Genomic DNA, 57671 nt, shown 5'->3' with positions numbered 1-57671 from the left:
GATTCCGGGCCCGTAGTGGTCGGCCGCCAGGGCGTACCAGGCGAATCCGGCGGCATTGAAGAGCGCGCCCGCCATCAGCACCTTGCGGCCGAACCGCGGGGTGAGGACCTCCACCGACAGGCCCGAGCCGGCGCCCGCGCCGACCGCGAAGATCGCGGCGGTCAGCCCGGCGTGCAGCGGGCTCCAGCCGAGGCCCATCTGGAGGTAGAGCGTCCAGACGAGGAAGAAGCCGCCGAGCGAGATCCAGAAGATCAGGTATCCCACCATGCCCGTGGTGAACGCCCGGGCACGGAACAGGCCGAGCACCACGAGTGGTGAGCCGACCGTCCTTGTACGCCGGTGCTCGTAGGCGACGAACAGAGCGAGGACCACCGCGGACGCCGCCATCATCGCGAAGATCCAGGCCGGCCAGCCGTGATCGCGGCCCTTGATCAGCGGGTAGATCAGCAGCAGGATGCCGCTCACGGCGAGGACCATGCCGAGGAGGTCCAGTTTGGGCGCCGTCGGCGAGTGCGACTCCCCGACGACGAACCACCCGGCGATCAGGGCGATCAGTCCGACCGGCAGGTTGATCAGGAAGATCGATCGCCATTCCAGCCCGAACACGTCCCCCTCGACGAGCAGGCCGCCGACGATCACACCGGCCACGGACGCGAAGCCCAGGACCGAACCCCAGATGCCCAGGACCTTGCCGCGTTCGTCGGCCGGGAAGGTGACATGGACGATCGCGAGCACCTGCGGGACCATCAGGCCGGCCATGGCGCCCTGGGCGAGCCGCGCCCCGATGAGCATGTTCGGATTGACGGCGATGCCGCAGAACAGGGACGCGAGGGTGAAGCCGGCGACCCCGATCAGGAAGAGCTTCTTGCGCCCGTAGATGTCGCCGAGCCGGCCGCCGGTGACGAGCAGTGCCGCGAACCCGATCACGTAGCCCGCCACGACCCATTCGATCTGCGAGTACTCGGCCTTCAGGTCGCGCAGCATGCTCGGGACCGCCACGTTGACGATCGTCACGTCGAGCATGTCCATGAAACCCGCGCCCAGAAGGATGACGAGAACGATCCATCTGCGCGGATCCAGTTCCTGCGTGTTCGCGTCGTCCGTACCCACCGGGTCCCGGCCGGCCGGGTCCGGACGACTGCGCTCATCATTCGACATGACGTGTCTACCTCCATTCGACCTTGAGAGGCGGACGCGTCTGCCCCTCATAGCCATGACGAACCGGCGCGGCAGAACCTGACCGCGGATCTCTCGGCTTCCGGGACGGGTGTGGGGCCGATCCGCGGCCACCACACCGCCTGCGGGCGACATCGTCAGATCATCTAGACTACGGAGCCGTGTATCCCACGCCCGCCGCACAGGCCCACTCGGTGTTCGAGCGGCGGCAGGATCGTGTGCCATCCGCATCCTCTACTGACGGGTCGACGGCGCGTGGACGCCTCCGGGGCGTTGCGGGCCCGCAGTGCACGGGCAGGGCGAACCCGTCCTGACTCCGCGCCAAGACGTCCGAATCGATGATGGAGCGTGACCTGATGGACAGTCAGGCGGAACTGGCCCAGCAGTTCACCCAGGCGCGCGACCACCTCCGGGCGGTGGCCTTCCGGATGCTCGGCTCGGCGCACGAAGCGGACGACGCGGTACAGGAGGTCTGGCTGCGGGCCAGTCGCGCCTACGCGGGCGATGTCATCAGCATCTCAGGCTGGCTGACCACGATCGCCGGTCGCGTCTGCCTCGACATGCTGCGCTCACGGCGGCGCCGGGGCGAGGAGTTCACGGACATGGGCACCCTGGCCGAACTCGGTCCGGAGGCCCGCTCCCAGGACGCGGCCAATCCCGAGGACGAGGCGATGCTGATCGAGTCCGTCGGGCTCGCCATGCTGGTGGTCCTCGACGAACTCGGTCCCGCCGAGCGTGTCGCCTTCGTGCTCCATGACCTGTTCGGCGTCCCGTACTCCGAGATCGGGGAGATCGTCGAACGGTCGCCGGCCACCGCGATGAAGCTGGCCAGCCGTGCCCGGCACCGGGTGCGGGGCACGGCCAGAGTACCCGCGGCCGACCTGGCCAGGCAGCGGAAGGTGGTGGCGGCCTTCCTGGCCGCGTCGCGAGCCGGTGACCTGCACGCCCTCCTGACGATCCTGGCCCCGGACGTCATCCGCCGCGCGGACGACACCGTACTGCGAGCGGGCACGGAGGCCGTGCTCCACGGCGCCCGCCGCGTCGCCGAGGACGCGGTCTTCTACTCGGCCCTCGCGCAATCCGCCCACCCCGGGTTGGTGAACGGCACCGCGGGGGTCCTCATCGCGCCTCGCGGGCGCCTCTTCGCGGTCATCGAACTCACCATCGAGGACGACCTCATCGCGGCGATCGACATCATCGGCGACCCGGCCAGGCTCAGCGAGGTCCGAGTGGACTGCCTTCCGCTCTCGTAGAGGACTCTCCGGTGCGGCCGCCCGCTGCTGAGGCCGCGTCCCTCGCGAACTGGGTCCTCGCCGATCACACTGGGGCCATGGAATACGTCGGCCGGGTGCCCGCGCCGCCGCTCGACGGCTTCATCGACGACATCTACTGCCTGAGCGGGGTTCCTCGGCACCGCCGGATGAACGTGCCGCCGATGCCGTCGGCGCACCTGTTCCTCAACCTGGGCGAACCCGCCCGCCTGTGGGACTCCGACCCCTCGGTGCCGTCGGCGCTTTTAGCCGACGGGTGGTTCATGGGCGTGTGGACCCGGCGCTTCGTCGTCGAGTACCCCGCGTGGGTCCGGCTGGTCGGGGTGCACTTCAAGCCCTGGGGGCTTTCCCCGTTCGTCGGCATGCCGGTGAGCGAGCTGCGGAACCGATGGGTGCCGGTCGACGACGTCTGGCGGCGGTCCCTGGACCGGATCCGCAACCAGCTCGGGGACGTCGCGTCCGCCGTCGAGGCCATGCGCCTGGTGGAGGCGGAGCTGCGTTCGCGACTCGCCGAAGCGCGCGGTCTCGGCCTGGTCCACCACGTCGGGCGGCGCCTGGAGGTCTCCCACGGCGCCGTCCCGATCGGTGCGCTGGCCGATGCCGCGGGGGTGAGCGGCAACCACCTGGCGGCGCAGTTCAAGTCCCATGTCGGGGTCACCCCGAAGCGGGTGGCGCGGATCTACCGCTTCGCGCGGCTGATCCTGTCCGTGGACGCCCTGCGCCCGGTCGACTGGTCGGATCTCGCCCACGCGGCGGGCTACTTCGACCGGGCCCACTTCAGCAGGGAGTTCAAGGACTTCACCGGCCACACCCCGACCGAGTACCTGGCCCTGCGGCGCCGGTTCCCCGCCGACCCGGGGTTCCCGCCGGACAGCGGTCCGATGCCCGCCGAGTGATTTCTTACAAGCCCCGCCGCACCCGGAGACGACAAGATCGGAGAGGAGCAGGCGAGGGACCGAGGAGGACCCGTGGGCACAGTGATCATGCACAGCGCGGCGTCGGTGGACGGCTTCATCGCCGACGAGAAGGACGACGTCGGGCCGCTCCATGACTGGTACTTCAACGGCGACACCCCGATCACCGGAGACGTCGGCGAGCAGTACGACCATTCCGGCGCCGGAAGCCGCTTCAGGGTCTCGAAGGCGTCGGCGGGGTACGTCCGCTCGATGTGGGAGTCGATCGGCGCGATCATCATGGGCCGCGCCCTGTTCGACCTGGTGAACGGCTGGGAGGGCCGGCCGCCCGCGGGTGACCACGTAGTCGTGGTCTCCCACCGGCCCAAGCCCGAGGGCTGGCACCCGGAGGCGTCCTGCCACTTCGTCGGCGACGTCGCGGCCGCGGTCGCCAAGGCCCAGGCGCTCGCCGGGGAGCGGACCGTCGCGGTGAACGCCGGCAACGTGGGCGGCCAGATCCTCGCGGCCGGTCTCGTGGACGAGGTGGCGATGGACGTGGTGCCGGTGGTCTTCGGATCGGGCAAGCGCTTCTTCGGCGGCATCGACCGCCGGCACCTGCTGGAGGACCCCCACGTGGTCATCCAGGGCGACCGGGTACTGCACCTGAAGTACAAGGTCCGCCGCTAGCGGCCCTGGCCCGCCCCGGAGCTGTGCTTACTGTGGGAAGGAGCAGGACAACGGTTCTGGGGGTATTCGGGGGCGCTTGTGAGCGGGGCCGAGATCGATTACGGGGCGGTGTTCAGGGCGCTGCCGAGTGCGGTGGCTCTTCTCCGCCCGGACCTGGTGTACGCCGACGTCAACGAGGCGTACCTGCAGGTGGCGGGCCGCACCCGCGAGCAGTTGGTGGGCCGGTACCTGTTCGACGTCTTCCCCGACAACCCCAACGACCCCAACGCCACCGGGATGCGCAATCTGGAGGCGTCGCTGCGGCGGGTGGCGGCCACCGGGGAACGCGACGCCATGGCGCTGCAGCGCTACGACGTGGAGGATTCCGAGCGTCCCGGGGTGTGGCAGGAGCGGTACTGGAGTCCGGTCAACACGCCCGTCCCAGGCCCTGACGGGGAGGTCGCGCTGCTGCTGCACCGGGTGGAGGAGGTCACCGAACTCATCCGCGCCCGCGGCGCCCGCCGCGGCGAGGACCGGGAGGAGGTGCTGGAGGCCGACCTGTACACCCGGGCCCGGGAACTGCAGGCGGTCAACGAGCGGCTGCGGCGGGCGCATGCCCGCGAGCGCGAGGTCGCCCTGGCTCTGCAGGAGGCGATGCTCCCCGCCGCCCCGGTGATGGGCCATCGCCGCGCCGCCGTGCGCTACTCGCCCGCGATCGGCTCGCTGAACGTGTGCGGCGACTGGTACGACCTGGTCGAACTGGACGGCGACCGGATCACGGTCGCCGTCGGGGATGTCGTCGGCCACGGCCTGACCGCGGCCAAGGTGATGGGCCAGCTGCGCGCGGCGCTGAGCTCCGCCGCCCGCGTCGCCGACGGCCCGGCCCATGCCCTGGAGGCCCTCGGCCTGTACGCCCGCTCCGTGGACGGCGCCGAGGCCGCCACCGCGGTCAGCGTCTTCATCGACTGGACGACCCGCACCCTCACCTACAGCTGCGCGGGGCACCTTCCGCCCGCCCTGCTGCACAGCGACGGCACCGTCTCGTTCCTCGACCAGGCCACCGACCCCCCGCTGGCGGCCAGCTTCGAGCATGCCGTCCGCCGGCAGACCGACTGCGCCTTCACCGACGGATCGGTCCTGGTCCTTTACACGGACGGGCTCATCGAGCGTCGCCGGGAGGACATCGACGCCAGCCTGTCGCGGCTGGCCGGCTCCCTCGTCCGGCACCGGCACGCCGAACCCGAGGTCCTCGCCGACGCCCTGCTGGCGGACCTCCTGCCGTCCGGGGGCATCACCGACGACACCGCCCTGGTCATCCTGCGCCTGTGACCACCCGACCGGCCGGACAGCCCGGTCAGCCGATCGGCGAGAGACAGAGGTTCTTCGCCAGGCCCCGCGGGTCCACGCCGAGGAAGGTCTTGACCATCGAGCTGTCATTCCAGCCCTGGTAGTACTTGCAGCCGTGGGTCGGATCCTGGGAATCGGGGTCGTCCGGGTCATCCGCGGTCTGGCCGACGATCTCGTAGGCCGTGCCATTGGCCAGCCTCAGGTGACACGGCGTCCGGTACCAGTCCCCCTGCTTCGTGCCGAACCCGAAGTCGGAGTCGCCGGCGTGGTACACGCAGTCCCCGATTCCGGCTTCGGCGGCCGGCTGCCCGTAGACCTGGCGGCCGAGGAACATGGCCAGGCCGAGCAGGGCCGCGGCCACCACGGCCGCCGCGACCGTCCGCTGGACGATCGATGCCCGGCTCCACCAGGACGCCCCGTCGACGATCCGCGTGCGGCCGTCATTCGACTCCGCGGGCGGTCTGGAGATCTCGGTGACCGTCGCACGCCCGGTCAGGTCCGCGTCCCGCGGGCGCCGGTCCTCCGGTTCGGAGGCCCGGGCGAGCAGGACGCGCGCCTCGGAGATCGTCGGACGCTCGGCCGGGTCCTTGGCCAGGAGGCGGGTGATGAGCTCGGTGAGCCCTCCCGCGCGCCTCGGTGGGGCCGGAGGGTCGGTGATGACGGCCTTGAGCGTGGCGGAGGTGGTGTCGCGGCGGAACGGGGAGACGCCCTCCACCGCTTGGTAGAGCGTCGCTCCGAGGGAGAACAGGTCGGAGGCGGGCTCGTCGTTCCCGTCGATGCGTTCCGGGGCCATGTACTCCAACGACCCGATGAACGCGCCGGTCGCGGTGAGCGTCGTGTCGGCGTGGTGCACCGCGATGCCGAAGTCGGTGAGGACGGCGTCGCCGGCGCCGGTGAGCAGCACGTTGGCCGGTTTCACGTCCCGATGGACGATCCCGGCTCCATGTGCCGTCTCCAGCGCGTTCAGCAGGCCGGCGGCGACGCGTGCGGCGCCGCTCGCAGGCAGGGGGCCGGATCGCGCGATCCGGTCGTGCAGCGAGTGCCCGTCGACGAGTTGCATGACGATCCAGGGGAGGCCGTCCTCAACGACGACGTCGTGCACGCTGACGATGTTCGGATGCTCGCGCAGCCGCGCGGCGTTGTGCGCCTCGCGGGTGGCGCGCGCGACCCGTTCGGCCAGCTCGGCGGCGGGCGGCCGCATCTCCTTGACCGCCACGTCGAGCCCGAGGGCGGTGTCGTGGGCCTTCCAGACCAGGCCGAACCCGCCTCGCCCCAGCGTCTCGACCAGCCGGTACCGCCCGCCGACCAGCCGCCCGGGGGCCGCCTCCGGTGCAGTCGTCACACGCCGAACCTACCGACGCCCCGAACACCCACACAAGAATGTTCTTTTGCCATGGCGACAACGACCCCAGCGGTCGCTGCGAGTCCTCGCCCGGCGCAGAGGGGCTCCTGATGCGGGCGGAAAGCGGGCGCACATGCGAGAAGCCGCCGACCAGAACTCGTCTGGTCGGCGGCTTCTCGTGTCGTGGAGGTGGCGGGAATCGAACCCGCGTCCTTCGGTGATGAGTCAGGGCTTCTCCGGGTGCAGCCTGCTTGACGCTTTCTCAGCCCCGGCGCTCACGCAGGCGTGTCGCCGACGGGCTCAGTCGCTGTTCGCTGTCCCTACCGGTCCCGCGACCGAATCGGCAGGTGGAGTCTCCTTACGATGCCAGACCCCGGTTCGGAGACGCTACCGGGCTGACAGAGTTCGCTCCTCGCTCAGGCGGCGAGGGCGAACTCGGACTGCTTCTTGTTGGCAGTTATTGGTTTGCTGTCACAGGATTTACGAGGTCACGACAGCAACCCTCGACCCGCTTCCCCTGGCTCGAACGACCGAAGTCGAAGCCGGTCACCCCCATGTTGAGTTGTCAAAGCGTCCGTCCCGCCGACTGGCGGCGGAGCTTCCGCACGATGACGCTACAAGGATAACGCGTGCCGGGGCAAAGTGATTCCCTCCGGGCACACGTGAACCCCGGTGGACGCGAGCGGTGTCGCGTCCACCGGGGTCGACCGGCAGGGTCGGGCCGGTCCGGACGGCAGAGCCTCCCCCGAGACGAGGCTCTGGTCTCATCACGGCGACTGAGTCCCGCAACCCCCCAAGCGGTGGCTCAGTCACCCGTAAAGACGCACCCGGGGGCCGGGTTGGTTGCGCGCCGCCGGTAAAGAGCTGACAAAGTGCCTGACCGCGCCTAACCGCCCAGGAACTTCGCGACGAGCTTCGGGGTGTTGACGGCGCCCTCGACGGCGATGGCGAAGGCGCGGTCCCCGCTGGAGCCGATGAACCAGGAGACGGTCTTGGGCCGACCACCCTCGTTGTAGGTGGCGAGGGCGGCGACGCCGACGACGTCGCCGGAGACGCGGGCGCCGCGGGCGTTGCCCCGGGACGCGGTGCGGTTCAGGACCCTCTTGAGGTTCGAGATGGATTCGGACGGCGGGCTCTGGGCCTGCGGTGCCTGGGCCGTCGTGGACGGGTCCTTGAAGACGTAGGGCGGCTTCCAGGTGCCGGTGTAGGCGGCGGCGGCCACCAGGGCCATCGCCAAGGGGCTGACCTGGACGGCGCCTTCGCCGACCATGGTCGCGGCCTTTTCGCCGTCGTTCGCAGGTGCCGGGACGGAGCCGGTGAAGGCGGGGACGCCGAGGCCCCAGTTCTTGCCGATTCCGAGCTGGGACGCCTCGCGGAGGAGGGTCTGGGCGTCCACCTTGCTGCTGAGCTGCGCGAGGGTCGTCTTGCAGGACGCGGCGAAGTGGTTGGCGAAGGTGCTGTCGGGGCGGGCCCTGTTGGTGAACGTCTTGCCGCCGACGGTGACGGTGCCGGGGCAGGTGGTCTCAGTGGACTGCTTCATGCCGGCCTGGGAGAACAGCGCCAGCGCGGACACGATCCCGAACGTCAGGCCGGGCGGGTACTGGCCCTCGAACGCCAAGTTCTTGCCGCCCGTCCCGTGGTTGGCCACGGCGAGCACCTCGCCGGTGCTCGGCCGCACGACCGTCATGGAGGCCGGGTACGGCAGGCCGGCCAGCGCGTCGTCGGCGTGCTTCTGGTAACCGGGGTCGAGGGTCGTCTGGACCTCCTGCGGCTCCAGGCCGGGCCAGGAGCGCAGCCGCTCGGTGGTCTTGCCGGTCTCGTCCTGCGCGACGACGCTGACGGTCGGCGTCCCGGCGAGGCGGCGCTGCTGGAGCAACTGGATGCCGCTGACGCCGATCGTGTCGCCCGGCTGGTAGGGGGCGCCGACCTGCTGGAGCCGGTCGGCGGTGGCCGGGCCGAGGTTGCCGATCAGCTCGGGCGCGTACGCGGGCGCGATCGGCGCGCGGACGCCCTGGAACCGCAGCCCCGGAATCTGGGCGAGCCGCTGGCTCACCGCGTTGTGGTCGGGGGCCTGCAAGGTCAGCAGCGGCAGGAACGTCTGCGGCGGCGCGGACCGGACACGGCCGAGGAGGCGCTCGCCGTCCAGCCGCCGGCCGCCGTCGATCTTGGTCTCCTTGACGAGCTGGTCGATGGTCTTCCGCGGGTCGGCGAGCTGCCCCGGGAACACCCCGAACTGGTAGGCGCCGATCTCGCGCAGCGCGGTGCGGCCCGCGGTGTCGGTGATCGGGGCGCGCTTCGGCACCTCCGTCACCACGGCGAGGCGCTGCCCCTGCTTCAGCTTGGTGTTGATGATGGACGGGTCCCAGACGACCTTCCACTTGCCGCCGACGCGGCGCAGGTGCATGAGGCCGGGGTACTGCCAGGGCTGCCCGTTCTCACCCAGGTCGATCTTCACGGTGAAGCGGGCGTCGGCCTCGTCGCCCTTCTTGACGATCTGGTCGACGTCGGAGCCCTCCACCTCGGTGCCGAGGGACAGCCGCAGGGACGCGGCGTCGAGCTGCTGCCGGACGCGGCCGAGGGCGTCCTCGACCTGTTTGCGGTCGGCGCCGACCGTCCGCCCGGCCGCGGCCTCGTAGTTGCCGACCTGCCAGGCGATGAGGAAGTCGCGGACGGCGGGCATCGCGGAGGGCTCGGCCCAGCATCCGGTCGTCATCGTCCCGACCAGGGCGCCGCAGGCCGCCAGCGCGACCGAACGGCGCCGCAGCGGCGAAAGGAGCGGCGTCCGGGCCCCGGCCCGCCTCCGGCCTCGGTTCGTCATCGACACCCTTCACCGTCTCCTGAACCGGGCCGCCGCCGCCTTCTGCATCTCCCGCTCGGCTTCCCGCTTGGCGATGGCCTGGCGCTTGTCGTAGGTCTTCTTACCACGGGCCAGGCCGATCTCGACCTTGGCCTTCCCGTCCTTGAAGTACAGCGAGAGCGGGATCAGCGTCCAGCCCGGCTCCTCCGACCTCGCGATGATCTTCTGGATCTCGCGGCGGTGCAGCAGCAGCTTGCGGCGCCGGCGCGGGGCATGGTTGGTCCAGGTCCCCTGGGTGTACTCGGGGATGTGGACGTTCTCCAGCCACACCTCGCCGTCCCGCACGTGCGCGAAGCCGTCGGCGAGGGAGGCGCGGCCGGCGCGCAGGGCCTTCACCTCGGTGCCCATGAGCACCATGCCCGCTTCCCACGTGTCGTCGATGTGGTAGTCGTAGCGGGCCCGCTTGTTCTGGGCGATGAGCTTGTGCCCGGTGTCCTTCTTGCGCCCGGTGTCCCGTGCCACGTCCTCAGTCCTTGTCCGGCGTTCGTCGTCTCAGTCCGGCATCGTCGTCTTGTCAGGCATCGTCGTCTTGTCAGTTTGTGGCCTCTACCCGGGCATCGCCGCGTCGAGGCCGCGCAGCACCGTCCGGGCGCGCCGCTCGGCCGCCTTCGCGGGGCGGTCGGCGGAGACCTCCACGTCGGGTTCGATGCCGACCCCGTCGAGGTTACGGCCGCTCGGCGTGCGGTAGCGACCGACGGTCAGCTCGATGACCGACCCGTCGGCGAGCCGGAGGGGTTCCTGCACCGAGCCCTTCCCGTACGTACGCGATCCTACGATCACCGCGCGGTCGCGGTCGCGCAGGGAGCCCGCGACGATCTCCGCGGCGCTGGCGGTGCCCGCGTCGACGAGCACCACGAGCGGGGTCCGCGCGTCGCCCGGGGTCGTGACGGTGCGCCGCTGGACGGGCCTGCCGCGCGGCTCATAGGTCACGACCGGGCCGCCGGGCAGGAAGGCCGACGCCGTCTCGACCGCCTCGTCCACCAGCCCGCCGGGGTTGCCGCGCAGGTCGAGCAGGACGCCGCCGCCCGGCCGGCCCGCCGGTGACCGCCCGGTCACGGCCGCCCGGACCTGCCCGCCCGTGCCGCGGGTGAAGGCGCCGACGCGGATCATCCGCGCGTGCTCGGGGAGTTCGGTCACGGTGACGTCCCCTCCGGAGACCTTCGTGCGGGCGAGGTGGAACCTCCTGGTTCGACGCTCGCGCTCCACGGTGAGTTCGACCGTCTCGTCCGGACGTCCGCGCAGCGCCTCGGCCACGCGCGAGATGTCCCAGCCCGTCACGGAGGCCTGCCCGACGCGGGTGACGACGTCGCCGGCCCGGACGCCGGCGCGGGCGGCGGGGGTGCCGGGCTGGACGCTCGCCACCAGCACGCGGTCGTCGCCGTCCTCGCTGCCGAGCCACAGCCCGACGCCGCTGTAGCGGCCGGTGAGGCGCCCTTCGACGTCGTCGTACTCGCGGGCCGAGTAGTAGTGCGCCCACTTGTCGCCGAGCCCGCGCAGCATGCCCTCGATGGCGGCGCGGTCGAGTTCGCCGCGGTCGACGGGCCGCGCGGCCCGGCCGCCGATCTTCGCCGCCGCGTCGTCCAGGACGGAGCCGCCCCCGGCGACGGCCGCGTGCCGCTCGGAGCCCGAGCCGCTCACGACCCCGGCGCCGTAGGCGCAGACGAGCGCCGCCGCCATCGCGGCGCCGCGCAGCACGCCGCCCGGCCGCCTGTTCAGCGGGGACACGGGCTCGACGGGGGCGCGGAGGGGGTCATGCGGCCAAGTGTAGGGCGGCGCCGCGGCCCGGATCCGGCGGTTGCGCCGGATCCGGTCGCGGCGTCAGATCTTCAGGTATCTGCGCAGGGTCAGGAACGAGGAGACGGCGCACAGCAGGACGCCGAAGCAGATCGACACGATGATGACGAGGATCACCACGCTCCAGCCGAGCTGGCTGACGAGCTGGACGTCCCCCGCGAGTCTGTCGACCAGGAGTTTCTTACTGAAGATCAGCAGTACGGAGGCGAACAACCCGCCGATCAGCCCGGCTATCGCGCCCTCCAGGATGAAGGGCATCTGGATATAGGTGTTCGACGCGCCGACCAGCCGCATGATGCCGGTCTCCCGGCGCCGGTTGAACGCCGACAGCCGGACGGTGTTGCCGACCAGCATCACCGCGGCGATCACCTGGATCAGCGCGATCGTCAGCGCCGCGACCTGCAGGCCGTTCAGGATGCGGAAGAACCGTTTCAGGATCTCCTGCTCGTTGATCACCGAGTCGACGCCGGGCTGGTTGAGCATCGCCTGCGCGACCGCCTTGTACTCCTCCGGGTTCTTCAGCTTCACCCGGAACGAGTCGGGGATGTCGCCCTCGCGGGTGCTCTCCACGAAGCCGGGCGATCCCGCGAAGCGGTCCTTGAAGCGGGCGTAGGCCTGCTGCTTGTTCTCGTACTGGACCTGCGAGACCTGCGGCATCTTCTCCAGCTGCGCCTTGAGCGTCTGCCGCTGCTGGTCGGTGACGTCCTGCTTCTGGCAGACCGGGTTCGAGCTCGTCTTCGCGCACAGGAAGATCGACACCTCGATCTTGTCGTACCAGTAGCTCTTGGACGCGGAGACCTGCTGCCGCAGGAGCAGCCCGGTGCCGAAGAGCGCCATGGCGATGGCGACGGTGATGACGAGGGAGATCGTCATCGTCATGTTCCTGCGGAGACCGATCCAGATCTCCTGGAGAACGAACTGTACGCGCATGCCTCGCTGTCCTTGATCGCCGTTGCCGGGCCGGGAGCCGGGGCGGCCGCGGGACGCGGCGCCGGCGGCCGCCTCTCGGGCACCCTCAGGGTGTCCTACGACCCGGCGGGAATCGATGGTTCAGATTTCGCTGCGCCCGTTCCGGCGCGCATGTGTCAGTACGCCTGCCCGTACACGCCGCGCGACTGGTCGCGGACGACGCGGCCGTCCTCCAGCTCGACGACGCGCTTGCGGAACGCGTCGACGATGGCGGCGTCGTGGGTGGCCATGACGACGGTGGTGCCGGTCCGGTTGATGCGGTCCAGCACCTTCATGATGCCGATCGAGGTGGCGGGGTCGATGTTCCCGGTCGGCTCGTCGGCCAGCAGGATCATCGGGCGGTTGACGAACGCGCGCGCGATGGCGACGCGCTGCTGCTCGCCGCCGGACAGCTCGTCCGGCATCCGGTGGGCCTTGCCCTCCAGGCCGACCAGGTCGATGACCTCGGGGACGACCTTGCCGATGAACCGCCGCGGCTTGCCGATCACCTCGAGGGCGAACGCGACGTTCTCGAAGACGTTCTTGTTGGGCAGGAGGCGGAAGTCCTGGAAGACGCAGCCGATCCTGCGGCGCAGGTGCGGCACCTTCCAGTTGCTCAGCCTGCTCAGGTCCTTGCCCGCCACGTGCACGTGACCCTGGGAAGGACGCTCCTCCTTCAGGATGAGGCGCAGGAAGGTCGACTTCCCGGAGCCGGACGGACCCACCAGGAACAGGAACTCGCCCTTCTCGATGGCGACGTTCACATGCTGGAGGGCGGGCCGGTTCTGGCTCGGGTAGACCTTGGTGACGTTGTCGAAGTGGATCACGGCTGCATCACGGCGGTTCGCTGTAGGGGTTGGGGAGCGGGCCGGCCCGCGGCCACGGAAGAGTCCGTGGCCCCTTGCCTGCGCCGCCCGGCTTCACGGCCAGGTGGGACGCGGAGCCTTCGAGCAGTGTAGAGGGGAGAGGCGACCGCCTCGTCCCACTCGGAGCGGTACGGGCGCCCAGGGCCGGCACCGCGTCCGATCTGTGCGTGACGTCCGATCAGTGCCATGTGAACGGTCTCCCGACGTCCGGTCGTTTCATACCGGCTTTGCCCCCGGACTTGCCGGAACGACCATACAGTCCGGCTACGCTGGATGATGGCGAAAGATACCTAATAGATGGACGAACGACCAGACAGGCCGACGCTTCCCGCACGGACCGCGTGCCGTTGTCGGAGATTGGGGCCCACGACATGAGCTGCGAACATCTCATCTGTGCTCGGTGCTCGAACCCGGTGGTGGAGGGCCGCTGCCCCACCTGCCGGGAGGCCCGCTCGGAGCTTCACGACCACGGCCCGTCCGTGCCGCCCGCCGTGGTCCTGGCGATCCTCGTCGCGCTGCTGTTCGCGGCGCTCGTCCTCCAGCGCGTCTACGGCTGACGCGGTGCCCCAGGGCTTCTTGATCGGCCCTAGGGCTTCTTGATCGGCGGTGTGGCCGCCTTGGTCACGGCGCCGTCGTCGGCGAGCATGTGCGCCTTCGCCTGGGCGGCGCGCTTCTTGGCCTTCGGCGGGTCGAACGCGGCGAAGTGCAGCGTCGCCGTGGTGTCGACCTCGTTGCCCTCGACGGCCCCGTCGAGGAGGTGCTCGGCCTCCTGCGGGATCTCCGGCTTCGGGGTGCGCGGGTCCTTGGCGACCAGCGAGGTGTTGCGGAACAGCGAGTAGATGACCAGCCCGCCGCCGTGCTCGGTCCGCAGCCCGAAGTAGGGGAACGGCGTCGCCGTGTAGACGACCGTGTAGGTGATGTCGTCCTTCTTGGCCTTCTTCCTGGCGCGCTTGGCGTCCTGGTAGAAGCCGGTGGTGACGGGGTTGGACTTCATCACCTTCGCGGCGACGCTGCGCGGCCCCTCGGCGGCGATCGTCGCCTGGATCCCGCCGACGTCGCGGGGGCGGATCAGCAGGGACGCGTCGCCCGCGCTGAGGGCCGTCGCGTAGCCGGCGGCGTCGATCGCCACCTTCGGCTCCTTGGCCTTCTCCTGCAGGACGGTCGCGACCGTGAGCTTCCAGTGGTCGGACGGCCCGCGCAGGATGAAGCCCATCAGCACCCTGCGCTTGCTCTTGGGCCGGCCCATGACGGAGCGGTCGACCGACACCACGAACCACTGCGGGTAGGCGGCGTCCTTCAGCTTCGGCACGTACAGCCTGGGCTTGCCGTAGCCGAAGCGCGGCACCGGGTCGCCGTCGTAGGCGGCCTTGCGGAACTCGGCCGCGGTGAGCTGGGACTGTCCGTCGGACGTCCACGTCAGCGCGAGGCGCTCGTCGCCGGCGGCCCTGGCCACGTCCTCGTCGGTGACGTAGGAGCGGAACGCCTGCTCCGCGACCTGCGGGGTCAGCGCCACCGGCGCGGGCGGGGACGTCTTCGGCATGGTGACGGTGGGCCGCGCCTCCGTCTTGCCCTCGGCGCAGCCCGCGGCGGTGAGCAGGGCGAGCAGCACCCCGGCCGCGACCACCCGCAGGAAGCTGTGCAAAGACCCGTCCCCCGGACCGAGATTCCAGGGCCGACCGCCCTCGGCCGACCTCCTCGGCCCGTGATTCTGCCACCCGCATGATATTGGAGGGACGTCCGGTCGTCCGCCATGGGGCGATAAGCATGCCGGGACGGCGATAAGCTCGGACCGTGGCAGGCATCGAACCCGAAGAGCAGCTCAAGGAGCTCGGCTCGACCCTGTCCAGCATCGAGCAGGTGCTGGACCTCGACGGCATGCGCCGCGACATCGCGGAGCTGCGCGAGCAGTCGGCCGACCCCGACCTGTGGAGCGACCAGGAGCGCGCCCAGTCGGTGACGCGCCGCCTGTCGTACCTGGAGAGCGAGCTGAACCGCGTCGAGGGCCTGCGGCAGCGGCTCGACGACACCGCCACGCTGTACGAGATGGCCCGGGAGATGGACGACGCCGACACGCGCACGGAGGCCGACGAGGAGCTGGCCGCCCTGAACAAGGCCGTCCAGCAGCTCGAAGTGCGCACCCTCATGTCGGGCGAGTACGACGCCCGCGAGGCGCTGGTCACCATCAACGCGCAGGCCGGCGGGGTGGACGCGGCCGACTGGGCCGAGCAGCTCCAGCGGATGTACCTGCGCTGGGCCGAGCGGCACGGCTACCCGACGGAGGTCTACGAGACGTCCTACGCCGAAGAGGCCGGGATCAAGTCGACCACGTTCACCGTGAAGGCCCCCTACGCCTACGGGACGCTGCGCGGCGAGCACGGCACCCACCGGCTCGTCCGGATCTCCCCCTTCGACAACCAGGGCCGGCGGCAGACGTCGTTCGCGGGCCTGGACGTCGTCCCCGTGGTGGAGCAGAGCGACCACGTCGACATCGACGAGACCGAGCTGCGGATCGACGTGTACCGGTCGTCGGGGCCCGGCGGCCAGGGCGTCAACACCACCGACTCGGCCGTGCGGATCACCCACATCCCCACCGGCATCGTCGTCTCCTGCCAGAACGAGCGAAGCCAGCTGCAGAACAAGGCCACGGCCATGAACGTCCTGCAGGCCAAGCTGCTGGAGCGCAAGCGCCACGAGGAGGCGGAGAAGCTCTCCGAGCTGCGCGGCGAGGGCACCACGAGCTGGGGCACGCAGATCCGCAACTACGTCCTGCACCCGTACCAGATCGTGAAGGACCTGCGCACCGGCGTCGAGGTCGGCAACCCCACCGCGGTCCTGGACGGCGACATCGACGAGTTCATCGAGGCCGAGATCCGCTGGCTGCGCCAGCAGGAGATCGCCTGACCCCAGGCCCGCCCCGCGAGCGGCGGCACCTTTTTCGGCCGACTTTCGTGTTCATAGAGTGACTGTGCGGTCACTCTGCGAGGATGCCGGGTGGTTCGATCAATGTCGCCATTCGGGGGGGCCTCATGGCCGCACGCACTTTCGTCTCCATGCTCATACCCGGCCTGCTGGCCGCCGCCGTGAGCACCGGCTGCTCCGGCAGCACCTCCTCCTCCGCGGCCCCGGGGAAGCCGCAGGGGGCGCCCGCGCTCACCAAGGAGCAGGCGCAGCAGGTCCTCGCGTCCTTCACCGCCGGGATGAACAGGGCGGGGCACAGGTTCAGCGGCCGGACGCTGCGCACGGTCGAGGCCGACCCGCAGCTCTCCATGGACGTCGCCGCGCTCAAGCTCCGGCGCGCCGTCCGGCAGCGTCCGCCGAAGGTGGCCTTCACCCGCCCGACGTTCTACATCCCGCGGCTGACCGGCTACCCGCACTGGTTCGCGGCCGACGCCGTCACCGGGCAGGGCAAGCGGGCGCTGCGCCACGCGCTGCTGTTCACCCAGGCCGGGCAGGGCGCGCCGTGGCTGCTGACCGCCGACCCCTACCCGTCCGAACTCGCCCTCGGCCGCGTCGCGCTCGACCCCCAGGGGTACGCCACCCCGGTGGCCCCTGACGTCAAGGACCTCGCCGTCCAGCCCGCGAAGCTCGCCCAGGCGCACGCCGCGCTCCTCACGGACGGGCCCGGCGCCCCCGGAGCGGCCCTCCTCGCGGAAGGGGCCAGGACCACCGAGACCTACAAGGCGCTCAAGGAGGGCGAGAAGAGCCTCGCCGCACGCGGGGTCACGCTCTCGTCCCGCTTCTCCCCCTCGCAGTACAAAGTCTACGGGCTGCGCACCAAGGACCGCGGAGCCGTCGTCTGGTACGTCCTGAAGCAGAACGAGGCGTACTCGGCGGCCCGGCGGGGCCGCATGACCGTCAGCGGAGACCTCGTCGGCCTCGCCCCGCCCGCCAGCGCCCGGACGCGCCTGGACACGATCGTCCTCGTGCAGTACCTGGCCAGCGTTCCGCCCAAGGGCCGCGCCACGATCAGCGGCATGCACCGCAAGGCCGTCACCGCCCAGGGCTCCTGAACTCCGTCGGGTGCCGGCCGGTCCCGCCCCTCCTGACCGCTGCGGCGGAACCGGTCCGGCATCCGACGGTACTTATTGCTTTTTTCTCCTCCTTCGGGCCTTGGCGGCCCTCCATCGTCGATAAAAGCGGGCGATCGCTGGCATCGCTTCGTCTCGCCTTGCGGCTCGCTGCGCGATCAGGTTCTCGCAGGCTCGAACCTGCCTTCGGACGCGATCGCGGCCCTTGAGGTCGCCGGGTGGTTGCGGCGGGGGCTGGGGTCAGCGCGTCCGGGTGGTCTTCTCAGGCGAGCCGGTTGCGGTGGCTTGGTCTGCTGGGCTCGCCGCCGCGTGGTCCGGGTGGCCGGGCCACGCGGCGGTTCGCCCCTAGGTCACTCCGAGGGGAGAGAACTGGAGGTGACGAGGGTGCGGATGGCGCCTAGGGCCACTGAGAGGGTCGCGAGGTCGAAGCTGTCGCTCTCCCAGATCTCGCTGAGGGTCTGCTGGGCGCGCTGGACGGCGGGCCTGTTCTTCTCCGCCCAGTGGATCATCCGCTCCTCGGGGTTGCCGCCCGGCTTGCTGGTGATGAGGACGTCCCGGGTGAGGGCGGAGTGCGCGGCGTACAGGTCGTCGCGGAGGGCGGAGCGGGCCATCGAGCGCCACTTGTCGTCGCGCGGCAGGGCGATGATGCGCTCGCGCAGGCGGGACAACTGGAGCCGGTCCGCGAGGTCGAAGTAGATCTCGGCGACCTCCTCCACCGGACGTCCCGTGTCGTGCGCGATGCCGACCACGTCGAAGGTGGAGTAGGCGGGGACGAACGTGGCGCACTGCTCGGCCAGCTCGTCCGGGACGCCCAGCTCGGCGAAGCCGTCGCGGCGCTGCTCGAACGCGGCGAGGTCGAGCCCGACCAGGAGCTTCGACAGGTGCGCGCTCAGGGTGGCCGCGCCGCCGGTGAAGAAGTCGATCGTCTCCTGGATGTCGAACGGGGGCCGCCGGTTGTGCAGCAGCCAGCGGGCGCCACGCTCGGTCAGCTTGCGCGCCTCCAGCAGCATCGCGATCTGCGTCGACTCCTCGACCTGGTGCGACAGGTTCTCGACCGACTTCCAGAAGCGCGGCATCTGGAACACGTCGCGGGCGACGAGGTAGGCGCGGGCGATGTCGGAGGAGGACGCGCCCGTCTCCTCGTTCATCCGGAACACGAACGTGGAGCCGCTCGCGTTGACCACGTCGTTCACCACGGCGGTGGTGATGATCTCGCGGCGCAGCGGGTGCCGGTCCATGAAGGGCCGGAACCGCTCGCGCAGCGGCGTCGGGAAGTAGTCGACCAGCCACGACTCCAGGTAGGGGTCGTCGGCGAGGTCGGAGGCGACGAGGTCGGCGTCCAGCGCGAGCTTGGCGTAGGCGACCAGCACCGAGAACTCGGGGCTGGTCAGGCCGTGCCCGGAGTGGCGCCGCTCGGCGAGGGCCTTGTCGTCGGGCAGGGCCTCCAGGCGCCGTTTGAGGCGGCCGTCGCGCTCCAGCTTGCGCATGTACCGGGCGTGGACGTGCAGCATCGCGGACGCCTGCGCGCGGGACGCGGCGAGCACCACGTTCTGCGCGTAGTTGTCGCGCAGGACGAGCCGCCCCACCTCGTCGGTCATCTCGTACAGCAGGCCGTCGCGCTGCTTGCCCTCCAACTCCCCGTCCCGCACCGCCTGGTCGAGCAGGATCTTGATGTTGACCTCGTGGTCGGAGGTGTCGACGCCCGCGGAGTTGTCGATGAAGTCGGTGTTGATCAGGCCGCCGCCGCGGGCGAACTCGATCCGGCCGAGCTGCGTGACGCCGAGGTTGCCTCCCTCGCCGACGACCTTGCAGTGCAGTTCGGCGCCGTCCACGCGGACGGGGTCGTTGGCCTTGTCGCCGACATCGGCGTTGCTCTCCAGCGACGACTTGACGTAGGTGCCGATCCCGCCGTTCCACAGCAGGTCGACCGGCGCCCGCAGGATGGCCCGGATCAGCTCGAAGGGCGGCAGGGTCTTCACCCCGTCGCCGAGCCCGAGCGCCGCCCGCACCTGCGGGGTGATCTGGATCGACTTCACGCTGCGGGGGTACACGCCGCCGCCCTTGGAGATCAGCGAGGTGTCGTAGTCGCCCCAGCTGCTGCGCGGCAGCTCGAACAGCCGGCGCCGCTCGGCGAACGAGGCGGCGGCGTCCGGGTCGGGGTCGAGGAAGATGTGCCGGTGGTCGAACGCGGCGACGAGCCGGATGTGCTCCGAAAGCAGCATCCCGTTCCCGAACACGTCCCCGGACATGTCGCCGATGCCGACGACGGTGAAGTCCTCGTTCTGGATGTCCTTGCCGAGGGCCCGGAAGTGGTACTTCACCGACTCCCAGGCGCCGCGGGCGGTGATGCCCATGCCCTTGTGGTCGTAGCCGACCGAGCCGCCGGAGGCGAACGCGTCGCCGAGCCAGTAGCCGTACTCGGCGGCGACGCCGTTGGCGATGTCGGAGAACGTCGCGGTGCCCTTGTCGGCGGCGACGACCATGTAGGTGTCGTCGCCGTCGTGGCGGACCACGTTCGGCGGCGGCACGACCTTGCCGTCGACGAGGTTGTCGGTCAGGTCGAGCAGGCCGGAGATGAAGTCCTTGTAGCAGGCGATGCCGGCCTTCTGCCACGCCTCCCGGTCGACGGACGGGTCGGGCAGCTGCTTGCCGACGAAGCCGCCCTTCGCGCCCGCCGGGACGATGACGGTGTTCTTCACCGCCTGCGCCTTGGCCAGGCCGAGGATCTCGGTGCGGAAGTCCTCGCGCCGGTCCGACCAGCGCAGCCCGCCGCGGGCGACCGACCCGAACCGCAGGTGCACGCCCTCGACCTTCGGCGAGTACACGAAGATCTCGTACATGGGGCGGGGCTGCGGCAGGTCCGGGATGCCCTCCGGGTCGAACTTCATCGCCAGGTACGGCTTGTTCTGGTAGTGGTTCGTGCGCAGGGTCGCCTGGACGAGCGCCAGGTAGGCGCGCAGGATGCGGTCCTCGTCGAGGCTCGCGACGTCGTCCAGCTTGCCGCGGACCTCCTCGGTGATGCCGGCGCTGCGCTCCTCCTCGCCGCCCCGCAGCGAGGGGTCGAGCCGGCTCTCCCACAGCCGGATGATCAGCCGGGTGATCGAGGCGTTGCGCAGCAGCACCTGCTCGATGTAGCGCTTGGAGAACGTGGTGCCCGCCTGCCGCAGGTACAGGGCGTAGGCGCGCAGGATCATCGCCTGCCACCAGGTCAGCCCGACGTGCAGGACGAGCGCGTTGAAGCCGTCGTTCTCGATGCCGCCGCGCCACAGCATCGTGAAGGCGTCCTGGAACAGGTCCTTGACGGCCTCCGCCGGGACGTCCGCGGGCGGCACGTACCGCAGCCCGAGGTCGTAGATCCAGAACCGGCGGCCGTCGGAGGGGTTGATCTCGTACGGCCGCTCGTCGATCACCTCGACGCCCATGTTCTGCAGCAGCGGCAGCACCCGCGACAGCGAGATCGGCTCGCCCAGCCGGTAGATCTTCAGCCGCCGCTCGCCGGGCCCGGCGCCGTCCGGCGCGTACAGGTCGATCGAGGTGTCGGTGCTCTCGTCGAGCGCGGCGAGGCGGCGCAGGTCGGCGACGGCGGTACGGGCCGGGAAGTCGGCCTTGTAGCCCTCGGGGAACGCCTCCCCGAAGGTGCGGCCGAGCGTTCCGGAACGTTCCTCCCCGGACTGCTCGGCGATCGCGTCGGCGAGGTCGTCCTCCCACGAGCGGGTGGCCTGGGCGAGCCGCTCCTCCAGCTCCGCGACGTCGACGTCCGGCAGCGGGCGGCCGCGCTCGCCGCGGACCACGACGTGCAGCCGGGCCAGGATCGACTCGGTGACGTTCGCGCTGTAGTCGACGCTGACGCCGTCGAACGCCTCCCTGAGCAGGTCCTGGATGCGCAGCCGGACCTTGGTGGTGTAGCGGTCGCGCGGCAGGTAGACCATGCAGGACATGAAGCGGCCGTACAGGTCCTTGCGCAGGAACAGCTTCAGCTGGCGGCGCTCGCGCAGCCGCAGCACGCCGAGGGAGATCTTCAGCAGGTCGTCGACCGAGATCTGGAAGAGCTCGTCGCGCGGGTAGCTCTCCAGTATCTCGATGAGGTCCTGGCCGTCGTAGCTGTCGGGGGCGAACCCGGCGCGCTCCAGCACCTCGTCGAGCTTGGGCCGCAGCACGGGGACGTGCGCGATCGACTCGCTGTAGGCGACGTGGCTGAACAGCCCGAGGAACCGGCGCTCCCCGATCACCTCGCCGGACTCGTCGAACTTCTTCACCCCGATGTAGTCCAGGTACAGGGGGCGGTGGACGGTGGAGCGGGAGTTCGCCTTGGTGAGGACGAGCAGGCGCTTCTCCGTCGCCTTCTCGCGGACCTCCGGCGGCAGCGCGGCGAAGCTGTCGGACTCGCGCTTGTCGTTGCGCAGGATCCCGAGGCCGGTGCCCGGCTCGGGGCGCAGCGCCGTCCCGTCGCCGGTGAGCGTGTAGTCGCGGTACCCGAGGAACGTGAAGTGGCCGTCGGCCAGCCAGTCGAGCAGCTCGACGCCTTCGGCGAGCTCCTTGGCCGGCAGCGGCGGCGGCACCTCCTGGACCGCGGTCGCGACCTCGTGGGCGCGGGCGCGCATCTTGGGCTCGTCCTCGACGGCGACCCGGACGTCCTGCAGGACGCGGATCAGGTCCTTCTCCAGCGTGTCCAGGACGACCTGGTCGGTGGTGCGGTCGACCTCGATGTGCATCCACGACTCGTCGACGTCGGCGTCGCTGTCGTGGTTGCCGCGGAAGGCCCTGAGGTGGCCCGCGACGTCGCGGTCCACGCCCAGCAGCGGGTGGACGATCATGTAGGTCGCCAGGTGGTGGCGGGTCAGCTCCATCGTGACCGAGTCGACGAGGAACGGCATGTCGTCGGTGACAACCTGGACGACGGTGCGGCCCGGGTCCCAGCCGTCCTCCTGGAGCGTCGGCGTGAAGACGCGCACCTTCGCGCGCCCCTGCGGCCGCTCCTCGCCGAGCGCGCGGTGCGCCATCGCGGGCCCGCAGATGTCGGCCGGATCCCGCTCCAGCAGGTCCTCGCGGGCGACCTGGCGGTAGTAGAGGCGGAGGAAGGCGAAGGCCTCCTCCACGTCCCCGCGCGCCTCCGGACGCCTCGCGCACGTCTCGGCGGCCCGCCGGAGCAGGTCGTCCTTCGCTTGATCGAGCATGCCGCTCATCGACAATCTCCCCTTGAGACCCATCGCCACCTCGTTGTGGCGCCGCTCACTGCACGAGCGTAGCCAGGAATCGCCGCAAAGCCGACCTGGTCCCGTGCATGGCCGACGTGGCCTATCCCACCCTGTCAGGGTGCCCGAAGCGACTCGGGCCGATCATGTGATTCGGTGCCGGAGGGAGCGTCAGCCCGCGGCCTGGCCGGTGGTGCCCGCGCCGCTGCCGGTACCGGTGCCGCCGCCCCCGGGGTCGGTGCCGCCGCCTCCGGGGTCGGTGGGAGTGTCGGTCGGCGTCTCGGTGGGGCCGGTGGACGGGTCGGTCGGGTCGGTGGGCGTGTCGGTCGGCGGCGTCGTGGTCGGCGAGTCGGACGGGGTCGGGGTGCCGCTCCGGGTCGGGCTGCCGGTGGGGGTGGGGTCGCCGGTGGGCGTCGGGTCGTAGGACGTCGGCGGCCCCTCCTGTACGGGCTGCCGGCTGGTGGGCGCCTCCGTGGTCGGCACGACGTCGCTCGACGTGGGCGGCCCGCTCGGGTCGCTGACCTTGCGGCCCGCCTTGCCGCCGCCGTCGGAGCCGAGCAGCAGGACGGAGGAGACGACGATGACCGCGACGAGCAGCGCGGCGGCCCCGGCGAGCGCCGCGGAGCGCCCCGAACCGGTGAGCGAGCGCCGCAGCCCGCCGCCCTTCCCGCCGGCGGCGTCGCCGGGCAGGGTCTCGTCGGCGGCCCACGCGGCGGGGGCGAGCAGCGGCTCGGCCTCCCGCGCCGCGTCTCCGCCGGCGCCCGGCGCCCCGAACGCGGCGTCGTCGAAGGAGTCGTCGAAGTCCGGGGTCCGGTCGAACACCGGGTCGTCGTCGAACACCGGGGTGTCGGCGAACACGGGGTCGGGCTCGAACACCTCGTCCTCGTCGCCGCCCTCCGCCGCCAGGACGGACCCGGCGGCCAGCATCGCGGTCTCGTCGGTGTCGCCGGAGGGGCGGGCGGCGGGACGCGCCGCCTCCTCGTGCCCGAGCAGCCGCATCAGCACCTGCCGGGCGCCCGGACGCCGGGACGGGTCCTTCTCCAGGCAGTCGAGCACCAGGTCGCGCAGCGGCCCGTCCAGGCCGCCGAGCTCGGGCTCCTCGTGCAGGATCCGGTTGATCACGGCGGGGATGGTGTCCTGCCCGAACGGCGGCGCCCCGGTGGCGGCGAAGGCCAGCGTGGCCGCCCAGCAGAACACGTCCGCGGGCGTCCCGACCTCGTCGCCGCTGATCTGCTCGGGCGCCATGTAGGACGGGGTGCCGATGACCCGGCTGGTGAGGGTGGTGCCGCCGCTGAGCGCGCGGGCGACGCCGAAGTCGATGACGCGCGGGCCGTCCGGGCCGATCAGCACGTTGTGCGGCTTGAAGTCGCGGTGGACGATGTTCGCCTGGTGGATCGCGGCGAGGGCGGTCGCGGTGCCGACGGCGAGCCGGTCGAGCCCGGCGCCGTGGAGCGGACCGTCGGCCAGGACCTGCTGGTTCAGCGACGGGCCCGGCACGTACTCGCTGACGATGTAGGGGCGGTCACCGGTCGCGTCGGCGTCGATCACCTGCGCCGTGCAGAACGGCGCCACCTGCTTGGCGACCTCCAGCTCGCGCAGGAACCGGGCGAGCGCCTTGTCGTCGGACGTCAGTTCGGCGTGCAGCAGCTTGATCGCGACCTGCCGGCCGTCCTCGGCCACGCCGAGGAACACCGTGCCCTGGCCGCCCTCGCCCACTCGGCCGATCAGGGCGTACGTCCCCAGCCGGTCCGGGTCTCCGGACCGCAGCGCCCCAACCTCCATGCGTGGAACCGTCCCTCTCCTTGATCGACAGATCGAGCGAGCCCCGACCCGGATCACCCCTCCGACTGTGTGACGCGCGAGACACGAGGCAAGTTCACCCGATCCCGCGACCATTCGGAGCGAACTGGTCCATCGCCCCCGGTGGCCAGCTTTGGGTCGGCTACCACCCTAATGGCGTCACATCCACCTGTGCCCAGGACGCGCCAGATGTCACTCCGGAAGCCCGACTCACCATGGGTAGCCGGGGGACTACAGCCGTCGTGTCACTGCGGAAGCTCGTGCCACTACAGAAAGCAGCGTCACTATCGATAGCAGCGTCTCTCCGGAAGGAAGTGTCACTCCGGAGCGGTGTCGTTACAGAGCAGTGTCGTCGTTGCAGAGCAGTGTCGCACCGGCGGCGGAGGCGCACAGCGGAAACGGCGCCACGCGCGGGACACTGGGCACATGGCGACACTCGACGGCCGCCGCGTCCGCACGCGCGCCGAACTCATGGACGAGCACGGGCTCGGCCGCAGCACCCTGGAGAAGTGGTACCGCGAGCGCGCCGCCAACGGCCATCCCGAGGCGGTGGGGACGGTCGGTTCCCAGCTCGCGTGGGACGCCGACGAGTGGGACCGCTGGTACGAGGCGCACCGCTCCCGGGACGTCCCGGCCGGCCTCGCCACCCGCGACGAGCTGGCGGCGCGCCACGGCCTCAGCCGCCACCGCCTCAAGCAGCTCTGGGCGGACCGCGCGTCCAACGGCCACCCCGAACCGGCGCACCGCGCCGGCAAGGCCCTGTACTGGGACGAGGCCGCCTGGACCGCCTGGTACCGCGCCCTCGTCGAGCGCCCGGCCGAGGAGGGGCCCGACGACCTCGTCACCCTGGCGGAGGCCGCCCGCATCCTCGGCCTGGCGCAGACGAGCGTCACCGTCTACGCCAGGCGCCCGCCCGCCGGCTGGCCGGAGCCCGCCAGGGTGGAGCCGCTGGGAGGAGGCCGCGTCCGCCGGCTCTACCGGCGGCGCGACGTCCTCGCCTACGCCGCGGCCAAGGGGTGAAGCCGGGCTACGGGGTGAAGTGGGTCAGGACCTCGGGGTTCGCCATGGAGTCGCGGTTGGCGGCCTTGTCGACCGGGGTCCCCTGGAGGATCTTGCGGACGGGGACCTCCAGCTTCTTGCCGGACAGCGTGCGCGGGATGCCGGGCACGGCGGTGATCTCGTCCGGGACGTGCCGGGGCGACAGCGCGGACCGGATCCGCCTGCGCAGCTCCGCCACCAGCTCGTCGGTGAGCGAGGCGCCCTCCGCGAGCTGGACGTACAGCAGCAGCCGGCCCTCCTGGCCGAGGCGCCCGGTGTCGATGACGAGGCTGTCGGTGATCTCGTCGAACGCCTCGACGACGCGGTAGAAGTCGGACGTGCCCATGCGGACGCCGCCGCGGTTGAGCGTGGAGTCGGACCGCCCGTAGATCACGCAGCCGCCGTCCGGCAGGACCTTGATCCAGTCGCCGTGCCGCCACACGCCCGGGAACATGTCGAAGTAGGAGCCGCGGTAGCGCTCGCCGTCCTCGTCGTTCCAGAAGAAGACGGGCATGGACGGCATGGGCTCGGTGATGACCAGCTCGCCCACCTCGTCGACCACCGGCTTGCCGTCCTCGGTGTAGGCCTCCACCTTGGCGCCGAGGCCGCGGCACTGGATGACGCCGGCGCGCAGCGGCAGGAGCGGCGACGGGCCGACGAAGCCGGTGCACAGGTCGGTTCCGCCGGAGAAGGAGCCGAGCAGCAGGTCGCTGCCGACCGCCTCGTACACCCAGGCGAAGCCCTCGGGCGGGAGCGGCGACCCGGTGGAGCCGATGCCGCGCAGCCGGGACAGGTCGAGCTCCTCGCCGGGGCGGCGGCCCTCCTTCGCCGACGCCGTGATGTAGGGCGCGCCGACCCCCATGTAGGTGACGCCGGTGTCCGCGGCGAGCGTCCAGAGGTCGAGGGGGGCGCCGTCGTACATGACGATGGTGGACCCCACCAGCAGGCCGCCGATGAGGTAGTTCCACATCATCCAGCCGGTGGTGGTGTACCAGAAGAACACGTCCTCGGGGCCGAGGTCCTGGTGGAAGGACAGCGCCTTGAGGTGCTCCAGGACGACGCCGCCGTGGCCGTGGACGATCGGCTTCGGCAGCCCGGTCGTCCCGGAGGAGTAGACGACCCACAGCGGATGGTCGAACGGGACGTCCTCGAACTCCAGGGTGTCGTGGCCCGCCCGGGGCAGGTCGCCGTAGTGCATGCCGACGCGCAGGCCCTCGGGGGTGGCGGCCGGGTCCAGGTACGGGACGAGGACGGTGGCGGCCAGGCTCGGCAGCGCGGCCTCGATCTCGCCGACGACCTCCCGCCGGTCGAACCGCTTGCCGTTGTAGGCGTAGCCGTCCACGGCGATCAGGACCTTGGGCTCGATCTGCGCGAACCGGTCGATCACCGAGGAGGACCCGAAGTCGGGCGAGCACGACGACCACACCGCCCCGAGCGACGCCGTGGCCAGGAAGCAGATCAGCGCCTCGGGGATGTTCGGGATGTAGGCGGCGACCCGGTCGCCCTTGCCCACGCCCAGCCCGGCCAGGCCCGCGCGCACCTCCGCGACGTGCAGTGCCAGCTCGCGGTACGACAGCACCCGGTGCCCGCCCGCCTCCGAGCGGAAGACGACCGCCGTCTCGTCGGGCGACCCCTCGGCCCGGCGCAGGGCGTTCGCCGCGTAGTTGAGGGTCGCGCCGGGAAACCACTTCAGCCCGTCGACCGGCATGGGGCCGCCCGTCCGGACCGGGCCGTCGCCGCGCTCGCCCACGACCTGGAAGTACGACCAGATCGCGTCCCAGAACGCGTCGACCTCCGTGACCGACCAGCGCCAGAGCTCGTCGTAGGACTCCGCGAGGACGCCCCGGTCCCCCAGCCAGTGGGCGAACCGCGTCACCCGCGCGTTCGCGACCACCTCCTCCGACGGCTCCCACAGCGCCGAACCCTCGGATACCTCCCGGGCCATACCTCTCCCTCCCCGCCGCGCCACGCTGCGCGACCGTCCCAATATCGGCCCCGCCCGGCACACCGTGCAACTTGCCCGCCGTGCCCGCCGTCAAGCCCGGCAACCCCTCCTATCGCAGGTCAAAACGCATCTTCGGGCAACCCCGCGCTCCCACACAGACAACGCCCCGCACATCCTCTTCTCCCACACACCCTGGAGAACGGGCAGGTCGAACGGGGCACACCGCCATGCGCGGCGATATGTAGGTCCGCGGGGTGGACGCGCCCTCGCAGCGCCGTTTCACAGGGAGGGGATCAGCCCCTCAGGAAGCGGCAGTTCTCACCGCTGACCCACAGGGACCCCTCGGCCGCGCCGGTCGGGCAGCGGTAGGTGTCGTTGTTGCGGCGGTCGACGATGGTGACGTCCAAGACCGGACCCCACTGGCCGGGGTTGCAGTTCCGTCCCTGGACCTGGGGGATCCGCGGCTCCACCTGCTCGCACACGGAGATCTCTCCGGCGCGTTCGGCGCCGGCCTGGACGGGGTCGGCCGGGGGCGTGGTCAGGATGAGCGCGGAGGCGCCGAGGACCGCGGCGAGGACGGTGGACACGGCGAGCGCACGGCATGTCACGATAATCACTCCTCGTTGTCAAGTGATTACCCGAAGTTATCGACGGCGTGCCCGTCGTGCTGCCCTCCCGAGGTGACATCTTCGTCCCGTCCGGGGGTCTTCTCGCGGCGCCTCACATCCGGGTCAGCTCGGCGACCGCGCTCACCACCGCGTTCGTGTCGGCGAGCGTCGCCAGGACCCGGTCCGCGCCGGCGGAGCGCAGCTCGGCCTCGGTGGCGCTGCCGGTGGCGACGGCGATGACCGGCGAGCGGGCGATGTGCGCGGCCTGGACGTCGCGGGGCGAGTCGGCGATGTAGACGGTCGCGGACTCGGGGTAGCGGGCGCCGTGCCGCTCCCCGGCGCGGGTGCGGGCGAGCTCCAGGAGGGCGGCCTTGCTGTAGACGCCGTTCTCGTAGCCGCCGGCTTCGAGGTCGAGGCGGCCGGCGAGGCCCAGCTCGGTCACCTTGAGCACGGCGTTCGGCTGGAGCGATCCGGTCAGCACCGACTGGACGACGCCGGGCACGTGCGCGAGCGCCTCGACGGCCTCGCGGGCGCCGGCGAGGACGCGGCCGTGCGCGCGCAGGTCGGCGCGGCGGCTCGCGAACGCCTCGGCCAGCGCGTCGAAGAAGGCGGGGAGGTGGTCGTCGGTGGTGACGACGTCGTTGAACGCGAGGGTCTCGAAGATGATCTCGGATTCGGTGCGGCCGGGCGTGGGCGCAAGGCGCAGCAGCGGCCGCCCGATGATCCGTTGGAACGCCTCGGCATAGGCGTCCCGGGTGATCCGTCCGACGTCGACCAGGGTGTGGTCGATGTTCCACAGCACGAGACGGTTCAGCGTCGACATCCCGTTCCCATGACGGCTCCAGGGGGTGTGCACAGACGCCGCCCCTCGGACGGCGAGGCGAGCCTATCGTCAAGCCTCTCACCGCTTCGACCGGTCGTGAAGGGGCGGGGAGCTCAGCCCATATGGGGGTAGCGGTGGTCGGTGGGCGGGACGAAGGTCTCCTTGATGGAGCGGACGCTCGTCCAGCGGGTGAGGTTGAAGATCGAGCCGGCCTTGTCGTTGGTGCCGGACGCGCGGGCGCCGCCGAACGGCTGCTGCCCGACGATCGAGCCGGTCGGCTTGTCGTTGATGTAGAAGTTCCCGGCGGCGAAGCGGAGGCGCTCGGTGGCCTCGGCGACGGCGGCGCGGTCGTCGGCGACGACGGCGCCGGTCAGGCCGTAGTCCGAGACGCCCTCCATCTGGGTGAGGACGCTGTCGTAGTCGACGTCGTCGTAGACGTGGACGCCGAGGATCGGACCGAAGTACTCGGTGGTGAAGATCTCGTCGGTGGGGTCGGACGACTCCAGGACGGTGGGGCGCACGAAGTAGCCGCGCGAGTCGTCCGTCTGGCCGCCGGCGAGTATCCGCATGGTGTCGATCCCGCGGGCGCGCTCGATGGCGCGGCGGTGCTTGGCGAAGGCGCGGTCGTCGATGACGGCGCCCATGAAGTTGGACAGGTCGGCGACGTCGCCCATGGTGAGGGCGTCGACCTCGGCGCAGAAGTCGTCGCGCATGCCGTCCCAGATGGAGCGCGGGATGTAGGCGCGGGACGCGGCGGAGCACTTCTGGCCCTGGTACTCGAAGGCGCCGCGGACGAGCGCCGTCTTCAGCACGGCGGGGTCGGCGGACGGGTGCGCGACGACGAAGTCCTTGCCGCCGGTCTCGCCGACGATCCGGGGGTAGCCGCGGTAGCCGGCGATGTTCTCGCCGACCGTCCGCCACAGCTGCTGAAAGGTGGCGACCGAGCCGGTGAAGTGCAGGCCGGCGAGCTCGGGGTGGCGCAGCGCCACCGCGGAGACGGCGCGGCCGTTCCCGGTGACCATGTTGATCACGCCGGGCGGGAGGCCGGCGGCCTCCAGCAGGCGCATCGTGTGGTGGGCGGCGAGCTGCTGCGTCGGGGACGGCTTCCACACCACGACGTTGCCCATGATGGCGGGCGCGGTCGGGAGGTTTCCGGCGATCGCCGTGAAGTTGAACGGGGTGATCGCGAGGACGAAGCCCTCCAGCGGCCGGTACTCCAGCCTGTTCCACACCCCCGGCGACGACAGCGGCTGCTGCTCGTGGACCTGCTGGGCGTACCGGACGTTGAACCGCCAGAAGTCGATCAGCTCGCAGGCGGCGTCGATCTCGGCCTGCTGCACCGACTTGGACTGGCCGAGGATCGTCGCGGCGTTCAGCGTGGCCCGCCACGGCCCGGCGAGCAGCTCGGCGGCGCGCAGGAAGATCGCGGCGCGGTCGTCGAAGGACATGGCCCGCCAGGCGGGCGCCGCCTCCCGCGCGGCGGCGATGGCCTCGGTGACGTCCGCCTCGGTGGCCTCGCCCATCCGGCCGAGGACGTGCCCGTGGTCGTGCGGCTCCACGACGTCGACGGGGGTGCCCGCCCCCATCCGCCGCTCGTCCCCGATCGCCATGGTCAGCTCGGTCTGCGCGCCGCCCAGCTCCTTGATCCTGGCTTCCAGCGCGGCCCGCTCGGGGCTTCCCGGCGCGTACGTCCTGACCGGTTCGTTCATCGGAACCGGCACGGTGGTGACGGCGGCCATCTGACGTCTCCCTGCGATCCGACGGCATAGTCCGACGTGCCGAGGGACCTACCCCGCGCCGGGGCCGCTAGTCGAGCAGGTGGGCGAGTTCCTGGGTGGCGTACCAGAGGAGCTCGTGGCCCTCGGCGCCGTCCACGGTGAAGCGGGCGTCGTCGTCGCCGGCGTCGGCGGCCGCGAGGGCCTGCACGGCGGCGGCGATGTCGGGGACGGCGTCCGGGTCGTCCACATGGCCGGAGGCGATCCGCTTCCACGGGACGGGGGCGGCGAGCTCGACGAGGGCCCGCTCCCCGTTGCCGAGGGCCGCGTCGCCGCGCGCCCAGGCGACCTGGTCGTCGGGGACCTCGGCGGCGAGCACGACGCGGCGGCGCGGGGCGGACGGGTCGGCGGCGAGCAGGCGCAGCGAGGCGCGGGCGGCGGCGGACATCGCCGCGTACTCCAGCTCCTCCAGGTCGCCGCCCGCGTACCACTCGCGCAGCGCGGGCGTGACCGCGTGGGCGGCGAGCGGCGCGGGGCCGATCTCCCGGGCGGTGTGGACGCCGGCGAGCAGCGTGAGCGTGGACGGCAGGTAGACGCGCATGACGGTCAGCAAGTCTGCCAGACGGTCAGGGCAGCAGGTCCATTCCGCGCAGTTCGGCGATCGTGGTGTCGGGGGCGGTGTGCAGGATGCCGCGGATGCCGAGCGACTCGGCGGCGCGGACGTTGTGCTCGATGTCGTCGATGAAGACGCACTCGGCGGCGGCCAGGCCGAGCAGGTCCAGGGCGTGCCGGAAGATCCGCTCGTCGGGCTTGCGCATCCCGACCTCGCAGGAGATGACGACCGCGTCGAAGAGCTCGGCGAACAGGTCGCGGGGGTACTCGTTGCCCCAGGAGTTCGACAGCAGGGCGGTGCGGGCGCCGGTGGAGCGGACCGCGCGCAGCGCGTCGTACATGGGCTCGACCGGGGCGAACGCGCCGAACATGCGGGTGATGAGCCCGGCGGCCTCCACCGGGTCGCCGTCGACGGTGAGCAGCTCGGCCGCGAGGAGCCGCTCAAACTCGGCGGTGGGCAGGGAGCCGTCCTCCAGGCCGTGGATGGGGTTCGTCCCGGCACCGTCGTAGGCCTGCTTCACCCAGGCGCGCATGACGGTCTTGTAGCGCTCGACGTCGATGCGGTCTGCGGCGAGCCAGACCTGGATTGCGTCGGCCAAGGGGGAGGTGAGGACGCCGCCCCAGTCGATGATCACAGCTTTGACGCTCACGCGCCGATGGTAGGCGATCCCCGGCGAATCGACCGAATCCCGTTCTGTCAGAATGCCGCCCATGGACTTCGAACTCAGCCCGAAGGCACGCGACTACCGGGACCGCCTCCAGGAGTTCATGGACGCGCACGTGTACCCGGCCGAGCCCGTCTACGCCGCCTGGCGGGCGGAGAACGACCCGCACGCGCTGCCGCCGGTCGTCGAGGAGCTGAAGGCCGAGGCGCGCCGGCGCGGCCTGTGGAACCTGTTCCTGCCGGACGTGTCCGGGCTGTCGAACCTGGAGTACGCGACGCTCGCCGAGCTGACCGGGCGCTCGCCGGACCTCGCCCCGGAGGCGGTCAACTGCGCGGCGCCCGACACGGGGAACATGGAAGTCCTGCACATGTTCGGGACGGACGAGCAGAAGGAGCGCTGGCTCAGGCCGCTGCTGGACGGGGAGATCCGCAGCGCGTTCGCGATGACCGAGCCCGAGGTCGCCTCCTCCGACGCCACCAACATCACCACCTCGATCGTCCGGGACGGCGACGAGTACGTGGTCAACGGCCGCAAGTGGTTCATCACCGGCGCCGCCGACGAGCGCTGCAAGATCTTCATCGTGATGGGCAAGACCGACCCGGAGGGGCCGGCGCACCGGCGGCAGTCGCAGGTGCTCGTGCCGCGCGACACCCCGGGCGTGACGGTCGTCCGGCACCTGCCCGTGTTCGGCTACCAGGACCAGCACGGCCACTCGGAGATCCTCTTCGAGGACGTCCGGGTGCCCGCGTCCAACCTCCTCGCGGCCGAGGGCGACGGGTTCATGATCGCGCAGGCCCGGCTCGGGCCCGGCCGCATCCACCACTGCATGCGGGCGCTCGGCATGGCGGAGCGGGCGCTGGAGCTCATGTGCCGCCGCGCCCTCTCCCGCGAGGCGTTCGGCGGGCCGCTGGCCAGGCAGGGCGTCGTCCGGGAGCAGATCGCCGAGTCGCGGATGGCGATCGAGCAGGCCCGGCTGCTGACCCTCAAGACCGCCTGGCTGATCGACCGGCACGGCGCCAAGGGCGCACGGACGGAGATCGCCGCGATCAAGGTGGTCGTGCCCCGCATCACGCACGAGGTGCTCGACCGGGCGATCCAGGTGCACGGCGCCGCCGGCGTCTCCGACGACACCCCGCTGGCCGCGATGTACTCCTGGGTCCGCGCCATGCGCATCTTCGACGGCCCCGACGAGGTCCACGTCCGCACCGTCGCCCGCCAGGAACTACGCCGCCACGAAACCTGACCCGACCGCCGCAGTGCCCGCCGCCGGCGGGCACTGCGCACAACCCCGGCAGCCCACCTCCTTCACCGACTCGTGTCCCGACCACATCAGCCATCCGCCGCAACCCCGCGACGACCCCAACGGTTGCGATCGCGTCCGAAGGCAGGTTCGAGCGGAGCGAGAACCTGATCGCGCAGCGAGCCGCCAAGGCGAGACGGAGCGATGCAGCGATCGCCCCGCGTTTCCCGACGATGGAGGGCCGCCAGGCCCGAAGGAGGAGGGGGATGCAGTAGGCACTGCTACGCCGATCTAAGCCTCTGCAGGGCTTCGCGGACGCCGCCGTCGGTTTCCTCCAGGACCATCGTGGCGCGGGACGCGGGGACCTCGCCTAGCAGGGAGACCAGCGCGACGCGGGTGTTGCCGCCCGCTTCGGACAGCGCGTTCTCGCAGGTGCGGGCGTCCATCCCGGTCGCCTCGGTGAGGATGCGCACCAGCCGGGCCCGCAGCTTGGCGTTCAGCGCGTTCACGCTGACCATCAGGTTGGAGTAGGTGCGCCCCATCCTGATCATCAGGGTGGTGGAGAAGGAGTTGAGCACCAGCTTGGTCGCGGTGCCCGCCTTCATCCGGGTGGACCCGCTGATCACCTCGGGTCCGGTGGCGAGCCCGATGTGCACCTCCACCTCGGCCCCGTACGGCGTGTGCGGGTTGCAGCTGATCAGCGCGGTGCGCGCCCCGACCGCGGCGGCGGCGCGCAGCGCCCCCACCACGTACGGGGTGCGGCCGCTCGCCGCGATGCCGATCGCGACGTCGCCCGGCGCGACGTCGCGGGCGTCCCGGCGGCCGAGCTCGACGTCGTCCTCCACGTCGGAGACGGCCTGCGACAGCGCGCCGGGGCCGCCGGCGTGGTGCGCCACGACCCGGCCCCAGATGCCGAACGTCGGGGGGAGTTCGGCGGCGTCGAGCACCGCGAGCCGGCCGGAGGTCCCGGCGCCGAAGTAGTGCACGCGGCCGCCCGCGCGCAGCGACTCCACGGCGAGGTCGACCAGCCGGGCGACCTCGGGCAGGACGGAGGCGACGACCCTCGGCACGGTCGCGTCCTCAGAGTTGATCAGGCGTAGCACCTCCATGGTCGGCAGCGTGTCGACGTCGAGGGTCCGGGGGTTCCGTCCCTCCGTGGGGAGCTCGCAATCGATCACCGACGCCTCCGGTCGGGTCGCACGGTCCGTCCGCGGACCGCCTCGTACGTGGCTTCGAGGGCCTTGCGGGTAGACCCGTAGGTGCGCTGCGCAACTCCGACGAAGAGACAGTCCACCACCGTGAGCTGCGCCAGCCGGCTGGCGGTGGCGCCCGAGCGGAACGTCGTCTCCCGCGCGGCGGTCGTCAGGATCAGGTCCGCGACCTCCGCGATGGGGGATTTCGGGAAGTTGGTGAGCGCGACGGTCTTGGCGCCCCTGGTCTTGGCGACCTCCAGCGCGTCGATGGTCTCCACGGTGGCGCCGGTGTGCGAGATGCCGATCGCCACGTCGCCGGCGTTCAGCACGGCGGCGCTGGTCAGCATGATGTGGGCGTCCGCCCAGGCGGAGCAGACCCGGCCGATGCGGTGCAGTTTCTGCTGGAAGTCGGCCGCGACGAACGCGCTCGCGCCGACGCCGTAGACGTCGACCCGGTCGGCGGCGACGACCGCGTCCACGACCTGCTCCAGCATCTTGATGTCGAGCTGGGCGGCGGTCTCCTCGACGGCCCGCGCGTCGGCGAAGGTGACCTTCTCCACGATCTGCTCTAGCGAGTCGTCTGGGCTGATGTCGCTGCCGATGACCCGGCCGCCGGTGGCGCTCTGGGCCCGTCCCGCCTCGGTGGCGAGGGTCAGCCGCAGCTCTGGGTAACCATGGAACCCGATCGCCCTGCAGAACCTGATGACGGTCGTCTCGGAGGTGCCGCAGTTCTGGGCGAGCTCGGTGATGGTCGAGTTGGCGACCCCTTCGGGGTCGTCGATGACGCGTTGAGCGACTCTTCGCTCGGCGGGGGGCAGCGAGGGAAGCAGCGAACGGACCCGCACCACGGTGCTCAGCGGCGTGGCGTCCTTGTCCTTGCCCGCCGCGTCGTCCCGTGGCGCAGCGGGCTCCCCCGTGATCCCCCGCTCGGGGCCCCGACCGGGGCCGATGGGTTTCCTCATGGAGGAAATTTTCTTACGCGCAGGATGTCACGTCAACGTTAGGAAAGGCTACGGTCGCCATGTGTTGACCCATTTGGCCGGTCCTTACGTGGTCGGTATCGACGCGGGTGGCACGAAGACCCGCTGCGTCGTGCTGACGCTCGGGGGAGCCCTGGCCGGTTCCGGCACCGGCCCAGGGGCCAACCCCAACTCAGGAGGCGACACCGCGGGGGCGCTGACCACCGCCCTGCGGGAGGCGCTCGGAGACCTCGACCGTACCCACATCCTCACCGGCGTGTTCGGCATCGCCGGCGCCGGCTCGGCCGGCCGGCCCGCCGCCGTCGCGGCGGCCCGGCGGGCCTGGCAGTCCGTCGGGCTGCGCGGCTCGCCCGCGGTGGTGACCGACATCGCGGTGGCGTTCGCCGCCGGAACCAGCGAGCCCAAGGGCATCGTGGTGTTCTCCGGCACGGGCGCCGGCGCGGCGGTCATCAACGACGGCGCGATCGTGCAGCGCGCGGACGGCTACGGCTGGCTCGTCGGGGACGAGGGTTCGGCGGTGTGGCTCGGGAAGGAGGCCGTCCGGGCCGCGCTCGCCGCGTACGACGGCCGCGGCTCCCCGACGCTGCTCACCGACTCGGTCCCCCGGGCGCTGCTCGGCGCCACCGTGGTCGCGGAGATCGACTCGGAACGGCGAAGACCCCGCCACCCAAGGGCGCTGGCCATGGCCGGCGCCCCTTCGCCGTCACCGGGCTCCGTGGTGCCGCAGGCCGCGGCGCTCTCCGCCGGAGGAGGCTCCTCCGGCGGGCGCGCCTCGGGCACCGCCGTCCTGTCGCCCGAGTCCGCCTATCCGCCGTCCGCCCGCTATCCCGCCCCGGGGGGCGGGGCGCCCTGCCATCCGGAGACGCCCGGGACCCCGCCCAATCCCCGGCTCGCCCAAGCGATCATCAAGGAGGTCTACGGCCGCCCGCCGGCGGCGCTGGGCCGGCTCGGCCCGGTGGTGGCCGCCGCCGCGGCCGCCGGCGATCCCGTGGCCAGGCGCATCACCGACGAGGCCGCGCAGTGGCTGCTGGCCGACGTCGACGCGGTGCGCCCGGCCCTGTCCGATCCCTGCGCACCGGTCGTCATGCACGGCTCGGTGCTCCGTGAAGGCCCCGTCGCCGAGGCCGTCCGCTCCGGACTGCGCGCCCGCTTCGCCGAGCCGCCGCGCAGCGCCGGCGACGGGGCCGTCGGCGCGGCCGGGATGGCGTTGCGCCGCCTCGGCCACCCGCTGCCCGGCTGAGCCGTCCCCGCCGCCGCGGCGGAGGGCCCGCCCGCCTCCGGCCCGGCCGTCCCGACCCGGCCCGGCCCGGCCCGGCCGCCAGGTTCATCGCGATGGACCCCGCTGAAGATCCGCAAACACCTGCGATCCAGGGGTCCATCGTGATTAAGCTGTTACCACGGTGGTGACAGAGCCGTGGGAGCGGTCCCGATGGGGCCGTGTCCCGCGGGACCACCGGCCACAGACGTGGCTCTACAGATTCGGCTGCAACCACTCAGCAGCGTCGTCCGCGCGGGATGCTCCACGACCCGCATGCGCCCCCTGCCCGGGCGCATGCCCACGCATGCCCGCCCCTGTGCTCCCTGGCCCGGACGACGGCCGACTCCGTACTCCACGTCGAACGAGGTCCCATGCACTCCCTGCCCAGGGCGCGCCGTCTCCGGCCCGCCCTCACCCGCCTGCCTCGCGCCGTCCGCACCCGGCTGCGGCCGGGCCGCACCGCGATCGTGATGATCACCACAACGGTCGTCCTGGCCGCCGCCACCGTCGTCGTCGCCTACATCCGGACGCCGGTGCCGACGCAGCCGCAGGACGGCGTCACCGACCAGGGCTCCGCGGTCTACTACGCCGACGGCCGCACGCCGCTGTTCCGCCTCGGTGCCAACCGGGAGAACGTCCGGCACGACCAGATCCCCGACCGGCTGCGCTGGGCGGTGCTCTCCGCCGAGGACCGCGGCTTCTACGGCGGCCACGGCGTCTCCCCCAGCGGGACGTTCCGCGCCCTGTGGAACAACGCGTCCGGCGGCGACACGCAGGGCGGCTCGACCATCACCCAGCAGCTCGCCCGCAACTACTTCAAGGGGCTCAGCCGCGACCGGACGATGCACCGCAAGGTCAAGGAGATCTTCATCGCGATGAAGCTCGACCGGAACCGCGGCAAGGACGAGATCCTCGACCTCTACCTCAACACGATCTACTTCGGCCGGCAGACGTCCGGGGCGCAGGCGGCGGCCCGCGCCTACTTCGACAAGGACGTCTGGCAGCTCGACACCGCCGAGTGCGCCCTGCTCGGTGCGATGATCCAGCGCCCGGCGTACTTCCGGACGCAGGGCGACGGCCCCGCGGCCCGCGCGCTGCGCGCCCGCTGGAAGTACGTCCTGGACGGGATGGTCTCGATGGGCAGGCTCAGCCGGGCCGAGGCCGACCGGCAGCGCTTCCCCCGCACCCAGGACGAGTGGACCGGCGTCGGCCTGTCCGGCCAGGACCTCCTCGTCCGGCACCGGGTCGAGGAGGAGCTCGCGAGCGTCGGCATCCCGATGGACGGCGTCGTCAACGGCCGCCTGAAGATCTACACCGGGCTCGACCAGCGCTGGATGCGGCAGGCCGAGCAGGCCATGCGCGCGGCGGACGAGCCGCGGTGGCCCGGGACCGTGCACGCCGGGCTCGTCGCCGTCGACTCCCGGACCGGCGCGGTCAGGGCCCTCTACGGCGGCGACCCGAAGCGCAGCCAGATCGACTCGGTGTTCGCGCCGGTCGCGCAGGCGGGCTCCACGTTCAAGCCGTACGTGCTGGCCGCCGCGCTGCGCAAGAGGCTCAGCGTCCGGACGAGGGTGAGCGGCCGCTCCCCGCAGAAGTTCGCGCCGAACGGCGACGTCACGCCGATGACCGCGCCGGGCTACAAGGTCGAGAACGACGAGGAGATCGGCTCGCTCGGCGCGATGGACCTGGTCAAGGCGACGGCCCTGTCGGTCAACACCGGATACGTGAAGGCCGCGCTGAAGACGGGCATCCCGGACGTCCTGGAGACCGCGCGGCTGCTCGGGGTGCCCGCCTCGGCGCTCGCGCCGTTCAAGGGGCAGGCCGGGGTCGCGCTAGGCACGCCCGACGTCGCGGCCGTCACCCAGGCCGCCGGGTACGCGGCGTTCGCCAACGGCGGGACGGCCGTCGTGCCCCACCTCGTCACCAGGGTCGTCGACGCGCACGGCCGGCGGGTCCCGCTGCCCTGGGACCGGCCGGGGCGCCGGGTGCTGGACCCCGAGCAGGCGGCGCAGGCCGCCTACGCGCTGCGGGCCACCGTCAGGAGCGGGACGGGTACGCGCGCGGCGCTGCCGGATCGTGAGACCGCCGGGAAGACGGGCACCACCGAACACAACCGCGCCGCCTGGTTCGTCGGCTTCGTCCCCCAAGTCTCGACGGCCGTGGTGATCGGCAACGCGAAGGCCGCCCCGCTGCGGGATCTGCCCGGATTCGCCGGGACGGTCGCCGGGGAGAACCTGCCGGCGACGATCTGGCGGTCCTTCATGGACAAGGCCTCCCGCGACCTGCCGGCCCTGCCGTTCCCCGAGCCCGCGTTCTCCGGCGCGGCCGCGAACTGGGTCGACGCCGACCCGGCGAAGCAGAACCGGTCCGGGCAGACCCCCGGGGAGCCGAAGCCCGGCGGGTGGGACGGCGGTTCCCCTTCCACCACGCCCTCCCCCGCCGTGCCGCCGGAGCTCGCCCGCCGCAGGGCCGCCAAGGCGAAGGCCGGCGCGACCCCTGCCCCGTCCACCACCTCGCGCTGAACAGGGGAGAGTCCACGCTGAACGAGGAGACCGCTTTCTGAGCCGGGAGAGCCGCACCTGAGCCGGGGCGCCGCCGCCGAGCCGGGAGAGATCGAGTCGACAGCGGCCCCCGGGGGCGGCTACGGTCGCGGGCGTCCGATGCGACCGAGTGACCGAGACCATCCCGGGGGGCCTGGTCGGGTGCGTGCCTCACGATCCCTCGCGCTCGCGGCGGCGGTCCTGCTGGCAGGCGGGGCCGCGGGCTGCGGCGGCGGCGAGGGCGGGAAGGGCGGGCGGACGCCGTCCGCCCGCTCCGCCGCGCCCGGTTCCCCGGCCTCGCCGAGCGCGGCGGCGGACGCGTGGATCCCCGGCCGGGTGGCGAAGATGAGCGTGCCGGAGAAGGTCGGGCAGCTGTTCGTGCCGACCTTCTCCAGCCGCGCCGACGCGCTCGCGAAGATCAGGAAGTACCGCGTCGGCGGGCTGATCTACTTCCCCGGCAACATCGGGAGTCCGGCGCGGACGGCGGCGCAGTCCAACGCGCTGCAGAAGGCCTCGGAGATCCCGCTGCTGCTCGGCGTGGACGAGGAGCAGGGCATCGTGTCGCGGACGCCGTTCGTCACGACGTTCCCCGGCAACATGGCGCTCGGCGCGACCCGCAGCCCGGCCGACGCGCGCGCCGCCGCGCAGGTCACCGGCGCCGAGCTGCGCGCGGTCGGCATCAACCTCGACTACGCGCCGGACGCCGACGTCAACGTGAACCCGCGCAACCCCGTGATCGGGCTGCGCTCGTTCGGGTCCGACCCCGCCCTGGCGTCCACGCTGGTGCAGGGCGCGATCGGCGGCTTCCAGGCGGCCGGGGTCGCGGCGGCGGCCAAGCACTTCCCCGGCCACGGCGACACCGCCACCGACAGCCACACCGGCCTGCCGGTGATCCGGCACTCGCCGCGGACGTGGGAGAAGCTGGACGCGCCCCCGTTCAAGGCGGCCGTCGCGGCGGGCGTCGACCTCATCATGACCGCGCACATCGTCGTCCCGAAGCTCGACAGCTCGGGCGACCCGTCCACGCTCTCCAAGACGGTCCTGACGGGGCTGCTGCGCGAGAAGCTCGGCTACCAGGGCGTCATCACCACCGACTCGCTGGAGATGGCCGGGGTCCGCGAGAAGTACGGCGACGCCGCCGTCCCGGTCCGGGCGATCAACGCGGGCGCCGACCAGCTGCTCATGCCCCCGGACCTGCCGCGCGCCTACGACGCGGTGGTGAAGGCCGTCCGGACCGGGAAGATCACGCAGAAGCGGCTGGACGAGTCGGTGACGCGGATCCTCCGGCTCAAGCAGCGGCGCGGCCTGTTCCAGGGGACGGCCGCCGATCCGGCCAAGGCCGCGGCGGCCGTCGGCACGCCCGCGCACAAGGCGACCGCGCGGCGGGTCGCCGAGCACGCGGTCACCCTCGTCCGCAACGACGGCGGCCTGCTCCCGCTCAAGGGCAGGAAGGTCGCCGTGTCCGGGCCGGACAGCGGCCGGCTGCTTGCGGCGCTGCGCAGGCAAGGGGTCGCGACGGCGGCGCCCGGCTCGGCCGACGTCACGGTGCTGACCACCGTGAACGCGGGGGCGGCGACCGCGTCCCGGATCCGGGCGCTCGGGTCCAGACCGGTGGTCGTCGCCGCGCTCGGCCGCCCCTACGACCTCGACTCGGCGGGCGGCGCGAAGGCGGCGCTCGCCACCTACTCCTCCAGCCGGGTGTCGGTGGACGCCCTGGCCAAGGTGCTGAGCGGGGCGGTGAAGCCCACGGGCAGGCTGCCGGTGCCCGCGGGCGGAAAACCCGCCGGGCACGGGTTGGGCTACCGGTAGGCGGCTCCCCGTAGGGAGTGCCATGGACGCGAAGGCCGGTCGGCTGGGAGGATCGGGCCGCCTTCGCGCCCCCAGGAGGTCTTCGTGCGCGCCCGCCGGTTCGTCGCCGCCCTGACACTGCTCCCGCTGCTGGCGGGGTGCGGGGGCGGGAACGAGGTCACGATGCCGCCGCTCACCCCCGAGCCCGGCGACTCCCGTCCCGCCCCCGACGCGTCCGCCTCCGCCGCACCGCAGCGACGGACGCTCCCGGCACGGATGGCGCTCTACAAGTACCTGCGCGGGGTCGCGGTGGGGAACGTCAAAGCGTGCGCGTACCTGGCGCCCGCCTACGAGCGGCGCGTGTTCGGCGGGCCCGGCCGCTGCCGTTCGGGGCTCGGCAGGGTCCGCGCGAAGCTGCGCCCGCAGGACCTCGCGGCGCTGCGCGGCGTGACCGTCCCGGCCTGCCAGGTGGGCCCGGGCGGCGCGGACTGCACCGTCCGGTTCGAGGACCTGCGGTGGAAGGGCGCACCCGCCCGCCCCGGCGGCCTGCTCGCCGCGAGCTTCGTCCTGCGCAGGAACGGCGCGCGCTGGCAGGTCGCGGGCTGACCCCGGCTCAGAGCCCGAGGTCCGCCAGCCCCGGCAGGTGGGCGCGGGCGGCCTCCCTGGCCTGCTCGGCGGTCCGGGCGGCGCGGGCCGCCTCCGCCGCCGCGCGGCACTGCTCCAGGGTGTGCCGCGCCAGCGCGGCCCGCACCAGCGGGAGGGACGGCGCGCTCATCGACAGCGACGTCACGCCGAGCCCCACCAGCACGCAGGCGAGCGCGGGATCGCCCGCCGCCTCCCCGCACACCCCGCACGGGACGCCCGCGCCGGCCGCGGGGGCGACCAGGTCGAGGACGGCGGGCTGCCACGGGTCCTGGAGGTGCGCGAGGCCGCCGACCTGCCGGTCCGCCGCGCACGCGTACTGGGTGAGGTCGTTGGTGCCGATGCTGAAGAACTCCACCTCGGGCGCGAGGTCGCGGGCGCGCAGCGCGGCGGCCGGCACCTCGATCATGACGCCGGGATGCGCGACGCCGGCCTCGCGGCAGGCGGCGGCGAAGGCGGCGGCCTCGTCGGCGTCCGTCACCATCGGCGCCATGACCTGCAGCTTGGCGCTGAGACCGGCGGCGGCGCGGGTCAGCGCCGCGAGCTGGGAGGCCAGCACGTCAGGGTGCCGGCGCATCATCCGCAGGCCGCGCTCGCCGAGCGCCGGGTTCGGCTCGTCGCCGGGAGCGGGCAGGAACGCCAGCGGCTTGTCGGCCCCGGCGTCGAGCGTCCGGACGACCACGCGGCCCTCCGGGAACGCCTCCAGCACCTTCCGGTACGCCTCCTCCTGCTCCTCGTCGGACGGCGGCGCCGCCCGGTCCAGGAACAGGAACTCCGTCCGGTACAGGCCGACGCCCTCGGCGCCGTTCGCCAGCGCGGCCTCCACGTCCTTCGGACCGCCGATGTTCGCCAGCAGCGGGACCGCATGCCCGTCGCCGGTGGCGCCGGGACCGGTGGACTCCTGGAGCGCGGTCGCGCGGGCGGCGGCAGCGGCCCGCGCCGTGGCCACCTCGGCCTCGGACGGGTCGGGCCGCACCGTCCCCGCCGCGCCGTCGACCAGGACGCGCGTCCCCTCGGAGAGCGCGGTCGCGCCGGGGAGCGCGACCACCGCGGGGACGCCCATCGTCCGGGCCAGGATCGCGGTGTGGCTGGTCGGGCCGCCCTCCTCCGTCACGAACGCGACGACCTGCGCCGGGTCGAGGACGGCCGTGTCCGCGGGGGCGAGGTCGCGGGCGACGAGCACGAACGGCTCGCCGGACTCGGGGACGCCCGGCACCGGGAGGCCGAGCAGCCGCGCGATCGCGCGGTCGCGGATGTCGTCGAGGTCGGTGACCCGCGCGGCCATGTACTCGCCCGCCCCGGCGAGCATCTCCCGGTAGACGCCGAACGCCTCGAACACGGCGCGCGCCGCCGCCGTCCCCTCGACGATCTTGGCACGGACGCCGTCGGCGAGGCCGGGGTCGCGGGCCATCAGCGCCTGCGCGTTCAGCACGTCGCGCCCGTCGGTGTTGCCGGCCGCGGCGGCGCGTTCCCCGCGCTCCTCCAGGTCGGCGGCGACGGCCTCCAGCGCGGCCAGGGCGGAGTCGCGCTCGGCGTCGGCGTCGCCGCCGTGCCGCGACCCGGCGGGCGGCTCCGGGACGGCCCCGGCGATCGTGCGCACCGGCCCGACCCCGACGCCGGGGCTGACGCCCGCGCCCTGCATCACCTGGCCCACGTCACGCCCCCTCTGGCTCCGGGGTGGACAGCAGCTTCTCCAGGTCGTCGAGCAGCTCGTCGGCCCCCTCGCCCTCGGCGGACAGGACGACCTCCTCGCCGTGCCGCGCGTCGAGCCCGAGCACGGCGAGGATGCTCTTGGCGTTCACCGGGGCGCCGCCGCGCTTGGCCACCGTCACGTCCATCGGGGCCTTGGCCGCCGTCTGGACGAACAGCGCGGCCGGCCGCGCGTGCAGCCCCACCCTGGACTCGATCTTGACGTTGCGCTCGGTCACCGCACACACTCCCAATCAGCTCGTTACCGTCCGGAGCACCCGCAGCGCGGGGCCCGGCACGACGTCCACTTCCATGAAATCGGCCACCACGTGGTCGGCCTTGGCCAGCGCGCCCACCGACTGGGTGGTGATGACGCCGACGCACGTCATCCCGGCCGCCTTGACGGCCGCCACGCCCGCCGGGGCGTCCTCGAACCCGATCGCCTCCTCCGGCGGGACGTCCAGGTCGCGCGCGGCGGCCAGGTACCCCTCCGGATGCGGCTTGCCCGTGACCACGTCCCCCGCCGTCACCACGAGGTCGAGCAGGGAGCGGACGCCCAGTTCGTCCAGCAGCCGCTCGGCGTAGGGCCGCTGCCCCGAGGTCACGACCGCCAGCGGCACGCCCGCGTCCGCCAGCGACCGGACGAGGTCGACCGCGCCGGGGACGGGGGCGACGTCCGGCATCCCCGGCAGCGACTCGTAGGAGATCGCCTGCTCGAAGAGCTCCTCGACGGTCCGGCCGGGGAACAGGTGCGCGAGGTCGGCCAGCACCTCGTGCCCGCGCCGCCCCGCGAACGAGCCGATCAGGGTCTCGTCGTAGGGGACGCGGTGCGCGTCGAACAGCCGCGACCACATCACGCGGTTGCGCGGCTCGGTGTCGATGAGCGTGCCGTCGAGGTCGAAGACGGCCGCGCCGAGACCGATCACCGCCATGTGCTCAGCTCCATGTGAAGAGTTCGGCCCCCTCCGTCACCTCGCCGGACTCGCGCACGTCCGACAGGGCGTCGGCGCCCGCGTCCAGGGCGACGACCGCGCAGATCGGCGAGCGGCCGCCCGCCTCGATCACGGCCGGGTCCCAGCCGACGACCGGCTGCCCGGCCGTGACCTCGTCGCCCTCGGCGGCCAGGAGCGCGAACCCCTGCCCCTTCAGCTTGACGGTGTCGATGCCGAGGTGGACGAGGACGCCGTGGCCCTCGGCGTCCACCACGACGTACGCGTGCGGATGCAGCTTGACGATCTTCCCGGTGACGGGCGCGATGGCGTGGCCGGGGCCGCGCACGGGGTCGACGGCCGTGCCCGGGCCGACCATGGCCTGGGCGAACACCGGGTCCGGGACGCCGGCGAGGCCGACGACCCGGCCGGCGACCGGGGACAGTACTCGGGTCATCAGAGGGGTTCCCTTGGTCGGTCGAGGAGGTCCTGTCAGTCCAGGATGTCCTCGATGTCGCTGGCGATGGTGTCGGCCTCCGGGCCCACGACGACCTGCACGACGGTGCCGCTGCGCATGACGCCGTACGCGCCCGCCTTCTTCAGCGCCGCCTCGTCGACCTTTCCGGCGTCGGAGACCTCGGTGCGCAGCCGGGTCGCGCACGGCTCGATCTCCACGATGTTGTCGGCCCCGCCCAGGGCGGCGACGATGGCCTCGGCCTTGTCCATGTTCTTACTCTCTTCTCGGTCTTCTCGGGGTGGGGGTCGCGGACTTCAGTCCGTCTGGGTCACCTTGTTGAGCCCGCGCGGGACGTCGGGGTCGATCCCGAGCCGGCGGGCCAGGTTCTCGACCATGATCTGGCCGGGGACGATGAGGCCCAGCGGCGCCACCCACTCGGGAAGGCCGGGGCCCGGCAGCGCGGCCGTGCACGCCCGCGCCAGCTCCGCGCCGCCGCCGACGCCGAACGCCTGGGCACCGGCGCCGCGCACCCGCCTGGCCAGCGCGACGGTGCCGGGCAGCGTCGGGCCGGAGTCGGCGGCGACCAGCAGCGCCGGGGTCTGCGCGTCCACGACCGCGATCGGGCCGTGCAGCAGGTCGGCGTACGACAGGCCCATGGCGTGCAGGTAGCACGCCTCCTTGATCTTCAGCGCCAGCTCCAGTGCGGTGCCGAACGCGATGCCGCGCCCGGACACCACCGTACCCGGGACCTTCGCCAGCTCCTCGACGATCTCCGGCAGGGCGGGCGACGCCTCGGTCAGCTCCACCATCCGGGCGACCTCGTCGGGGACGCGGCGCAGGTCGTCCTCGGCGACGTCCGCGCCGAGCCCGAGTCCCAGCACCGACAGCGCGGCGAGCTGCGTCGTGTAGGTCTTGGTGGCCGGGACGGCGATCTCGGCGCCCGCCCGCGTGACCAGCGCGACCTCGGCGGCCTCGGCGAGCGGCGACCCGGCGCCGTTGGTGACCGCGACCGTCCGGGCGCCGCAGTCGCGCGCCCACTCGAGGGTCTCGACGATCTCCTCGGTCTTGCCGGACTGGCTGATCGCCACGGCCAGCACGCCGGACAGGTCCAGCCGGCGCCGGTAGGCGGTCGCGATGGACGGCGCGGCCAGCGTGGCCAGCCGCCCGGCGTGCGACTCCGCCAGGTAGCGCCCGTACACCGCGGCGTTGTCGGACGACCCGCGCGCGATGAACAGCACCTGCCGGGTCTCCCGTGCCAGCGCCGCGATGTCCGGCGTGCGCGGGAGGAGCGCGTCGATCGTCCGGCGCAGCGCGTCCGGCTGCTCGCCGATCTCGGCGCGCATCTGGGTTGTCATGATCCCCCTCCGAAGACTTCCTGCCCGTTGACCCACGTCGCATGCGCCCGGTGGTCCGGCCCCAGCCAGACCAGGTCGGCCGCCGCGCCGGGGGCGATCCGGCCGAGGTCCGGCCGGCCGACGAGGTCGGCCGGGATCCGGGTCGCGGCGTCCACCGCGGCGGCGGCGCCGACCCCGAGCGCGATCGCGTTGCCGACCGCCTCGTCCAGCCGGAGGCCGGATCCGGCGATGGTGCCGTCGGCGCGGAGCGGCGGGCCCTGCTCGGGCATGGTGATGGGCTCGCCGCCGAGGTCGTAGGCGCCGGGGGGCATCCCGGCGGCCGAGGCCGCGTCGGTGACGAGCACGACCCGTCCCGCCGCGGCCCGGAAGACCAGCGTCGCCACCTCGGGCGCGACGTGGTGCAGGTCGAGGATGAGGCCGGGGCTCAGCCGCTCGTCGATGAGGGCCTGCACGGCCACGCCCGGGTCGCGGTGGTGGACGCCGGTCTGCGCGTTGAAGATGTGGGTGACCTTGCGGGCGCCGGCGTCGGCCGCGGCGGCGACCTGCGCGGCGGTCGCGTCGCTGTGCCCGACGCTGACCAGCACGCCGGCCGCGGTCAGAGTGCGGATCGCCTCCAGCGCGCCGTTCCGCTCGGGCGCGAGCGTGACCAGCTTGACGAGGCCCGTCTCCAGCAGGGTCTCGATGTCGCCGGGCAGGGGGTCGGTGAGGTGCGCGGCGTTGTGCGCGCCCTTGCGCTTCTCCGACAGGAACGGGCCTTCGAGGTGGACGCCGAGCACGCGCGTCCCGGCGGGCAGGCCCGGCAGCAGATCGCGGGTGCGGCGGAGCGCCTCGGCCTGCGTCCGCACCGGCGCCGTGATGAAGGTGGGGAGGAACGCGGTCACACCGGTCTCGGGGAGGCGGGACACCACGGTGTGCCAGGCGGCCTCGTCCGCGTCCACCATGTCGTGGCCGAAGTACCCGTTCACCTGGAGGTCGACGAGCCCGGGCGCGAGGAGGCCGTCGGGCAGGTGGACGTCCGGCGCGCCCTGCGGACGCCCTTCGCCCGCCTCCGCGATCACACCGTCCGCCACGCGGACGTATCCCGGGGACACGACGCGGTGCGGACCGCCCGCCGGGGTGAGGATCATGCGGTCGGCCGTGATCAGCAGTGATGCCATGGGGGCGCGCTCTCTGTGACGCGATGATCGCGGATGGTTTCCTGCGGATTCCAACTGGTCTAGTCCGGACTAGACCAGTACGCACCATACTCCACGAATCCGAGCGAGATGAAGATGCGGAACGCAACTTCATCCGACCCCGAGCCGACCCCGAGTCGGCACCGCGAGGCCCGCGCGCCGGCACGTGACGAAGGGCGTCCGGGACGGGCCCGCCCGCCGTGTCGAACCGGAGGCGCCGTCCGACGTCCTGGCCTGACCTGCGGCTTTGCCGATCTTGACGTCGTCGCGGCGTGATCGGGCCGTTACGAATTCGTGCATTGACATGCGTTTCGATGCTGTGGTCTAGTCCGGCCTAGACCAGTACGAACCAAATCGAACACCGTCGAAGCAGCACCGTCACAGCCCCGATCCCGCCAACCCCACCGTCGAGACCCGGCGCATCCCATCGATCCGGCCACCGGCCATCGAGGACACCCCCGTGACCACCATCGACCCGCACAGCCCGGTACCGAAGTACTTCCAGCTCCGCGCGATCCTGCTCGACCTCATCGAGAGCGCGGAACTGCCCGTCGACGCCCCGATCCCCTCGGAGCGCGAGCTGTGCGTCCGGTACCAGCTGTCCCGCATGACCGTCCGGCAGGGCGTCGACCAGCTCGTGTCCGAGGGGCGGCTCTACCGCGTCCCCGGCAAGGGCACCTTCGTCGCCCGGCCCAAGATCGAGATGCCGCTCCGGCTCGTCTCGTTCACCGAGGACATGTTGGCCCGCGGACTGCGGCCCGGCGCCGTCGACCTGGACCGGCGCACGGTCCCCGCCGACGCGCGGCTGGCCAGGATCTTCGACGTCGAGCCGGGCACCGAGATCCACGTCATCGAGCGGCTGCGCACCGCCGACGGCGAGCCGATGGCACTCGAACGCGCGCACATCCTGGCCTCGCTCGCACCCGACCTGCTCGACCGCAGGCTCGCCGACCGCTCGCTGTACGGCGTCCTCGAAGCGGTCTACGGGCTCGTCTTCGACGCGGGCGACCAGACCATCGACGCCAGCCTGGCCGATGCGGCCGACGCCAGGCACCTGCAGATCGCCCGGGGCAGTGCCGTGCTGCTCCTGCAACGGCGCTCCTACACCGGAGGAGTGTGCGCCGAGTTGGGCGTGTCGACCTACAGAGCGGACCGCTACCAGATCCACACGGCCCTCGGAAATCCCCCGCCGCACTCCTAATCCCCTGAGGAGGAACTCGCGATGACCGCGACAACAGTGGACTCCGCGCCGCGCCGAGGGTCGAGCGCCCTCGCGGTGCTGCAGCGGATCGGCCGCAGCCTTATGCTGCCGATCGCCGTGCTGCCCGCCGCCGCGCTGCTGCTCCGGTTCGGCCAGCCCGACATGCTCGGCGAGGACGGCCTCGGCTGGAACCGCGTCGCCGAGGTCGTCGGCGGCGCCGGCCAGGCCCTGTTCAGCTACCTGCCGCTGCTGTTCGCGGTCGGTGTGGCGATCGGGTTCGCCCGCAAGTCCGACGGCTCCACCGCGCTCGCCGCCGTGGTCGGGTACCTGGTGTTCGACCAGGTCTCCAAGATCATGTTCTCGCACAGCGACGAGCTCAAGGGCAACGTGCTGATCACCAAGATGGTGGACGGCGCGCCCAAGGAGGTCATCGACTTCGGGGCCAAGAACCCCACCGACGTCCTCGGCGGCATCCTCATCGGCGTCGTCGCCGCGCTGCTCTACCAGCGCTTCTACCGGGTGAAGCTGCCCACCTACCTGGCGTTCTTCGGCGGGCGCCGGTTCGTCCCGATCATCACGGCGGTGGCCGCCCTCGCGCTCGGCGTCGTGATCGGCTTCATCTGGCCCGTGTTCGGCAGCTGGCTGACCGACTTCGGCAACTGGATCACCGGCGCGGGCGCGGCCGGCGCCGGCATCTACGGCGTCATCAACCGCCTGCTGCTGCCGTTCGGCCTGCACCACATCCCGAACTCGCTCGTCTGGTTCGTGTTCGGCTCCTACAACGGCCCCGACGGCACCGTCCACGGCGAGATCAACCGGTACCTCGCCGGCGACCCGCACGCGGGCGGCTTCCTCGCCGGGTTCTTCCCCGTGCTGATGTTCGGCCTGCCCGGCGCGGCCCTCGCCATCTGGCGCGCCGCTCCCCCGCACCGCCGTCCCGCGGTCGGCGGCATCATGATCTCCGCCGCGCTCACCGCGTTCGTCACCGGCGTCACCGAGCCGATCGAGTTCGCGTTCATGTTCGTCGCGCCCGTCCTGTACGGCGTGCACGTCGTCCTCACCGGCATCTCGATGGCGGTCCTGGAGGCGGCCGGCGCCCAGCTCGGCTTCGGCTTCTCCGCGGGCGGCATCGACCTGCTGCTGAACGCCTCGAAGGACAACACCAAGGGACTGTGGCTCATCCTCGGCATGGGCGTCCTGTACTTCTTCCTGTACTACTTCATCTTCAAGTTCCTGATCACGAAGTTCAACATCGCGACCCCGGGCCGCGAACCCGACGACGAGGAGTCGACCGCCGTCGACGCGGAGGCCGACCCCGAGCTCGGCGGCGGCAAGAAGAAGAAGCGCAAGGGCACCGCGGAACCGCAGGAGTCCCCGGCGACCTGAGCCCCGAGCCGGGGCGGCGCGCACCCGCCGCCCCGGCTCCTCCCGAGTCCCGGGTCCTCGCACCCCGGGACTCGCTCCCGAAGGCGGCGGGACGCACTTCGCGTCCCGCCGCCTTCCGCATTCCCGCAACGAAGTGCGTTACGGGAACGGCCGTATGCGGTCAGGACGTATTTTCCACAGGCTTCGTGACTCCTGTTTCAAAAAGCGATTCAGGAGGTTCCATGGTTCGTCCGCCCAGAACCGCCGCGGTGCGGTTCCTTCGGTACCGTCCGGCGCCCGGCGTTCAGGGGGCGCTGGCGCTGCGCCCGGCGGCGGGGCCCGCGCCGCGCGGGCCCGGACTGCGGCTCGTCCGGCCGGCGGACGGGGTGGACGCGGAGGTCCAGGCCGTCGCCGAGGCCGCCGTGCGGCTCGCCGTGGAGGTCCTGGCGGGGGCACGGCCAGCGCAGCAGCTGGCCCTCGTGGCCGTCCCGGCGGTCTGCCGGGAGCTCGCCGCGCGGTGCGGCCCCGTGCCCCGCGGCGGGCGGGTCGTCCCGCCGAAGGTGCTGTCAACGCGGGCGCAGCGGCCGTCGCCCGCCGTCGCGGAGGCGGTCGCCGTGGTGGTCGTGGCCGGACGCGTCCACGCGCTGGCCCTTCGGCTGGAGCACGCGCGGGGGCGGTGGCGCTGCACGGCGCTGGAGACGACCGCCCCCTGACATGCGGAAGCGGCCTCCCGAAACCTCGGGAGGCCGCTTCGCGCGTCCTGCTCGTGCTCTCCGGCGCCCTACTTGCCCTTGTTGCGCGGGTCGCCGTGGCAGCGCTTGAACTTCTTGCCCGAGCCGCAGGGGCACGGGTCGTTGCGGTTCACGCCCGCGTACTCGTCGGCGGTCTCCTCGCTGTGGTGCTCGACGCCGCCCTCACCGTCGACGGTCGGGGCCGAGTACTCCAGCTTCTTCGGGCGCTTCGGCTCGTCGAGGCCCTTCGCCTTGATGGCGACGGCCTCCTCGGCCTCCTCGGGCTCCGCCTCGCCGGCCTTCTCCATGTCCACCGCGGTGGCGGACTTGGCGACCGACACCGGCTCGGCGCCCACGACCGGGGCCTCCGGCTGCTCCTCGACCTCGACCTCGAGGTTGAACAGGTAGCCGACCGACTCCTCCTTGATGCCGTCGAGCATCGCGTTGAACATGTCGTAGCCCTCGCGCTGGTACTCCACCAGCGGGTCGCGCTGCGCCATGGCCCGCAGGCCGATGCCCTCCTGGAGGTAGTCCATCTCGTAGAGGTGCTCGCGCCACTTGCGGTCGAGCACCGACAGCACGACGCGGCGCTCCAGCTCGCGCATGACCTCCGAGCCGAGCTCCTCCTCGCGCTTGTCGTAGGCCGCGCGGGCGTCCTCGCGGATCTTGTCGGCGAGGGTCTCGGCGTCCAGGGCGGAGATGTCGCCGCCGATGTCCTCGACCAGCTCGTCCACCGTGATCGAGATCGGGTAGAGCTGCTTGAAGGCCTTCCACAGCTTGTCGAGGTCCCACTCCTCGGCGAAGCCCTCGCCGGTGGCGCCCGCGACGTAGCCGGCCACGACCTCGTCGATCATCCGGCGGACCTGCTCGTGCAGGTCCTCGCCCTCCAGCACCTTGCGGCGCTCGGCGTAGATGACCTTGCGCTGGCGGTTCAGCACCTCGTCGTACTTCAAGACGTTCTTGCGCATCTCGAAGTTCTGCTGCTCGACCTGGCTCTGCGCCGACTTGATCGCGTTGGTGACGATCTTGGACTCGATCGGCACGTCGTCCGGGATGTTCAGCCGGGTCATGATCGCCTCGACGCGGGCCGAGTTGAACAGCCGCATCAGGTCGTCCTCCAGCGACAGGTAGAACCGGGACTCGCCCGGGTCGCCCTGGCGGCCGGAGCGGCCGCGCAGCTGGTTGTCGATGCGCCGCGACTCGTGCCGCTCGGTCGCGAGGACGTACAGGCCGCCGACGTCGACGACCTCCTCGTGCTCGCCCTTGACGTCCTCCTTGGCCTTCTCCAGCGCCTCGGGCCAGGCCGCCTCGTACTCCTCGGGCGTCTCCAGCGGCGACAGGCCGCGCTGGTGCAGCTCCAGGTCGGCGCGGAAGTCGGGGTTGCCGCCGAGCATGATGTCGGTACCGCGGCCCGCCATGTTCGTCGCGACGGTGACGCCGCCCTTGCGGCCCGCCTCCGCGACGATCGCCGACTCCTGCTCGTGGTGCTTGGCGTTCAGCACCGCGTGCGGGATGCCGCGCCGCTTGAGCATCTTGCTCAGCCGCTCGGACTTCTCCACCGACGTCGTGCCGACCAGGACCGGCTGGCCCTTCTCGTGCCGCTCGGCGATGTCGTCGACCACGGCCTCGAACTTGGCCTGCTCGGTCTTGTAGACGACGTCGGCGACGTCCTTGCGGACCATCGGCTTGTTCGTCGGGATCGGCACCACGCCGATCTTGTAGGTCTTGTTGAACTCCGCCGCCTCGGTCTCGGCCGTGCCGGTCATGCCGGACAGCTTGTTGTAGAGGCGGAAGTAGTTCTGCAGGGTGATCGTGGCGAGCGTCTGGTTCTCGTCCTTGATCGCCACGCCCTCCTTGGCCTCGATGGCCTGGTGCATGCCCTCGTTGTAGCGGCGGCCGTGGAGGATGCGGCCGGTGAACTCGTCGACGATCAGGACCTCGCCGTTCATGACGACGTAGTCCTTGTCGCGCTTGTACAGCTCCTTGGCCTTAAGCGCGTTGTTGAGGAAGCTCACCAGCGGCGTGTTGACCGAGTCGTAGAGGTTGTCGATGCCGAGCCAGTCCTCGACCTTCTCGACGCCCGACTCGGTGACGCCGACCGTGCGCTTCTTCTCGTTGACCTCGTAGTCGCCCGGCCCGTACTCGTCGACCTGCCCGGCCGTGCTGATCAGCTCGGCGCGCTTCAGCCGCGGGACGATCTTGGCGAACTCCGAGTACCACTTGGAGTTCTGCTCGGCCGGGCCGGAGATGATCAGCGGGGTGCGGGCCTCGTCGATGAGGATCGAGTCGACCTCGTCGACGATCGCGAAGTTGTGGCCGCGCTGGACGCACTCCTCCAGGCTCCACGCCATGTTGTCGCGCAGGTAGTCGAACCCGAACTCGTTGTTCGTCCCGTAGGTGATGTCGGCGCTGTAGGCCGCCCGGCGCTCGTCCGGGGTCATCTGCGGGAGGATGACGCCGACCTCGAGGCCGAGGAACTGGTGGACGCGGCCCATCCACTCGGCGTCGCGCTTGGCCAGGTAGTCGTTCACCGTGACCACGTGGACGCCCTCGCCCGACAGGGCGTTGAGGTAGGCGGGGAGCACGCAGGTCAGGGTCTTGCCCTCACCCGTCTTCATCTCGGCGATGTTGCCGAGGTGCAACGCCGCGCCGCCCATGACCTGGACGTCGTAGTGCCGCTGGCCGAGGACGCGCTTGGCGGCTTCGCGTGCGGTCGCGAACGCCTCGGGCAGCAGCTCGTCCAGGGACTCGCCGTCGGCGAGTCGCTCCCGGTACTTGTCGGTCAGCTCGCGCAACTCGGCGTCGCTCATCTCGAGGAAGTCCTCCTCGATCGAGTTGACCTGATCCGCGAGCTTCTTGAGCTTGCGCAGAGTTTTTCCCTCGCCCGCACGAAGGATCTTGTCGATGACTGGCGGCACTCTCGAAGGCTCCTTGCAGATCGTGGGTCACCGCTCCAGGCGGCGCGCACACCACACGTACGATGCCCATCGTAGGCGAGACCCAGAATGGTCTAGGTCACTCCGGAGCGCAATCCACAGCGCGCCCCGTTTGACAATCGGGGCCTCGGAGAAGATGTCCCACACCTCAGGAGGGAGCCGCTATGTCTGAAGAGTCGCACGGTTCGCACGCCGGCCGGCCCAGTTCGTGGATCGCCGTCGCCGTCATCTTCGCCGGTTTCGTGGTCGGCGGCGTCGGGCTCTGCCTGGGCCCCCTGTGGGTCATGTTCTGGGCCGGAGGCGGCATCGTCGTGCTCGGCCTGCTCGTCAGCTGGGCCGTCCACCTGTTCTCCGACGTCGTCGTAGACGCGCCCCGCGTCATTCCCGAGATCGTCGACTACTCGCTGTTCGGATCCCAGTCCTCCAAGCGTCGCGGCGGCAAGTCCGGCGAGGTCCTCGACACCCCCGTGGCCACCGACACCCAGCAGGCCCCCCACGGCTGACCGGCCCCCGGCCCCTTCGACAGCCGCCCCCGGCCCCCGGCACGCCCTCGCCGCCCGCGAGCGCCCCACCGGCCCCGGGGGCGGCTTTTGAGCTTCCCGGCCTGCCGGGCGCCGCACACTGCCCCTGTGCGGGGCCTGTAGCGGCTTGGACGGGGGTGCGGGATCAGGAGGGGGTGGCGGTCGCCAGGGCGGCGTTGAGGAGGGTGGGAGGCAGCGTGGTGCGCTCTATGCGGACGTCGTCGCAGCCGACCCACGACGCGGCGCGCCACAGGGCGGTGGCGAGCGCCGCCGCCGAAGACTCCGTGCGGGCGGCGGTGCGGGTCGCCCACGGCTCCATGGACACCTGGCGGGCGATCAGCGTGCGGCCCTCCCGGGCGGGGTCGACGCGCCCGAGGAGGCGGCCGCCCGCGAGGAGCGGCATCGCGAAGTAGCCGTGGACGCGCTTGGCCTTCGGGACGTACGCCTCAAGGCGGTGGTCGAAGCCGAACACGCGGGAGGCGCGGGCGCGGTCCCACACGAGGGAGTCGAACGGCGAGAGCAGCGCGGTGGCGTGCCTGCCCTTGGGCGGTGAGGCCAGCGCTTCGGGATCGGCCCAGGCGCGCTGGGGCCACCCCGCGACCTCGACCGGAACGAGCCCGGTCGCCTCCACCACGCGGTCGACCTGGTCCTGCTTGACCCGGTAGTAGTCGGCGAGGTCGGCGCGGGTCGCCACGCCCAGGGCCCGTCCCGCGCGGGCGACGAGGGCGGTCAGGCAGGCGTCGTCGTCCAGGTCCCGCGCCATGAGCTCGGCGGGGACCGCGCGCTCGGCGAGGTCGTACACGCGGCGCCAGCCGACCCGCTCGACGCAGACCACCTCGCCGATGTCCAGCAGCCACTCGATGCCGATCTTGTGGTCGCTCCAGTCCCACCACTCGGCGCTGGCCTTGGCGCCGCCGAGCTCCTTGGTGGTGAGGGGGCCGTCCGCGGCCAGCCGGGCGCGGATCTCGTCGCAGACGCCCTCGGGCACCTTGTGCCAGCGCCACCCCCGGCGCAGGTACGCGCGGCGCCGGAACGCGAACAGCGGCCAGTCGGCCATGGGCAGGATGGACGCGGCGTGGGCCCAGTACTCGAACGCCCCGGACCCGCCCGAACGGCGCCCACCGGTCGGCCGATCGGCGGCCGGCCCGGAGGAGCCGGTCTCCTCGGAGGGGCCAGTGTCTTCCGCACCGGACGGGCGGACCTTGGAAGGCGGACTTCCGGGCTTCGCGGCGCGGCCGTCACCCCAGTAGGCGGCCTCGATCCTGTTCCGCCCTACCGGGCCGAGGCGGGCGTAGGGCACCAGTTCGTGGGAGCGGGCCAGGACCGAGATCGTGTCGAGCTGGACGGCGCCGAGCCGTTCCAGCATCGCCGGAACGCCCCCCTTCGGGCGCGCCCCAAGGAAGCCCTGGGCGCGCAGCTGGAGCCGCCGTGCCTCGTCCGCGCTGAGTTCCACCACGCGGGCGATGCTACGGCACAACACCGACAAAACCGGATTGCCGGTGGCCGAAGGTCAGGTGATCTCCAGGAGCTTCTCGCGGACGGCGTAGACGACCGCCTCCATCCGGGAGTGGAGCTGGAGCTTCTCCAGGATGTTGCGGACGTGGTTCTTCACCGTGTTCTCGGAGATGAACAGCTCGCGGGCGATCTCCCGGTTGCCGAGGCCGCGGGCGACCAGCCGCAGCACCTCCATCTCGCGCTCGGTGAGGCGGGGCGCGGGGACCTGCTGGGTGCGCTCGTCGCTGCGCTTGGCCAGCGCGGCGAACTCGGTGATGAGCTTGGACGCCATCGACGGGCTGATCAGCGACTGGCCGCCGTGCACGGCGCGGACGGCCTGCGGGACCTCGTCAATGGAGATCTCCTTGAGCAGGTAGCCGCTGGCGCCGGCCTTGATCGCCTCGAAGAGGTCCTCCTCCTCGTCGCTGATGGTCAGCATGACGATCTTCGCGCTGGGCGCCGCGTCCTTGATCGCGGTGCACGCCTCGATGCCGCTGCGGCGCGGCATTCGGATGTCCATGAGCACGACGTCCGGCAACAGGTCGCCGGCCATCTCGACCGCCTGCTGCCCGTCGCCGCCCTCACCGATCACCTCGATGTCGTCCTCGCCCTGGAGGACCATCTCCAGGCCGCGGCGGAACAGCGCGTGGTCGTCGACGATGAGCACGCGGATGGGGTCTGCCGCTCCGGTCGGCGATGCCGCCTCCCGGCCGGCGGGGGCGGTGCCGGCGCCGGTCTGGCGGGGTACCGCCGCGGCGTCGCGAGGCTCGGGATTCTCGCTCACCAGAGTCGCGGCGTGGAGGAGACGCCGCTTCCCCCTCTCACTATTCAGCGATATGGAACTGCCGGAGGGTCGTTCTCCTACGGGTGGTCCTCGGGAACTTACGGGGTCCGGGGACGAACCCGGGGGATTTCGGACCGGGGTGTCTCCCGTTCAACCGCCGCGCGCCCCGGGAGGTTCCCGGGACGCGCCGCGTCGTGGCTCGGCTCATGCGCCTTTTCAGATCATGACATGGTTCAGGCGGTCACGTGACGCGAGTACGGCATCACTCTTCGACGAGCCTGATGACCCCGTAGTCCCAGCCTCTCCTCCGGTACACGACCGAGGGGTGCCCAGTGGACTTGTCGCGGTACAGGAAGAAGTCGTGGCCGACGAGCTCCATCTCGAAGAGGGCCTGCTCGATGCCCATCGGCTCGGCCTTGTGGAACTTCTCGCGGACGACGATGGGACCGTCGCCGTCCATGGGGATGGGGACGAGGTTCTCCTCCTGCGTGATCGCCGCGGGCTCGGCCTCCTCCTCGACCTCGGCGGCCGGTGCGGCGGGCTCCGCGGGAGCGGCGGGGAACGCCTCGGGGATCGTCTCCATCGTCGCGAGCTTGGCGCGGCCCTTGCCGCCGTGGCCCTTGCGCCGCTCCGAGTCGCGGCGCAGCCGCGACTCCAGCTTGTCCAGAGCGAGGTCGAGGGCTCCGTACCGGTCGTCCGCGGCGGCCTCGGCCCGGATCACCGGGCCGCGGGAGCGGATCGTGAGCTCCACCCGCTCGCGCTGGTCGGCGAGCCGCGGGTTGCGTTCCTCGGACACCTCCACGTCCACGCGGATGACCTTCTGGTCCAGCCGCTCGATCTTGGCCAGTTTCGTGTCGACGTGCCGACGGAACCTGTCGTTGACCTCGGTGTGCCGGCCCCTGACGGTGATGTTCACGCGGGGACCCCCCTTCTCCCGGTTGCGATTCTTGCCCGCTCCGGGACCCTGGCGGCCCCGGACGGGTACCACAGGACGATGGGTCGCACCCGCCCGGCCGACCTGGTCTTCGTCCCCACATCCGCCTGCTGAGGGGCTCGCGGCGCTCTCGCCACTACTGCCCTTCTCCCGGTTAGGGGGATGTCGGATCCCCCGACGGGGCAGGACTTACCTCTAAGGCGCACCGTGATCGGTCGACGAGAAGTCGCCTTACGTGGGCCGTTTCGCCTGCGCCTGGCATCGGCTAGCCGGATCGTCTGCCGTGCCCCTGACGGGCACTGCGATCCAACGCAACCACGGACCCGGGCGGGTGCCATGTCAGGAACGCTAACCCCTTACGCCACGAATGTCAGGGGGGTGAGGCTAGGAAAAACTCACTGACCGTCATCGCCGACTGCCTCAGCGGGGTCTCCCGCCGCCCCTCCGCGGCCCCCTCACAGGCGCGGAACCCCCGTGTACGCGCCGCTTACGGGCCCAACGCCCGCCCAGGTCAGCCGGGACTGGCCTCGCGGTGAGTTTGCGAAATCTCTACTCCTCCACGTCCGAATGTGACTTGATTAACTCCACTCTTTCCCCTCACACCACACCAGTCCGACATCTTTCACTACATGGAGTCACCAGGGGCGGTGACGGGGCGTCGCCGCGATGGCGGCCGCCGCGGTCACCTCCCCTCCGGCCGCGCGCAGGGCCCGGGCGGCCTCGGCGAGGGAGGCGCCCGTCGTGACCACGTCGTCCACCAGCACGAGGCGGCGCCCGGCGACATCGGCCCGCACCTCGACGGCTCCCTTGAGGTTGGCGGCCCGTTCCTTGGCGGACAGCCCCGCCTGGTCGGCGACACGCCCCCGCTGACGC

The 57671-nt window shown here is 72.0% G+C and carries 46 protein-coding genes, 1 other RNA gene and 1 pseudogene (1 of these 48 running past the window's edge); 17 read left to right on the top strand and 31 right to left on the bottom strand.

The window, feature by feature from the left end:
- A protein-coding gene (locus ABWI07_RS00240) for an MFS transporter (RefSeq protein WP_353817203.1) crosses the window boundary here: on the bottom strand, positions 1–1158 show its 5' portion. The gene continues 594 nt to the left of window position 1, outside the view; 1158 of the gene's 1752 nt are visible here — the first part of the coding sequence; its start codon is at positions 1156–1158; the stop codon falls past the left edge of the window.
- 374 nt (positions 1159–1532) lie between these two features.
- On the opposite strand from ABWI07_RS00240, the gene ABWI07_RS00235 reads away from it, so the two are divergent.
- From ABWI07_RS00235 to ABWI07_RS00220, 4 genes are all read left to right on the top strand, one after another.
- Complete coding sequence (locus ABWI07_RS00235) at positions 1533–2429, top strand: sigma-70 family RNA polymerase sigma factor (protein ID WP_149259213.1); 897 nt, start codon at positions 1533–1535, stop codon at positions 2427–2429.
- A 77-nt stretch (positions 2430–2506) separates the two neighbouring features.
- Positions 2507–3343, top strand: coding sequence for a helix-turn-helix domain-containing protein (locus tag ABWI07_RS00230; protein ID WP_353817202.1), 837 nt, complete (start codon positions 2507–2509; stop codon positions 3341–3343).
- Between the two features lie 72 nt (positions 3344–3415).
- Positions 3416–4027, top strand: a complete 612-nt coding sequence (locus ABWI07_RS00225; protein ID WP_353817201.1) for a dihydrofolate reductase family protein — start codon at positions 3416–3418, stop codon at positions 4025–4027.
- 78 nt (positions 4028–4105) lie between these two features.
- Complete coding sequence (locus ABWI07_RS00220) at positions 4106–5335, top strand: PP2C family protein-serine/threonine phosphatase (protein ID WP_353817200.1); 1230 nt, start codon at positions 4106–4108, stop codon at positions 5333–5335.
- Between the two features lie 25 nt (positions 5336–5360).
- On the opposite strand, the gene ABWI07_RS00215 is transcribed toward ABWI07_RS00220, so the two are convergent.
- The 7 genes from ABWI07_RS00215 to ftsE all read right to left on the bottom strand — a co-directional run bounded on the left by ABWI07_RS00215 (position 5361) and on the right by ftsE (position 13121).
- Positions 5361–6695, bottom strand: coding sequence for a serine/threonine-protein kinase (locus ABWI07_RS00215; protein WP_353817199.1), 1335 nt, complete (start codon positions 6693–6695; stop codon positions 5361–5363).
- A 181-nt stretch (positions 6696–6876) separates the two neighbouring features.
- Positions 6877–7249, bottom strand: a transfer-messenger RNA (tmRNA) gene (gene ssrA / locus ABWI07_RS00210).
- A gap of 332 nt (positions 7250–7581) precedes the next feature.
- Positions 7582–9513, bottom strand: a complete 1932-nt coding sequence (locus ABWI07_RS00205; RefSeq protein ID WP_353817198.1) for a penicillin-binding transpeptidase domain-containing protein — start codon at positions 9511–9513, stop codon at positions 7582–7584.
- 9 nt (positions 9514–9522) lie between these two features.
- Positions 9523–10014, bottom strand: coding sequence for an SsrA-binding protein SmpB (gene smpB / locus ABWI07_RS00200; RefSeq protein WP_149259208.1), 492 nt, complete (start codon positions 10012–10014; stop codon positions 9523–9525).
- Between the two features lie 84 nt (positions 10015–10098).
- On the bottom strand, positions 10099–11277 hold the full coding sequence (locus tag ABWI07_RS00195; RefSeq protein WP_235036769.1) for a S41 family peptidase: 1179 nt from the start codon (positions 11275–11277) through the stop codon (positions 10099–10101).
- 93 nt (positions 11278–11370) lie between these two features.
- A complete protein-coding gene (gene ftsX / locus ABWI07_RS00190) occupies positions 11371–12276 on the bottom strand; it encodes a permease-like cell division protein FtsX (RefSeq protein ID WP_149259207.1) in 906 nt (301 codons plus the stop codon).
- Positions 12277–12431: 155 nt separating this feature from the next.
- Complete coding sequence (ftsE, locus tag ABWI07_RS00185) at positions 12432–13121, bottom strand: cell division ATP-binding protein FtsE (RefSeq protein ID WP_021597771.1); 690 nt, start codon at positions 13119–13121, stop codon at positions 12432–12434.
- 410 nt (positions 13122–13531) lie between these two features.
- On the opposite strand from ftsE, the gene ABWI07_RS00180 reads away from it, so the two are divergent.
- Positions 13532–13717: a hypothetical protein gene (locus tag ABWI07_RS00180; protein ID WP_149259206.1), complete on the top strand. Its 186-nt coding sequence runs from the start codon at positions 13532–13534 to the stop codon at positions 13715–13717.
- A gap of 29 nt (positions 13718–13746) precedes the next feature.
- On the opposite strand, the gene ABWI07_RS00175 is transcribed toward ABWI07_RS00180, so the two are convergent.
- Complete coding sequence (locus ABWI07_RS00175; RefSeq protein ID WP_353817197.1) at positions 13747–14802, bottom strand: DUF8094 domain-containing protein; 1056 nt, start codon at positions 14800–14802, stop codon at positions 13747–13749.
- 149 nt (positions 14803–14951) lie between these two features.
- Here ABWI07_RS00175 and prfB point away from each other — a divergent pair, with 149 nt between their 5' ends.
- Together prfB and ABWI07_RS00165 are read left to right on the top strand one after the other, a co-directional pair.
- The gene (gene prfB / locus ABWI07_RS00170; protein ID WP_149259204.1) at positions 14952–16061 is read left to right on the top strand and encodes a peptide chain release factor 2; all 1110 of its coding nucleotides are present in this window, start codon (positions 14952–14954) and stop codon (positions 16059–16061) included.
- Positions 16062–16186: 125 nt separating this feature from the next.
- Entirely contained in the window at positions 16187–17170 is a 984-nt protein-coding gene (locus ABWI07_RS00165) for a DUF8094 domain-containing protein (protein WP_353817196.1), read from the top strand.
- A gap of 368 nt (positions 17171–17538) precedes the next feature.
- On the opposite strand, the gene ABWI07_RS00160 is transcribed toward ABWI07_RS00165, so the two are convergent.
- Positions 17539–22371: an NAD-glutamate dehydrogenase gene (locus tag ABWI07_RS00160; protein ID WP_353817195.1), complete on the bottom strand. Its 4833-nt coding sequence runs from the start codon at positions 22369–22371 to the stop codon at positions 17539–17541.
- 180 nt (positions 22372–22551) lie between these two features.
- Positions 22552–24162 carry a serine/threonine-protein kinase gene (locus tag ABWI07_RS00155; protein WP_149259201.1) on the bottom strand — a complete coding sequence of 537 codons (1611 nt, stop codon included), beginning with the start codon at positions 24160–24162 and terminating at the stop codon, positions 22552–22554.
- A gap of 444 nt (positions 24163–24606) precedes the next feature.
- Here ABWI07_RS00155 and ABWI07_RS00150 point away from each other — a divergent pair, with 444 nt between their 5' ends.
- Entirely contained in the window at positions 24607–25200 is a 594-nt protein-coding gene (locus ABWI07_RS00150; RefSeq protein WP_149259200.1) for a hypothetical protein, read from the top strand.
- A 7-nt stretch (positions 25201–25207) separates the two neighbouring features.
- On the opposite strand, the gene ABWI07_RS00145 is transcribed toward ABWI07_RS00150, so the two are convergent.
- The 6 genes from ABWI07_RS00145 to ABWI07_RS00120 all read right to left on the bottom strand — a co-directional run bounded on the left by ABWI07_RS00145 (position 25208) and on the right by ABWI07_RS00120 (position 31571).
- Positions 25208–27163: an acetoacetate--CoA ligase gene (locus ABWI07_RS00145; RefSeq protein ID WP_149259199.1), complete on the bottom strand. Its 1956-nt coding sequence runs from the start codon at positions 27161–27163 to the stop codon at positions 25208–25210.
- 293 nt (positions 27164–27456) lie between these two features.
- A complete protein-coding gene (locus ABWI07_RS00140; RefSeq protein WP_353817194.1) occupies positions 27457–27771 on the bottom strand; it encodes a hypothetical protein in 315 nt (104 codons plus the stop codon).
- A 112-nt stretch (positions 27772–27883) separates the two neighbouring features.
- On the bottom strand, positions 27884–28594 hold the full coding sequence (locus ABWI07_RS00135; protein ID WP_149259197.1) for an HAD family hydrolase: 711 nt from the start codon (positions 28592–28594) through the stop codon (positions 27884–27886).
- Between the two features lie 113 nt (positions 28595–28707).
- Positions 28708–30333, bottom strand: coding sequence for an L-glutamate gamma-semialdehyde dehydrogenase (gene pruA / locus ABWI07_RS00130; protein ID WP_353817193.1), 1626 nt, complete (start codon positions 30331–30333; stop codon positions 28708–28710).
- A gap of 67 nt (positions 30334–30400) precedes the next feature.
- On the bottom strand, positions 30401–30910 hold the full coding sequence (locus ABWI07_RS00125) for a DUF6912 family protein (RefSeq protein ID WP_149259566.1): 510 nt from the start codon (positions 30908–30910) through the stop codon (positions 30401–30403).
- A gap of 25 nt (positions 30911–30935) precedes the next feature.
- On the bottom strand, positions 30936–31571 hold the full coding sequence (locus ABWI07_RS00120; protein ID WP_235036768.1) for an HAD family hydrolase: 636 nt from the start codon (positions 31569–31571) through the stop codon (positions 30936–30938).
- Positions 31572–31632: 61 nt separating this feature from the next.
- On the opposite strand from ABWI07_RS00120, the gene ABWI07_RS00115 reads away from it, so the two are divergent.
- A complete protein-coding gene (locus ABWI07_RS00115) occupies positions 31633–32829 on the top strand; it encodes an acyl-CoA dehydrogenase family protein (RefSeq protein ID WP_149259194.1) in 1197 nt (398 codons plus the stop codon).
- 278 nt (positions 32830–33107) lie between these two features.
- Here ABWI07_RS00115 and ABWI07_RS00110 read toward each other — a convergent pair whose 3' ends face one another.
- Positions 33108–34004 carry an N-acetylmuramic acid 6-phosphate etherase gene (locus tag ABWI07_RS00110; protein ID WP_149259193.1) on the bottom strand — a complete coding sequence of 299 codons (897 nt, stop codon included), beginning with the start codon at positions 34002–34004 and terminating at the stop codon, positions 33108–33110.
- Positions 34001–34981, bottom strand: coding sequence for a MurR/RpiR family transcriptional regulator (locus tag ABWI07_RS00105; RefSeq protein ID WP_235036767.1), 981 nt, complete (start codon positions 34979–34981; stop codon positions 34001–34003). The genes ABWI07_RS00110 and ABWI07_RS00105 overlap by 4 nt, the downstream gene beginning before the upstream one ends.
- A 61-nt stretch (positions 34982–35042) precedes the next feature.
- On the opposite strand from ABWI07_RS00105, the gene ABWI07_RS00100 reads away from it, so the two are divergent.
- From ABWI07_RS00100 to ABWI07_RS00085, 4 genes are all read left to right on the top strand, one after another.
- Entirely contained in the window at positions 35043–36239 is a 1197-nt protein-coding gene (locus ABWI07_RS00100) for an N-acetylglucosamine kinase (protein ID WP_235036766.1), read from the top strand.
- Between the two features lie 389 nt (positions 36240–36628).
- Positions 36629–38779 (top strand): transglycosylase domain-containing protein, encoded by a 2151-nt coding sequence (locus ABWI07_RS00095; protein WP_353817192.1) that lies wholly within the window; start codon positions 36629–36631, stop codon positions 38777–38779.
- A 180-nt stretch (positions 38780–38959) separates the two neighbouring features.
- Positions 38960–40606 (top strand): glycoside hydrolase family 3 protein, encoded by a 1647-nt coding sequence (locus ABWI07_RS00090; RefSeq protein ID WP_353817191.1) that lies wholly within the window; start codon positions 38960–38962, stop codon positions 40604–40606.
- Between the two features lie 84 nt (positions 40607–40690).
- Positions 40691–41191 carry a hypothetical protein gene (locus ABWI07_RS00085; RefSeq protein ID WP_353817190.1) on the top strand — a complete coding sequence of 167 codons (501 nt, stop codon included), beginning with the start codon at positions 40691–40693 and terminating at the stop codon, positions 41189–41191.
- A 7-nt stretch (positions 41192–41198) separates the two neighbouring features.
- Here the strand turns inward: ABWI07_RS00085 and ptsP are convergent, their stop codons facing one another.
- The 7 genes and pseudogenes from ptsP to nagA form a co-directional block, all read right to left on the bottom strand.
- Positions 41199–42869 carry a phosphoenolpyruvate--protein phosphotransferase gene (gene ptsP, locus ABWI07_RS00080; protein WP_353817500.1) on the bottom strand — a complete coding sequence of 557 codons (1671 nt, stop codon included), beginning with the start codon at positions 42867–42869 and terminating at the stop codon, positions 41199–41201.
- Positions 42870–42882: 13 nt separating this feature from the next.
- On the bottom strand, positions 42883–43155 hold the full coding sequence (locus tag ABWI07_RS00075; protein WP_149259188.1) for an HPr family phosphocarrier protein: 273 nt from the start codon (positions 43153–43155) through the stop codon (positions 42883–42885).
- Between the two features lie 15 nt (positions 43156–43170).
- Positions 43171–43848: an HAD family hydrolase gene (locus tag ABWI07_RS00070; protein WP_149259187.1), complete on the bottom strand. Its 678-nt coding sequence runs from the start codon at positions 43846–43848 to the stop codon at positions 43171–43173.
- A 4-nt stretch (positions 43849–43852) separates the two neighbouring features.
- A complete protein-coding gene (locus tag ABWI07_RS00065; RefSeq protein WP_149259186.1) occupies positions 43853–44302 on the bottom strand; it encodes a PTS sugar transporter subunit IIA in 450 nt (149 codons plus the stop codon).
- A gap of 35 nt (positions 44303–44337) precedes the next feature.
- Positions 44338–44577: pseudogene (locus ABWI07_RS00060) on the bottom strand (PTS sugar transporter subunit IIB); the annotation flags it as partial.
- 39 nt (positions 44578–44616) lie between these two features.
- Positions 44617–45657, bottom strand: a complete 1041-nt coding sequence (locus ABWI07_RS00055; RefSeq protein WP_353817189.1) for an SIS domain-containing protein — start codon at positions 45655–45657, stop codon at positions 44617–44619.
- The gene (gene nagA / locus ABWI07_RS00050; protein WP_353817188.1) at positions 45654–46814 is read right to left on the bottom strand and encodes an N-acetylglucosamine-6-phosphate deacetylase; all 1161 of its coding nucleotides are present in this window, start codon (positions 46812–46814) and stop codon (positions 45654–45656) included. The genes ABWI07_RS00055 and nagA overlap by 4 nt, the downstream gene beginning before the upstream one ends.
- A gap of 478 nt (positions 46815–47292) precedes the next feature.
- Here nagA and ABWI07_RS00045 point away from each other — a divergent pair, with 478 nt between their 5' ends.
- From ABWI07_RS00045 to ABWI07_RS00035, 3 genes are all read left to right on the top strand, one after another.
- A complete protein-coding gene (locus ABWI07_RS00045; protein WP_353817187.1) occupies positions 47293–48033 on the top strand; it encodes a GntR family transcriptional regulator in 741 nt (246 codons plus the stop codon).
- Positions 48034–48054: 21 nt separating this feature from the next.
- Positions 48055–49419: a PTS transporter subunit EIIC gene (locus ABWI07_RS00040; protein ID WP_149259181.1), complete on the top strand. Its 1365-nt coding sequence runs from the start codon at positions 48055–48057 to the stop codon at positions 49417–49419.
- 221 nt (positions 49420–49640) lie between these two features.
- Positions 49641–50111 (top strand): Rv3235 family protein, encoded by a 471-nt coding sequence (locus ABWI07_RS00035; RefSeq protein ID WP_353817186.1) that lies wholly within the window; start codon positions 49641–49643, stop codon positions 50109–50111.
- Between the two features lie 68 nt (positions 50112–50179).
- Here ABWI07_RS00035 and secA read toward each other — a convergent pair whose 3' ends face one another.
- Positions 50180–53047: a preprotein translocase subunit SecA gene (gene secA / locus ABWI07_RS00030; protein ID WP_149259179.1), complete on the bottom strand. Its 2868-nt coding sequence runs from the start codon at positions 53045–53047 to the stop codon at positions 50180–50182.
- A 182-nt stretch (positions 53048–53229) separates the two neighbouring features.
- Between secA and ABWI07_RS00025 the strand changes: the two genes are divergently transcribed.
- Positions 53230–53568, top strand: coding sequence for an HGxxPAAW family protein (locus tag ABWI07_RS00025; RefSeq protein WP_149259178.1), 339 nt, complete (start codon positions 53230–53232; stop codon positions 53566–53568).
- Between the two features lie 163 nt (positions 53569–53731).
- On the opposite strand, the gene ABWI07_RS00020 is transcribed toward ABWI07_RS00025, so the two are convergent.
- From ABWI07_RS00020 to ABWI07_RS00005, 4 genes are all read right to left on the bottom strand, one after another.
- Positions 53732–55042, bottom strand: a complete 1311-nt coding sequence (locus tag ABWI07_RS00020; protein WP_353817185.1) for a winged helix-turn-helix domain-containing protein — start codon at positions 55040–55042, stop codon at positions 53732–53734.
- 54 nt (positions 55043–55096) lie between these two features.
- Positions 55097–55864 (bottom strand): response regulator transcription factor, encoded by a 768-nt coding sequence (locus ABWI07_RS00015; protein WP_149259177.1) that lies wholly within the window; start codon positions 55862–55864, stop codon positions 55097–55099.
- 262 nt (positions 55865–56126) lie between these two features.
- Entirely contained in the window at positions 56127–56780 is a 654-nt protein-coding gene (hpf, locus tag ABWI07_RS00010) for a ribosome hibernation-promoting factor, HPF/YfiA family (protein WP_149259176.1), read from the bottom strand.
- A gap of 653 nt (positions 56781–57433) precedes the next feature.
- Positions 57434–57671: ComF family protein (locus ABWI07_RS00005; RefSeq protein ID WP_353817184.1), on the bottom strand; the 238-nt coding region annotated here is incomplete at its 5' end.

The sequence above is a fragment of the Actinomadura sp. NPDC000600 genome (assembly GCF_040492135.1).
In the GTDB taxonomy this organism is placed as follows: domain Bacteria; phylum Actinomycetota; class Actinomycetes; order Streptosporangiales; family Streptosporangiaceae; genus Spirillospora.
Note: the sequence above shows the minus strand (reverse complement) of the source record. Positions and strands in the feature narration are given on the sequence as shown.

Bases quoted from the DNA above. Each gene is read 5' to 3' on its own strand.
- ABWI07_RS00235 (WP_149259213.1), top strand. From the start codon at position 1,533: ATGGACAGTCAGGCGGAACTGGCCCAGCAGTTCACCCAGGCGCGCGAC.
- ABWI07_RS00230 (WP_353817202.1), top strand. From the start codon at position 2,507: ATGGAATACGTCGGCCGGGTGCCCGCGCCGCCGCTCGACGGCTTCATC.
- ABWI07_RS00205 (WP_353817198.1), bottom strand. From the start codon at position 9,513: ATGACGAACCGAGGCCGGAGGCGGGCCGGGGCCCGGACGCCGCTCCTT.
- ftsX (WP_149259207.1), bottom strand. From the start codon at position 12,276: ATGCGCGTACAGTTCGTTCTCCAGGAGATCTGGATCGGTCTCCGCAGG.
- ABWI07_RS00180 (WP_149259206.1), top strand. From the start codon at position 13,532: ATGAGCTGCGAACATCTCATCTGTGCTCGGTGCTCGAACCCGGTGGTG.
- ABWI07_RS00165 (WP_353817196.1), top strand. From the start codon at position 16,187: ATGGCCGCACGCACTTTCGTCTCCATGCTCATACCCGGCCTGCTGGCC.
- ABWI07_RS00160 (WP_353817195.1), bottom strand. From the start codon at position 22,371: ATGAGCGGCATGCTCGATCAAGCGAAGGACGACCTGCTCCGGCGGGCC.
- ABWI07_RS00155 (WP_149259201.1), bottom strand. From the start codon at position 24,162: ATGGAGGTTGGGGCGCTGCGGTCCGGAGACCCGGACCGGCTGGGGACG.
- ABWI07_RS00150 (WP_149259200.1), top strand. From the start codon at position 24,607: ATGGCGACACTCGACGGCCGCCGCGTCCGCACGCGCGCCGAACTCATG.
- ABWI07_RS00145 (WP_149259199.1), bottom strand. From the start codon at position 27,163: ATGGCCCGGGAGGTATCCGAGGGTTCGGCGCTGTGGGAGCCGTCGGAG.
- ABWI07_RS00135 (WP_149259197.1), bottom strand. From the start codon at position 28,594: ATGTCGACGCTGAACCGTCTCGTGCTGTGGAACATCGACCACACCCTG.
- pruA (WP_353817193.1), bottom strand. From the start codon at position 30,333: ATGGCCGCCGTCACCACCGTGCCGGTTCCGATGAACGAACCGGTCAGG.
- ABWI07_RS00125 (WP_149259566.1), bottom strand. From the start codon at position 30,910: ATGCGCGTCTACCTGCCGTCCACGCTCACGCTGCTCGCCGGCGTCCAC.
- ABWI07_RS00115 (WP_149259194.1), top strand. From the start codon at position 31,633: ATGGACTTCGAACTCAGCCCGAAGGCACGCGACTACCGGGACCGCCTC.
- ABWI07_RS00105 (WP_235036767.1), bottom strand. From the start codon at position 34,981: ATGAGGAAACCCATCGGCCCCGGTCGGGGCCCCGAGCGGGGGATCACG.
- ABWI07_RS00095 (WP_353817192.1), top strand. From the start codon at position 36,629: ATGCACTCCCTGCCCAGGGCGCGCCGTCTCCGGCCCGCCCTCACCCGC.
- ptsP (WP_353817500.1), bottom strand. From the start codon at position 42,869: ATGCAGGGCGCGGGCGTCAGCCCCGGCGTCGGGGTCGGGCCGGTGCGC.
- ABWI07_RS00070 (WP_149259187.1), bottom strand. From the start codon at position 43,848: ATGGCGGTGATCGGTCTCGGCGCGGCCGTCTTCGACCTCGACGGCACG.
- ABWI07_RS00065 (WP_149259186.1), bottom strand. From the start codon at position 44,302: ATGACCCGAGTACTGTCCCCGGTCGCCGGCCGGGTCGTCGGCCTCGCC.
- ABWI07_RS00055 (WP_353817189.1), bottom strand. From the start codon at position 45,657: ATGACAACCCAGATGCGCGCCGAGATCGGCGAGCAGCCGGACGCGCTG.
- nagA (WP_353817188.1), bottom strand. From the start codon at position 46,814: ATGGCATCACTGCTGATCACGGCCGACCGCATGATCCTCACCCCGGCG.
- ABWI07_RS00040 (WP_149259181.1), top strand. From the start codon at position 48,055: ATGACCGCGACAACAGTGGACTCCGCGCCGCGCCGAGGGTCGAGCGCC.
- ABWI07_RS00035 (WP_353817186.1), top strand. From the start codon at position 49,641: ATGGTTCGTCCGCCCAGAACCGCCGCGGTGCGGTTCCTTCGGTACCGT.
- ABWI07_RS00025 (WP_149259178.1), top strand. From the start codon at position 53,230: ATGTCTGAAGAGTCGCACGGTTCGCACGCCGGCCGGCCCAGTTCGTGG.